Origin of the sequence: Ligilactobacillus hayakitensis DSM 18933 = JCM 14209 (genome assembly GCF_000615845.1) — a bacterium.
GTDB lineage: Bacteria > Bacillota > Bacilli > Lactobacillales > Lactobacillaceae > Ligilactobacillus > Ligilactobacillus hayakitensis.
The window spans coordinates 1-57671 of the sequence record NZ_BAML01000003.1; the positions used below are offsets into that span (position 1 = coordinate 1).

57 protein-coding genes, 2 tRNA genes and 2 pseudogenes (1 of these 61 running past the window's edge) are annotated in these 57671 nt (G+C 32.8%); 5 read left to right on the forward strand and 56 right to left on the reverse strand.

Annotation, left to right across the window (positions count from 1 at the left end; translation table 11 throughout):
- Positions 1-67: 67 nt before the first annotated feature.
- The 3 genes from JCM14209_RS01100 to JCM14209_RS01110 form a co-directional block, all read right to left on the reverse strand.
- Positions 68-1066, reverse strand: a complete 999-nt coding sequence (locus tag JCM14209_RS01100; protein ID WP_025021803.1) for a serine hydrolase domain-containing protein — start codon at positions 1064-1066, stop codon at positions 68-70.
- A gap of 75 nt (positions 1067-1141) precedes the next feature.
- On the reverse strand, positions 1142-1882 hold the full coding sequence (locus tag JCM14209_RS01105) for an amino acid ABC transporter ATP-binding protein (protein ID WP_025021804.1): 741 nt from the start codon (positions 1880-1882) through the stop codon (positions 1142-1144).
- Complete coding sequence (locus tag JCM14209_RS01110) at positions 1882-3324, reverse strand: amino acid ABC transporter substrate-binding protein/permease (protein ID WP_025021805.1); 1443 nt, start codon at positions 3322-3324, stop codon at positions 1882-1884. Before JCM14209_RS01110 ends, JCM14209_RS01105 begins: the two co-directional genes overlap by 1 nt.
- Positions 3325-3481: 157 nt before the next feature.
- Here JCM14209_RS01110 and JCM14209_RS01115 point away from each other — a divergent pair.
- Positions 3482-3554 (forward strand) — tRNA-Gln (locus JCM14209_RS01115).
- A gap of 67 nt (positions 3555-3621) precedes the next feature.
- On the opposite strand, the gene argS is transcribed toward JCM14209_RS01115, so the two are convergent.
- The 4 genes from argS to JCM14209_RS01135 form a co-directional block, all read right to left on the reverse strand.
- Positions 3622-5310 (reverse strand): arginine--tRNA ligase, encoded by a 1689-nt coding sequence (gene argS / locus JCM14209_RS01120; protein WP_025021806.1) that lies wholly within the window; start codon positions 5308-5310, stop codon positions 3622-3624.
- Between the two features lie 249 nt (positions 5311-5559).
- Positions 5560-5630, reverse strand: a tRNA-Gly gene (locus tag JCM14209_RS01125).
- 36 nt (positions 5631-5666) lie between these two features.
- Positions 5667-5876: a hypothetical protein gene (locus JCM14209_RS01130; RefSeq protein ID WP_025021807.1), complete on the reverse strand. Its 210-nt coding sequence runs from the start codon at positions 5874-5876 to the stop codon at positions 5667-5669.
- Between the two features lie 66 nt (positions 5877-5942).
- Positions 5943-6830, reverse strand: a complete 888-nt coding sequence (locus JCM14209_RS01135) for a LysR family transcriptional regulator (protein ID WP_025021808.1) — start codon at positions 6828-6830, stop codon at positions 5943-5945.
- A 113-nt stretch (positions 6831-6943) separates the two neighbouring features.
- On the opposite strand from JCM14209_RS01135, the gene cls reads away from it, so the two are divergent.
- The gene (gene cls, locus JCM14209_RS01140) at positions 6944-8419 is read left to right on the forward strand and encodes a cardiolipin synthase (protein ID WP_025021809.1); all 1476 of its coding nucleotides are present in this window, start codon (positions 6944-6946) and stop codon (positions 8417-8419) included.
- A gap of 45 nt (positions 8420-8464) precedes the next feature.
- Here the strand turns inward: cls and JCM14209_RS01145 are convergent, their stop codons facing one another.
- The 26 genes and pseudogenes from JCM14209_RS01145 to miaA all read right to left on the reverse strand — a co-directional run bounded on the left by JCM14209_RS01145 (position 8465) and on the right by miaA (position 37968).
- Positions 8465-9205, reverse strand: coding sequence for a gamma-glutamyl-gamma-aminobutyrate hydrolase family protein (locus tag JCM14209_RS01145; RefSeq protein ID WP_035519715.1), 741 nt, complete (start codon positions 9203-9205; stop codon positions 8465-8467).
- Between the two features lie 63 nt (positions 9206-9268).
- On the reverse strand, positions 9269-11101 hold the full coding sequence (lepA, locus tag JCM14209_RS01150; protein ID WP_025021811.1) for a translation elongation factor 4: 1833 nt from the start codon (positions 11099-11101) through the stop codon (positions 9269-9271).
- 280 nt (positions 11102-11381) lie between these two features.
- On the reverse strand, positions 11382-12488 hold the full coding sequence (gene dnaJ / locus JCM14209_RS01155) for a molecular chaperone DnaJ (protein WP_025021812.1): 1107 nt from the start codon (positions 12486-12488) through the stop codon (positions 11382-11384).
- A gap of 256 nt (positions 12489-12744) precedes the next feature.
- Positions 12745-14408, reverse strand: a pseudogene (gene dnaK, locus JCM14209_RS08735) (molecular chaperone DnaK); the annotation flags it as partial.
- 30 nt (positions 14409-14438) lie between these two features.
- Positions 14439-14987, reverse strand: coding sequence for a nucleotide exchange factor GrpE (grpE, locus tag JCM14209_RS01165; protein WP_025021813.1), 549 nt, complete (start codon positions 14985-14987; stop codon positions 14439-14441).
- Positions 14988-15012: 25 nt separating this feature from the next.
- Complete coding sequence (gene hrcA, locus JCM14209_RS01170) at positions 15013-16077, reverse strand: heat-inducible transcriptional repressor HrcA (protein ID WP_025021814.1); 1065 nt, start codon at positions 16075-16077, stop codon at positions 15013-15015.
- Between the two features lie 250 nt (positions 16078-16327).
- Positions 16328-17263: a riboflavin biosynthesis protein RibF gene (ribF, locus tag JCM14209_RS01175; RefSeq protein ID WP_025021815.1), complete on the reverse strand. Its 936-nt coding sequence runs from the start codon at positions 17261-17263 to the stop codon at positions 16328-16330.
- Between the two features lie 10 nt (positions 17264-17273).
- Complete coding sequence (truB, locus tag JCM14209_RS01180) at positions 17274-18176, reverse strand: tRNA pseudouridine(55) synthase TruB (RefSeq protein ID WP_025021816.1); 903 nt, start codon at positions 18174-18176, stop codon at positions 17274-17276.
- Between the two features lie 98 nt (positions 18177-18274).
- Positions 18275-18634, reverse strand: a complete 360-nt coding sequence (rbfA, locus tag JCM14209_RS01185; protein ID WP_025021817.1) for a 30S ribosome-binding factor RbfA — start codon at positions 18632-18634, stop codon at positions 18275-18277.
- A 14-nt stretch (positions 18635-18648) separates the two neighbouring features.
- Positions 18649-20562, reverse strand: coding sequence for a translation initiation factor IF-2 (infB, locus tag JCM14209_RS08740; protein WP_275453043.1), 1914 nt, complete (start codon positions 20560-20562; stop codon positions 18649-18651).
- 70 nt (positions 20563-20632) lie between these two features.
- Positions 20633-20935 carry a YlxQ-related RNA-binding protein gene (locus JCM14209_RS01195; RefSeq protein ID WP_035519741.1) on the reverse strand — a complete coding sequence of 101 codons (303 nt, stop codon included), beginning with the start codon at positions 20933-20935 and terminating at the stop codon, positions 20633-20635.
- Entirely contained in the window at positions 20925-21224 is a 300-nt protein-coding gene (gene rnpM / locus JCM14209_RS01200; RefSeq protein WP_025021819.1) for an RNase P modulator RnpM, read from the reverse strand. The genes JCM14209_RS01195 and rnpM overlap by 11 nt, the downstream gene beginning before the upstream one ends.
- A 2-nt stretch (positions 21225-21226) precedes the next feature.
- Positions 21227-22333: a transcription termination factor NusA gene (gene nusA, locus JCM14209_RS01205; RefSeq protein WP_025021820.1), complete on the reverse strand. Its 1107-nt coding sequence runs from the start codon at positions 22331-22333 to the stop codon at positions 21227-21229.
- Positions 22334-22355: 22 nt separating this feature from the next.
- The gene (gene rimP, locus JCM14209_RS01210; RefSeq protein ID WP_025021821.1) at positions 22356-22829 is read right to left on the reverse strand and encodes a ribosome maturation factor RimP; all 474 of its coding nucleotides are present in this window, start codon (positions 22827-22829) and stop codon (positions 22356-22358) included.
- Between the two features lie 123 nt (positions 22830-22952).
- Positions 22953-27280, reverse strand: a pseudogene (locus JCM14209_RS08745) (PolC-type DNA polymerase III).
- Positions 27281-27349: 69 nt separating this feature from the next.
- On the reverse strand, positions 27350-29059 hold the full coding sequence (locus JCM14209_RS01220) for a proline--tRNA ligase (protein ID WP_025021822.1): 1710 nt from the start codon (positions 29057-29059) through the stop codon (positions 27350-27352).
- A gap of 24 nt (positions 29060-29083) precedes the next feature.
- The gene (rseP, locus tag JCM14209_RS01225; protein ID WP_025021823.1) at positions 29084-30361 is read right to left on the reverse strand and encodes an RIP metalloprotease RseP; all 1278 of its coding nucleotides are present in this window, start codon (positions 30359-30361) and stop codon (positions 29084-29086) included.
- A 14-nt stretch (positions 30362-30375) separates the two neighbouring features.
- Positions 30376-31152, reverse strand: a complete 777-nt coding sequence (locus JCM14209_RS01230; protein ID WP_025021824.1) for a phosphatidate cytidylyltransferase — start codon at positions 31150-31152, stop codon at positions 30376-30378.
- Entirely contained in the window at positions 31149-31931 is a 783-nt protein-coding gene (uppS, locus tag JCM14209_RS01235) for an undecaprenyl pyrophosphate synthase (protein WP_025021825.1), read from the reverse strand. Before uppS ends, JCM14209_RS01230 begins: the two co-directional genes overlap by 4 nt.
- An 87-nt stretch (positions 31932-32018) precedes the next feature.
- Entirely contained in the window at positions 32019-32582 is a 564-nt protein-coding gene (gene frr / locus JCM14209_RS01240; RefSeq protein ID WP_025021826.1) for a ribosome recycling factor, read from the reverse strand.
- A 2-nt stretch (positions 32583-32584) separates the two neighbouring features.
- Positions 32585-33307 carry a UMP kinase gene (gene pyrH / locus JCM14209_RS01245; RefSeq protein WP_025021827.1) on the reverse strand — a complete coding sequence of 241 codons (723 nt, stop codon included), beginning with the start codon at positions 33305-33307 and terminating at the stop codon, positions 32585-32587.
- Positions 33308-33412: 105 nt separating this feature from the next.
- Positions 33413-33790 (reverse strand): DUF956 family protein, encoded by a 378-nt coding sequence (locus JCM14209_RS01250; RefSeq protein WP_025021828.1) that lies wholly within the window; start codon positions 33788-33790, stop codon positions 33413-33415.
- A 143-nt stretch (positions 33791-33933) separates the two neighbouring features.
- A complete protein-coding gene (gene glnA, locus JCM14209_RS01255) occupies positions 33934-35277 on the reverse strand; it encodes a type I glutamate--ammonia ligase (protein ID WP_025021829.1) in 1344 nt (447 codons plus the stop codon).
- 25 nt (positions 35278-35302) lie between these two features.
- A complete protein-coding gene (locus JCM14209_RS01260; protein ID WP_025021830.1) occupies positions 35303-35683 on the reverse strand; it encodes a MerR family transcriptional regulator in 381 nt (126 codons plus the stop codon).
- Between the two features lie 66 nt (positions 35684-35749).
- The gene (locus JCM14209_RS01265; RefSeq protein WP_025021831.1) at positions 35750-37036 is read right to left on the reverse strand and encodes a methionine gamma-lyase family protein; all 1287 of its coding nucleotides are present in this window, start codon (positions 37034-37036) and stop codon (positions 35750-35752) included.
- Positions 37036-37968 (reverse strand): tRNA (adenosine(37)-N6)-dimethylallyltransferase MiaA, encoded by a 933-nt coding sequence (gene miaA / locus JCM14209_RS01270; RefSeq protein WP_025021832.1) that lies wholly within the window; start codon positions 37966-37968, stop codon positions 37036-37038. The genes JCM14209_RS01265 and miaA overlap by 1 nt, the downstream gene beginning before the upstream one ends.
- A 127-nt stretch (positions 37969-38095) precedes the next feature.
- On the opposite strand from miaA, the gene JCM14209_RS09815 reads away from it, so the two are divergent.
- Positions 38096-38272, forward strand: coding sequence for a DUF3042 family protein (locus tag JCM14209_RS09815; protein WP_081774032.1), 177 nt, complete (start codon positions 38096-38098; stop codon positions 38270-38272).
- Positions 38273-38327: 55 nt separating this feature from the next.
- Here the strand turns inward: JCM14209_RS09815 and JCM14209_RS01280 are convergent, their stop codons facing one another.
- From JCM14209_RS01280 to JCM14209_RS01330, 10 genes are all read right to left on the reverse strand, one after another.
- Positions 38328-38738: a rhodanese-like domain-containing protein gene (locus JCM14209_RS01280; RefSeq protein WP_025021833.1), complete on the reverse strand. Its 411-nt coding sequence runs from the start codon at positions 38736-38738 to the stop codon at positions 38328-38330.
- A gap of 25 nt (positions 38739-38763) precedes the next feature.
- Positions 38764-39726, reverse strand: a complete 963-nt coding sequence (locus JCM14209_RS01285; protein ID WP_025021834.1) for an ROK family glucokinase — start codon at positions 39724-39726, stop codon at positions 38764-38766.
- A gap of 2 nt (positions 39727-39728) precedes the next feature.
- Complete coding sequence (locus tag JCM14209_RS01290) at positions 39729-39959, reverse strand: YqgQ family protein (RefSeq protein WP_025021835.1); 231 nt, start codon at positions 39957-39959, stop codon at positions 39729-39731.
- A 38-nt stretch (positions 39960-39997) separates the two neighbouring features.
- A complete protein-coding gene (locus JCM14209_RS01295) occupies positions 39998-40669 on the reverse strand; it encodes a rhomboid family intramembrane serine protease (RefSeq protein ID WP_025021836.1) in 672 nt (223 codons plus the stop codon).
- Positions 40670-40772: 103 nt separating this feature from the next.
- The gene (rpmG, locus tag JCM14209_RS01300; RefSeq protein WP_025021837.1) at positions 40773-40922 is read right to left on the reverse strand and encodes a 50S ribosomal protein L33; all 150 of its coding nucleotides are present in this window, start codon (positions 40920-40922) and stop codon (positions 40773-40775) included.
- A 126-nt stretch (positions 40923-41048) separates the two neighbouring features.
- Entirely contained in the window at positions 41049-41693 is a 645-nt protein-coding gene (locus JCM14209_RS01305; RefSeq protein ID WP_025021838.1) for a hypothetical protein, read from the reverse strand.
- 17 nt (positions 41694-41710) lie between these two features.
- Complete coding sequence (locus JCM14209_RS01310; protein WP_025021839.1) at positions 41711-43948, reverse strand: SEC10/PgrA surface exclusion domain-containing protein; 2238 nt, start codon at positions 43946-43948, stop codon at positions 41711-41713.
- Between the two features lie 189 nt (positions 43949-44137).
- Positions 44138-45934 carry a DUF2207 domain-containing protein gene (locus JCM14209_RS01315; RefSeq protein WP_025021840.1) on the reverse strand — a complete coding sequence of 599 codons (1797 nt, stop codon included), beginning with the start codon at positions 45932-45934 and terminating at the stop codon, positions 44138-44140.
- 287 nt (positions 45935-46221) lie between these two features.
- Complete coding sequence (locus JCM14209_RS01320) at positions 46222-46413, reverse strand: hypothetical protein (RefSeq protein ID WP_025021841.1); 192 nt, start codon at positions 46411-46413, stop codon at positions 46222-46224.
- 121 nt (positions 46414-46534) lie between these two features.
- Complete coding sequence (locus tag JCM14209_RS01330; RefSeq protein ID WP_025021842.1) at positions 46535-46888, reverse strand: hypothetical protein; 354 nt, start codon at positions 46886-46888, stop codon at positions 46535-46537.
- A 159-nt stretch (positions 46889-47047) separates the two neighbouring features.
- On the opposite strand from JCM14209_RS01330, the gene JCM14209_RS09820 reads away from it, so the two are divergent.
- A complete protein-coding gene (locus tag JCM14209_RS09820) occupies positions 47048-47233 on the forward strand; it encodes a tyrosine-type recombinase/integrase (RefSeq protein WP_081774034.1) in 186 nt (61 codons plus the stop codon).
- Positions 47234-47332: 99 nt separating this feature from the next.
- Here JCM14209_RS09820 and tsf read toward each other — a convergent pair whose 3' ends face one another.
- The 4 genes from tsf to JCM14209_RS01350 all read right to left on the reverse strand — a co-directional run bounded on the left by tsf (position 47333) and on the right by JCM14209_RS01350 (position 50424).
- The gene (gene tsf / locus JCM14209_RS01335) at positions 47333-48358 is read right to left on the reverse strand and encodes a translation elongation factor Ts (RefSeq protein ID WP_025021843.1); all 1026 of its coding nucleotides are present in this window, start codon (positions 48356-48358) and stop codon (positions 47333-47335) included.
- An 88-nt stretch (positions 48359-48446) separates the two neighbouring features.
- The gene (gene rpsB / locus JCM14209_RS01340) at positions 48447-49244 is read right to left on the reverse strand and encodes a 30S ribosomal protein S2 (protein WP_025021844.1); all 798 of its coding nucleotides are present in this window, start codon (positions 49242-49244) and stop codon (positions 48447-48449) included.
- Positions 49245-49388: 144 nt separating this feature from the next.
- On the reverse strand, positions 49389-49670 hold the full coding sequence (locus tag JCM14209_RS01345; protein ID WP_025021845.1) for a GIY-YIG nuclease family protein: 282 nt from the start codon (positions 49668-49670) through the stop codon (positions 49389-49391).
- Positions 49660-50424 carry a tRNA1(Val) (adenine(37)-N6)-methyltransferase gene (locus JCM14209_RS01350; protein ID WP_035519719.1) on the reverse strand — a complete coding sequence of 255 codons (765 nt, stop codon included), beginning with the start codon at positions 50422-50424 and terminating at the stop codon, positions 49660-49662. Before JCM14209_RS01350 ends, JCM14209_RS01345 begins: the two co-directional genes overlap by 11 nt.
- An 83-nt stretch (positions 50425-50507) precedes the next feature.
- On the opposite strand from JCM14209_RS01350, the gene JCM14209_RS01355 reads away from it, so the two are divergent.
- Positions 50508-51137 carry a lysophospholipid acyltransferase family protein gene (locus JCM14209_RS01355; RefSeq protein WP_025021847.1) on the forward strand — a complete coding sequence of 210 codons (630 nt, stop codon included), beginning with the start codon at positions 50508-50510 and terminating at the stop codon, positions 51135-51137.
- An 85-nt stretch (positions 51138-51222) separates the two neighbouring features.
- Here JCM14209_RS01355 and JCM14209_RS01360 read toward each other — a convergent pair whose 3' ends face one another.
- From JCM14209_RS01360 to folD, 9 genes are all read right to left on the reverse strand, one after another.
- Entirely contained in the window at positions 51223-51444 is a 222-nt protein-coding gene (locus JCM14209_RS01360; protein ID WP_025021848.1) for a YneF family protein, read from the reverse strand.
- A gap of 90 nt (positions 51445-51534) precedes the next feature.
- A complete protein-coding gene (locus JCM14209_RS10175) occupies positions 51535-51789 on the reverse strand; it encodes a DUF896 domain-containing protein (protein WP_025021849.1) in 255 nt (84 codons plus the stop codon).
- A 9-nt stretch (positions 51790-51798) separates the two neighbouring features.
- Positions 51799-53481, reverse strand: coding sequence for a DNA repair protein RecN (gene recN / locus JCM14209_RS01370; protein ID WP_025021850.1), 1683 nt, complete (start codon positions 53479-53481; stop codon positions 51799-51801).
- A 12-nt stretch (positions 53482-53493) separates the two neighbouring features.
- Positions 53494-53952 (reverse strand): arginine repressor, encoded by a 459-nt coding sequence (locus tag JCM14209_RS01375; RefSeq protein WP_025021851.1) that lies wholly within the window; start codon positions 53950-53952, stop codon positions 53494-53496.
- Between the two features lie 19 nt (positions 53953-53971).
- Complete coding sequence (locus JCM14209_RS01380) at positions 53972-54790, reverse strand: TlyA family RNA methyltransferase (RefSeq protein WP_025021852.1); 819 nt, start codon at positions 54788-54790, stop codon at positions 53972-53974.
- The gene (locus tag JCM14209_RS01385) at positions 54791-55684 is read right to left on the reverse strand and encodes a polyprenyl synthetase family protein (RefSeq protein WP_025021853.1); all 894 of its coding nucleotides are present in this window, start codon (positions 55682-55684) and stop codon (positions 54791-54793) included.
- Positions 55677-55907, reverse strand: coding sequence for an exodeoxyribonuclease VII small subunit (locus tag JCM14209_RS01390; RefSeq protein ID WP_025021854.1), 231 nt, complete (start codon positions 55905-55907; stop codon positions 55677-55679). Before JCM14209_RS01390 ends, JCM14209_RS01385 begins: the two co-directional genes overlap by 8 nt.
- Before the next feature lies 1 nt (position 55908).
- Positions 55909-57249, reverse strand: a complete 1341-nt coding sequence (xseA, locus tag JCM14209_RS01395; protein ID WP_025021855.1) for an exodeoxyribonuclease VII large subunit — start codon at positions 57247-57249, stop codon at positions 55909-55911.
- On the reverse strand, positions 57242-57671 hold the 3' portion of the coding sequence (gene folD, locus JCM14209_RS01400) for a bifunctional methylenetetrahydrofolate dehydrogenase/methenyltetrahydrofolate cyclohydrolase FolD (protein WP_025021856.1). The gene runs 428 nt beyond the window's last position; the window shows 430 of its 858 coding nt (coding positions 429-858); its start codon lies off the right edge, out of view; it ends in the stop codon at positions 57242-57244. Before folD ends, xseA begins: the two co-directional genes overlap by 8 nt.

Consider the following 57671-nt stretch of genomic DNA (forward strand, 5'->3'; position numbering starts at 1 on the left):
AAAACATGAACCTTAAGGTTTTTATTATTTCATTTTTTTAAGATCCACCTTTTTATATCATTGTGACTTAATTATGTTCTAAGAACAACCTCACTATTTCATCACGCCGTTCTAAAAATTCTTTATTGTCACTAGTAGGATGAATTCTATTTGTTAACACAACCATTGCATTCCCGCAAAATCTATCAATCAATATAAAAGTTCCTGTAAAACCTGTGTGGTATATACAAAGATGTTTATTTTTAGAGGTTTTTAAGTCCCAACCTAAGCTTCTTTTAAGGTCTGCTTCTGGAGCGAAATCCTTATTCAAGGACTTTATTGTATTTTGCAAAATAACCTTTTCTTCGCTGATATTTCCTAACATCAATTCAGAAAATCGAACTAAATCGCCTAAATTCATAAACAAACCAGCTGAGCCGCAATGTTCTTTTAAAATTTGCGCTTTAGGATCGTGGACAATTCCTCGTAATGGCATCCCATCTTCTTGGAGCTCGGTCGGTACTGTTTCTTTAGGATTTGGAGAAAAAGTTGAATTTTTCAAACCTAAAGGATCTAACACTTCTTTTTTTATTACATTTTGAACAGAATCATTGTAAATACTTTCTATAATTTCTCCAAGAAAAATTAATCCTGTGTCTGTATATACTACTTTTTTTCCAAACCAGTCTTGCACTTTTAATTGATGAAGTTTTACCAATAATTCTCCCGCAGAAAGTTGATTTCGATTTTCTATGTACCCTGAAATTGCTGAAGTATGAGTTAATAAATGACGAATTGTCACCCGTTCATCCGAAAAATCTGGAATATATTTAGTTATCGCATCATCTAATGAGATTTTTTTCATTTGAATTAATTTTAGAATTATTGTTGTCGTCCCCACTACTTTCGTTAAAGATGCCATATCATACAACATTCCAGGAATTAATTTTTCTTTTGTTGGGTATAGCTGACTGTACCCAATAGTTTTTTCAGTAACCTTGCCATCTGTAATGATTGCATATGAAACTCCAGGAACAACACCATCCAAATATAATTGTTCAATCTTTTCCATAACTTCTTTAAACACTGTACTACCCCTTTTCTTCAATAATTATATTAAAAAAAGCGAGATTAGAATAGTTCTTCTCTCGCTTTTGTTCTATTAGACGTTAATAACCTTTTCTAAGAATGATTGTGTACGCTCATTTTGCGGGTTATCAAATATTTCTTTTGGAGACCCTTCTTCTAACACATGACCATCCGCCATGAAGACAACTCTATCTGCAACTTCTTTGGCAAATCCCATTTCATGAGTTACAACAACCATCGTCATTCCATCTTTAGCTAATTCTTTCATTACTTCCAAAACATCGCCCACCATTTCTGGATCCAAGGCTGATGTTGGTTCATCAAATAACATGATATCTGGCTTCATTGCCAAAGCACGAGCTATTGCAACGCGTTGCTTTTGTCCACCTGACAATGAATTAGGCATTGCATCAAATTTATCTGCCAAGCCAACCGTTTCTAGTAGATTTTCAGAAACATACTTAGCTTCATCTTTATCTAATTTACCTAGTTCAACTGGCGCTAACATAATATTTTCACCAACAGTTAAATTATTAAATAAATTAAAGTGTTGAAATACCATTCCGATATTTTCGCGGGCTTTGTCAATGTTAGTTCCCTTAGAACTAATATCTTGTCCATCAATTACGATTGAACCACTAGTTGGTTCTTCAAGTCGGTTAAGACATCTGAGAAGCGTACTCTTCCCAGATCCTGATGGCCCGATTAATACAACTACTTCATTATTTTTTACTTTAAAATCAATTCCTTTTAAAACATGATTTTCACCATAACTTTTTTGCAAGTTAGTTACATCTACTTTTAAATCACTCATTAGGCTTTAATCCTCCGTTCAATCCATTTTGATAGTAGAGTTAAAATTGTAATCAATGCTAAATAAATTACTGCAACAATAGCCCACATTCTGAATCCCTCTAAGTTTCTTGCAATAATTATCTTACCTGTTTGAGTAAGTTCCAATATACCTATTATAGATAGAATCGACGTATCTTTCAACGTAATAATAAATTGGTTAATAAATGATGGAATCATTATCTTCATTCCTTGTGGTAAAATGATTTTTATCATCGATTTACTAAATGGTAACCCTAAACTTCGTGCAGCTTCCATTTGCCCCTTATCAACCGCTTCGATTCCACCTTTAACAAAAGCAGCAATGTACGCCCCTTCATTTAGGGCTAAGGTAATTACTCCTGCAACAAACGCTGGGATTTTTGTCCCTGTTAAACTTGGAATCCCATTATAAATAAATAACGCTAAAACCAATAACGGTAATCCTCGGAAAACATAAATTACAAATACCGAGATTGCTTGTGAGATCTTATTAGGAATAACTCCCAATAAACCAATAACAATCCCAAATATCGTAGCAAAAATTATTGATACAACAGTAAGTTTTATTGTTTCAATAACCCCCGTTAAAATTGCTCCTTTATTTTCTTTAATAATCCCTAGAATCGTATGATTATTTTTTTGAGCTGCTAATTTTCGTGAAGTTGCCTTCGCACCGGTATACTTATCAATAATTTGTTGATATTTTCCATTAGCTTTTAATTTTGCTAAACCTTTATTAAATTTATGTAATAACTCTTGATTTTCACCTTTTTTAACCGCAAATCCGTAATTTGCATTATTGACAGGTTTGGTTACAACTTTAAGATCTAATCCAGTTTTTATACCATAATTCATTACTGCATCATCTTCAAAGCAAGCATCTGAATTGTGATTTTCAACATCATTATACATATTATCTGAATCATCAAAAGTTACAACTTTAAAACCATATTTATCTTTTATCGAATTTGCATAGTCAGCTCCAGAAGTTCCGGTTTTAACAGCAACCTTCTTTCCTCGTAAATCTTTCAAGCTGTCGATATTACTTTTTGGTGATACCGCCATTACAATCCCTGATGAATAATAAGGACTAGAAAAATCAAACTTTTGCTTTCTTTCATCAGTAATCGTCATTCCTGCAATCATCCCGTCAACTTGACCAGATGTTACTGATTGTAACGCTGCGTTGAAGCCGATTGGTTTGATATTAACCTTAAAACCTTCTTCTTTTGCAATTTCATTCATTAAGTCAATATCAATTCCTACATATTCATTTTTGTCATTTGCATATACAAATGGAGGAAATGTAACATCAGTTGCTATATTATATGTATCCTTAGCTAACACCTTTTGCGGTCGAGATATTAATAAAACACTCACCAAACTTGTTATGATAGTAATATACGCTATTATTTTTTTCATAATAATCTCCAATCTTTTTATCTTTAAACTAATTATATCATACTCTTGTGATAAAAGGTAACATAAATTTTAAAATTATTTTATTTTTATCAAAAATATTCCTTAATTTTATTGACATATTACCTAAACAATCACATAATATACTTGTTATTAATCTTGGGCATTCGCCAAATTGGTAAGGCAGTGGACTCTGAATCCATAATTTACAGGTTCGAACCCTGTATGCCCAATAATAAAAAAAACGATTTCTAAATCCAAAGTATAAAGGATTAGAAATCGTTTTTTTGTTAGTATTTGTTACATTTCATTTGGTGCTTTAACACCTAGTAATCTGAGTGATTCTTTCAATACAGTGGCAACACTCTTAACAAGTGCTAAACGTGCCATCTTTTCATCGTCTTCTTCTAAAATACGTGAATTTGCATAGTATTTATTAAATGCTTTTGCTAAATGAATTGAATACTTCGCAATAACTGATGGTTCATAATCTTCCACAGCCTTATTAACTGTATTTGGAAAATCTTCTAACAATCTCAATGTGGCCCAAGCATTTGTATCTGAAATTTCCATGTCATTACCAAAATTAGTAACGTTTGCTTTTCTAAGAATACTCATAGCACGTGCATGTGAATATTGTACATATGGTCCTGTTTCACCTTCAAAGCGAACAACTTCTTCTAAGTTAAAGTCAAAATTATTTACACGTTCATTCTTTAAATCGTGGAATACAACCGCACCTACACCTACTGCTTCAGCAACAGCTTTTTTATCTTGAAGATCTGGATTCTTTTCATTAATTTGTTGGTTAGCTAATTTAACAGCGTCATCTAAAACTTCTTCAAGTAAGATAACTCTACCAGAACGAGTTGATAACTTCTTACCACCTGAAGTAATTAAACCAAATGGAATGTGATGAATTTCGTCTGCCCAATCGTAACCCATTTCATTAAGAACTGCTTTCAATTGTTTAAAGTGGTTTGTTTGTTCCATCCCTACAACGTAAAGTGACTTAACAAAATCATATGTTCTGTAACGATAAAGTGCTGCAGCTAAATCACGAGTGATATATAATGTTGATCCATCAGATTTTCTAATTAATGCAGGATTTAAGTTGTATTTTTCTAAATCAACAATCTCTGCTCCTTGACTTTCTTTCAAAAGTCCTTTTTGTTCAAGGATCTCAGCAACTTCTTCCATTTTATCATTATAGAACGCTTCCCCATTATATGAATCAAATGAAATTCCTAAACGGTCATAAACTTCTGTGAACTTTTTAAGTGATTCTTCACGGAACCATTTCCATAATTCTAAGCTTTCTTCGTCTCCTTCTTCTAACTTTTTGAAGACTTCACGAGCTTGATCATCTAATTCTGGATGTTCAACATCTTCTTGGTGGAATTTAACATAGTATTTTAATAAGTTATTAATAGGATCCGCTTTAACTTCTTCTTCACTTCCCCATAATCTGTAAGCCACAATCAATTTACCAAATTGTGTTCCCCAGTCACCTAAGTGATTAATGCGAACGGGATTATAATTAGTTTTTTCTAAAAGTAATCCTAATGAATTTCCAATTACAGTAGAACGAAGATGCCCCATTGACATTGGTTTAGCGATATTTGGTGATGACATGTCAATTGGAACATTCCCATTATTACCTAAGTTTTGGTTACCGTAATTTGATCCATTAGCCAAAATAACTTCTAAAACTTCTTTACTAAACTTCTTTTTATCTAAAAAGAAGTTTACATATGGACCAACAGCTTCAATTTTTTCAAATCCATCTTTATTAATTTTTTCGACAATTTCTGCGGCAATTAATTGAGGTGCTTTTTTCAATGTTTTTGCCAAAATAAATGCAGGAAATGCGTAATCACCTAATTCTAATGTCTTAGGATTTTCGATCTTTTCTAAAATTTCATCCATTGATAATTGATTATCAACAGCAGCTTGAATTGCTTGCGCAACTTTTTCTTTATAATTCATTGCTTTTCCTCCTTAAAAAATAAAAAACGTCCCTTGCATAAATGCAAGAGACGAGTTCAAACCCGCGGTACCACTCTAATTGATTAAAAATCCGCTCATATATTTAATACAAATCTAAAAGGGCGATTCGTTTTGTTCCAATGCCTAGCTTCCACCCTCCTAGACTCGCTTAAATCTTTCCAAAACTACTAGTCTTTATCATCGATTTAACTTATTAAATTTGGTATTCACTTGTTTGAATTTACTTAAAGCGGGTGACGAGAATCGAACTCGCGACGTAAGCTTGGGAAGCTTAAGTTTTACCACTAAACTACACCCGCATAATCATAGTTTAGCATATATCAAATCAAATGTCACTACGCATTTAATTTCTTCATTTCAGATAAACGTACAACAGCTCTATTATGAAAGTCTGTTACTACCACGCTATCTTCACTGGCATGTTTTGTAATTGAAACCATGGCTGAGTTTTCATAAAGTTTTTCGATAACACCCTCAAAATCTTGAGTTAAAGATGCAAATTTCTTGCATTTAACGTTATCACCAATTTTAAATTCGTTTTCCATCTAAATACTCCTTTTGATAAGGTTACTGGAAAAATATAGCAAATTTCAATAAAAAAATCAAGATATTTACTTTGTCTTACCGTACCTATTTCTTATATAGTTGATAACAACCTTTGAAAATGATCGAACTGATGGAGTTAATAATTTCTTTTCATGTGTTACCAAACAAATTTGACGATGAAATTCTTGGTCAAATAAATATTGATTGACATTTCCCTTTAGTTTTTCTAAAGCTAATTTAGGTAAAATTCCATACCCTAACCCGCTTTCTACCATCGCAATAATCGAAGCATCGTCAATACTATAATGAATCGAATTCAAAGATACGTCGTACGTGTCTAATGCTTTTTTCGTATCACGATCATAATCAATTTGCTGTAATATAAAGTTTTTATCTTTTAAATCATTTTTTGTCATTTTAGAGCCTTCTTTTAACTCTACATCTTTGGGTGTAATACAATATATTTCATCCTCAAATAATTTTGTAACTTCAAATGTATCTGAAATTGGTAAAGCGCTAAAGCCAATATCAATATTTCCTAATTTTAATTGTTCAATCACAGCGTTAAAATTTCCTTGCCAAACAGTTACTTCTATATTAGGATATTTTTCTTTAAATTGATTAATAATATCTGGTAACCAATTAATACATACACTACTAAAGGCTCCTATTCTAACTCGACCCGTATTCACACCATTTATCAAGGATGCTTCTTCTTTTAAGTTTAATTCGGCATTTAAGATTTCTTGTACCAAAGGTAAGATTCTTTTTCCATTCGTAGTTAATTGGACCCCGCTTCGATTTCTAATGAACAACGAAAACCCTAATTCTTTTTCAAAATTATTAATTGAATGGCTAACTGCTGATGGTGTAACTTTAAGTTCCTTAGCTGCTTCTAGAAATGTTTTTTTCTGAGCAACAGTACTAAAAACTTCATAACTAAAATTTGACATGTTTCCCTCCATTATCCACCTTAAACCTTACAATTACTATATCTTATTTGGGACAATGATTTCAAATTCTTTATGATATAATGATATACATAAAATATTTTAGGAGGAACGATATGACTTTTGATATACTTTCATCAGCTTGGAATGTAATTGTTATTATCAATACAATTGCAGCATTAATAACTGTATTTCGCGAAAAAAGAGATATTGCCGCAACTTGGGCTTGGTTATTAGTTCTAGTTGCGTTACCAGTAATCGGATTTATCATTTATCTTTTTGCTGGTAAAAAACTTTCTCATGAAAAAATTTTTTCTATGCAAACAGAACAAAAAAAGATGCTTCGTCAAATGTCGCATCACCAAATTAATGAGTGGAAAAAACATAAACTCATCCCTCTGACCCAATCAAGTCAATCAATCCGCGAATTAATTCATTTTTTCCTCAAACAAGAACAAGCTTTCTTAAGTAAAAATAACGAAATTCAACTTTTTACTGATGGAAAAGATAAATTTAATCAATTAATTAACGATATCAATCATGCTAAAAAGTACATTCACATCGAATACTATTCATTTTACTCAGACGAATTGGGGGATCGTCTTTTATCTGCACTTGAAGATGCTGCAAAACGCGGTGTGGAAGTTAAAGTTTTATACGATATGTTTGGATCGCATGGAACAACGTATCGATATTTTAAAAATTTAGAAAAACTTGGCGGTCTTGCTCAGGCATTCTTTTCATCGAAAAAAGCCATTGTAACAACCCCTCGTTTAAATTACCATCTCCACCGAAAAATTGTCGTAATTGATGGATTAATCGGATATATTGGTGGTTTTAATGTTGGCGATCAATATCTTGGAAAATCGCAAAAATTTGGTTATTGGAGAGATACTCATCTTCGTATTAAAGGCTTTGCGGTTATAGAGCTCTTAAATAGATTTATTATGGACTGGAATGTAACCTGTCACAAAACAAAAAAAGAGCGCATCACTACATTTAGTCATTACCTTCCTTCCGAAGAAAATATCTCTGTAAACGGCTCTACAAATATTCAAATTGTTTCTTCCGGTCCAGACAATGAGCGGCAATCAATTAAACGTGGATATCAACATATGATTACAAATGCAGATAATTACATTTATATCCAAACACCCTATTTAGTCCCAGATGATTCAATCTTAGAATCATTGATAATCTCTGCTAAATCAGGCGTAGATGTTCGCATCATGATTCCTAGCATGCCCGATCATCCATTCATCTACCGCGCAACAGAATATTATGCAAAATATCTTGTTGAAAATGGTATTAGAATTTTCCGTTATGATCATGGCTTCTTACATGCTAAAACCATTGTTGCAGACGATCATATCACTTCAATTGGTTCGGCTAACATGGACTTTAGAAGTTTTCGCTTGAATTTTGAAGCCAATGCTTTTTGCTATGATAGTGATTTATCAGTAACAATGAAAAATATTTTCATTGGCGATCAAGCACATTGCAAAGAATTAACGCCGGAATATTTTGATAATCAATCTAAATGGAAAAAATTTAAACAATATTTTTCACGTCTTCTTTCTCCAACATTATAAAAAGCTCAGAAGCACTATCAAAATAGTGTTTCTGAGCTTTTTTAATTATGCTTGCTTGATTAAATTTTCAAACAGTATATTAGCATATTTACTACTATTAAATATCTTTTCTGGATGCCATTGAACCGCAATCAACTTAGGATATTTTTCACTTACTAATGCTTCGACAATTCCATCTTCACTAGTTGCTGCAACAGTCAATCCTTCACCAACTTTTTTGACTGCTTGATGGTGTAAAGAATTTACTCTAACCTTTTTTTGAGGGATAAGCTTATATAATTCAGTCTTATCATTTATACTAACATGATGAGAAAAATCTGAAATATTATTTGGAGCCATATGTTTTATTAACTTATCTCCTAAATTAGCATACGATAAATCTTGATATAAAGTACCATTAAAATAAGTATTAACAATTTGAAGTCCACGGCAGATTGCCAATACAGGCTTATCTTGGCGCAAAGCTTCTTCTAACAATGTGTAATCAAATAAGTCGCGTTCATAATATGTTGAACCAATTTTAGCTAATGGTTCTTCGTTGTAATTAGCTGGATCTACATCGTCTCCTCCACTAAGTACAATTGCATCAACTGCAGCAACTTGTGCCTTAGCAATTTCTAAATCCTTTGTTACAGGAATAATAAATGGAATCCCCCCATTTACTTCTACACCTTTAACATAATCTTCATTCACATATGAACGTGGATATCCGGGAAATGGGTCGTTGCCTTTATCAAAACGAACGCCACCTGAAATTCCGATTATTGGTTTTCTTTTCATATTCATATCATTTCTCCTTTTAAATAAGAGGTTGTATTTATTACAACCTCTTAATAACATTTTAAAATTTTATTTATTTATTTCATCATCCGTCTTTAAAACTGCCATGAATGCATCTTGTGGAACATCAACAGTTCCGACTGCTTTCATACGTTTCTTACCACGTTTTTGTTTATCAAGTAACTTAGCACGTCTATCAGGATCACCTGTATGAATACGTGCAGTAACATCTTTACGATAAGCTTTAATATTAGTTCTTGCAATAATTTTTGCACCAATTGCTGCTTGAATAGGAATTTCAAAGTTTTGGCGAGGAATAATTGTTTTTAATTTATCTACAATAACTCGACCGCGTTCTTGGGCAAATTGGCGATGAGAAATAAAGCTTAATGCATCCACTTTATCACCATTCAACAAAATATCAATCTTAACTAAATCACTCGCTCTTGAACCATCAAGTTCATAATCTAATGAGGCATATCCACGCGTACTTGATTTTAATTTATCAAAGAAATCAAAAATAATTTCTGATAATGGCATTTCATAAATCACATTCACACGATAATCATCAAGATAATCCATCGTGACAAACGTTCCACGTTTTCGTTGACATAATTCCATAACAGCCCCAACATATTCGTTAGGAACCATTACCTCTGTTTTCACATAGGGCTCGTTGATTTGCTTAATCAAAGTTGATTCTGGCATTTCAGATGGATTAGACACATTTACATGCGTACCATCAGTTAATTCAACATCATATGTAACCGATGGAGCAGTTGTAATTAGGTCCATATTAAATTCACGTTCAAGACGTTCTTGCACAACATCCATATGAAGTAATCCAAGGAAGCCACAACGAAAACCAAATCCCAACGCTTGTGAAGTTTCTGGTTCGAACTCTAAAGCAGCATCGTTTAATTGAAGTTTTTCTAATGCTTCACGTAAATCATTATATTTTGCGTTGTCCGTTGGATATAGCCCAGAATAAACCATCGGATGCATTTCACGATAACCATCTAGTGGCTTTTCCGTTGGATTGTCAGCAAAGGTTACAGTATCCCCCACACGAGTATCCTGAATATCTTTAATACTTGCTGTTAGATATCCAACATCCCCGGCCATTAAATAATCTCGTTTTAAAGGTTTAGGTGAGTTAACCCCAACTTCTACAACTTCATAAGTCGTATTACTGTTCATTAACAAAATTTTATCGCCAGGTTTGACAGTTCCTTCAACAACTCGAATACTTAAAACAACCCCACGATAATCATCATATACAGAATCAAAAATTAAAGCTTTTAATGGAGCTTCAAGATCGCCAGTTGGTGCAGGTACATTTTGAACAATTTGTTCAAGCATTTCTTCAATTCCAACACCCTTTTTAGCACTAGCTAAAACAGCATCTGAAGCATCTAACCCAATAACATCTTCAATTTCTTGGCGAACTCTTTCTGGATCTGCAGATGGTAAGTCAATTTTATTAATGACAGGGACAATTTCCAAGTCATCATCTAATGCTAAGTACACATTAGCTAAAGTTTGAGCTTCAATTCCTTGGGCAGCATCGACTACTAATACCGCACCTTCACAAGCAGCGAGTGAACGTGATACTTCATATGAAAAATCGACGTGCCCTGGGGTATCAATAAGGTGGAAAATATAAGTTTCTCCATCTTTGGCATGATAGTGTAATTCGACCGCATTCAATTTAATCGTAATTCCTCGTTCACGTTCTAATTCCATTGAATCAAGTAATTGATCTTGCATTTCACGCTTAGAAACGGTATCTGTCATTTCTAAAATACGATCTGCCAAAGTGGACTTCCCATGGTCAATATGCGCAACGATTGAAAAATTACGTATATGTTTTTGGCGATCTTTCATCTGTTCCAAATCCATATTTATTATTCCTACTTTCTTTACTAGTTTCTTAATATCAATTATACCGATAATATGGAATTTGAGCAATTGCTTATACTTAATAAAATAAAAAGCACAGTATCCCCACACCATGCTTTAAATACTTCTTTTTTCCTCAAAGTAAAAATATAACTAATAATTTTAAAAAAATTAATATTTCTTTAAACAAATTTAATATATCATAACATTTAATGTTTATCTAGTCTATTTTTGGCAAAAAAAGAGCTAGGACCATAAAATCCTAACTCTTTTCTAACATTTAGAAATGCTTTTTCATACGATCAAAGAATGAATTATCACTTTCTGAATTTTCACTCATTACTTCAGCATATTTCTTAAGCGCTTCTTTTTGCTTCTTATTCAACTTTTTAGGTGTAACAATATTTACGGTTACTAATTCGTCACCATTCCCATTTGATCTGAGGCGAGGAGCTCCTTTTCCTTTTAATCTAAAGCGAGTCCCTGTTTGCGTTCCTGCAGGAATGTTTAACTTAACCTTTCCATGGACAGTATCAACATCAACTTCATCCCCTAAAGCAGCTTGGACAAAATTGATTGGTAATTTCAAGAAGATGTCTGCTCCGTCACGGGTATATTTATCACTTGGGGCAACGTTAAAGTATATATATAAATCTCCATAAGGCCCGCCGTTTTCTCCGGCTTCTCCTTGTCCATTTAAACGCATTTGATTACCATCTTCTACACCTGCAGGTACAGTAACTTCAATAGCATGTTGTTCATTTACATGTCCAGATCCATGACAAACTTGACATTTTTCTTTAATTTCTTTACCAGTTCCATGACAAACATCACATTCTTGTTGGCTCATCATTCTTCCAAGTGGTGTTTGTCGTTGAACTTGAACAAATCCTCTACCGCCACATTTTGAACAAGTTACTGGAGAAGTTCCTTCCTTGGCACCAGAACCTGAACATGTTTTACAATTTTCTTCACGGGTATATTTGATTTCTGATTTTTTCCCAAAAATTGCTTCTTCAAAAGTCAAATTCATTTCATACTGTAAGTCACGACCTTGACGTGGGCCATTAGGATTACGAGTTTGTCCCCCACCAAAGAATGATGAGAAGATATCTTCAAAGCCACCACCGCCAAAGTTAAATCCGTCAAAACCTTGACCGCCGCCAAAACCACCTTGATTGCCAGTGGTTCCAAATTGATCATATTGAGCTTTCTTTTGCGGATCACTTAAAATTTCAAATGCTTCATTGACTTCTTTGTATTTTTTATCTGCCCCAGCTTCTTTATTTAAATCAGGGTGATATTTTTTAGCTAGCTTTCTATATGCTCTTTTTATCTCTTGTTCAGACGCATCTTTGGACACACCTAAAACGTCATATGGATTCATAGTTATTCTCCTTTATATAATTATTTCTAATCATATATAGATAAAGCCACGTGTATTTACACATGGCCTTAATCTAAATTACAAATTATTTTTCAGGATCTACTTCCTTGAAGTCACCATCAACAGTATTGTCATCTGATGAATTTGCATTAGTATCTTGAGCGCCGCCTGCAGCTTGTTGTGCTTCTTGTGCTTGTTGATATAATTTAACTGACATATCTTGAACGATTTGTGTTAATTCATCTTTTTTAGACTTCATTTCTTCGATGTTATTTGCTTCTTGTGCCTTCTTCAAAGCATCTTTAGCATCATTTACCTTCTTAATTTCATCTTCAGAAACTTTGCCTTCAATTTCTTTTAATGTCTTATCTGTTTGGAATAATAATTGATCTACTTCGTTACGTAAGTCAACTTCTTCTTTACGCTTCTTATCAGCTTCTTCGTTTTCCTTAGCTTCTTTAACCATGCGATCAATTTCTTCGTCTGAAAGACAGATGAACTCTTAATTGTAATTTTTTGTTCTTTATTTGTTCCTAAATCTTTAGCAGATACATTAACAATCCCGTTTTTATCAATATCGAATTTAACTTCGATTTGAGGAATACCACGAGGTGCAGCAGGAATATCTGTTAATTGGAAACGACCTAACGTCTTATTGTCAGCAGCCATTGGACGTTCCCCTTGTAATACATGGATATCAACTGCAGGTTGGTTATCAGCAGCAGTTGAGAATACTTGTGATTTTGATGTTGGAATTGTTGTATTACGGTCAATTAATTTTGTAAATACGCCACCCATTGTTTCAATACCTAATGAAAGTGGTGTAACATCAAGTAAAACAACATCTTTAACATCACCAGTAATAACCCCACCTTGAACAGCAGCACCTAAAGCAACTGCTTCGTCAGGGTTTACTGATTCATTTGGTGTTTGACCAGTTTCTTCTTTAACAGCTTCTTTAACAGCTGGAATACGAGTTGAACCACCAACTAAAATAACTTCATCGATATCTGAGAAAGTTAAGCCTGCGTCTTGCAATGCATTTCTAACAGGAATCTTAGTTCTTTCAACTAAATCAGCAGTTAATTCATTAAATTTACCACGAGATAATGCTGTTTCCAAGTGAACAGGTCCTGCTTCACCGGCTGCGATAAATGGAAGTGAAATTTGAGCTTCTGTTGTACCTGAAAGATCTTTTTTAGCCTTTTCTGCTGCATCTTTCAAACGTTGCATAGCCATCTTATCTTGAGATAAATCGATGCCGTTTTCTGCTTTAAAGTTTTCTACTAACCAATCGATAATCTTATTATCAAAGTCATCCCCACCAAGGTGTGTGTCCCCATTAGTAGATAATACTTGGAATACACCGTCACCTAATTCAAGAATTGAAACGTCAAATGTACCACCACCAAGGTCAAATACAAGAACTTTTTCGTCTCTGTCTTGTTTATCTAAACCGTATGCTAAAGCAGCTGCAGTTGGTTCATTAACGATACGTTCAACAGTTAAACCAGCAATTTTACCAGCATCTTTTGTTGCTTGACGTTGAGCATCGTTAAAGTATGCAGGAACTGTGATAACAGCTTGAGTTACTTCTTCACCCAAGTAACTTTCAGCATAGTCTTTAATGTATTGTAATACCATAGCTGAAATTTCTTGAGGAGTATATTGTTTGCCTTCGATTTCAACTTTGTATCCTTCTTCACCCATGTGGCGCTTAATTGATGAAATTGTATTTGGGTTTGTAATTGCAGAACGCTTAGCAACTTCACCTACTTGTGTTTCACCATTTTTAAATGATACTACTGAAGGAGTTGTTCGGTTTCCTTCTGGGTTTGTAATAATTTTAGCTTCTTTACCTTCTAAAACAGCAACTGCTGAGTTAGTTGTACCTAAGTCAATACCAATAATCTTTGACATATTAATTACCTCTTATTTTAAATAAATGATTTATTGAGCAACAACAACCATTGCTGGACGTAATACTCGATCTTTTAATTTATATCCATCTTGAAATACTTGAACCACTGTTTCTGGATCTTGTCCGTCCTCAACCGGTACGGTTTGAACAGCTTGATGTAAAGTTGGATCAAACTTTTGGCCAAGTGAATCAATTTTTGTTACGTTATTTGAAGATAGTGCTTTTTCCATATCACGCGCAACCATTTCGATTCCTTTTTTCAATTGTTGTGACGCTTCATCATCGGCTTGTATTTGTAATGCTCGATTCAAGTTATCAATTACAGGAAGGATATCACGTGCTAAATCTTGCCCTTCATATTTCAACAACATTTCTTGTTCTTTTTTGAAACGTTGTGTCATATTAGCGATTTCAGCTTCTGCTCTTAAATATTTATCTTCCATTTCGTCGTATTTTGTTTGAGCTTCCGCCAATTGTGTCTTTAGACTTTCTTCTACTGATACTTCTTCAGTTTCAGCTTTTTCTTGTGTAGTTTCTGTTTGATCAACTACTTTATCTTCTTTATTTTCTTCTGACACTCTAGTGCTCCTTTCACTCTCAACTCTAATTGCTAGAATTGAAATCTTTATAAAATTCAACTAACTTTTTAGTTAGTTCTTCCTGAAATGCTCCTAAAATGCCAATCATTTTAGAATACGGCATATTTGTTGGACCAAGGATTGCTATTACTCCCTTACCAAAATTTCCGACATCATACTTTGCTGAAATAACACTATAATCCAGTAATAATTGATTTGTTAATTCATCTCCAATTGCAACTGAAATATCACTATTTCCACCAGTTTTTAATTTCTTAGAATTATCGACAATTTCTTCAATTTTACCTGGACTTTTATCAACTAAAGAGTACAATGACTTAATTTGCTCAATATTGTCGTTTTTAACATTATTTAACAAATTACGCTTTCCACCCACATAAAACTGTTCGCTAATCGCTTTATTCAACACATCCCCAAAAACATCTATAAATGCATTTGGATCTTGAAGATACTTCGTTAAATGTGGCAATATTTCAAGCAATTTAGAAGTAAGATTTTTTAACGGTAATCCGACTAATTGATCATTAATCAATGAGATTACTGATTCAATTGCCTCTCCATTTATGCCTACAGGAATATTATAAACTTGACTTTCTACCGTCCCATCACTAGCAACTAATATTACCATTACCTGTCCATTTTCCAAAGGAACCATTCTAAATCCTTGAAGGGTCAAATCACTTTTTTCCGGCTTAAGCGCAATCGTAGTATAGTTTGTTAAATCAGATAAAATCCCTGCTGACATTTCTATCAATTCATCCACTTTATGATACTTAGTTCCAAAGAAATTTTGAATTCCTTTAAGTGAATTCGAATCAATAGTCGCAGGCTTTATCATATTATCAACATAGTAACGATATCCCTTAATCGAAGGAATTCTACCAGAACTTGAATGTTCCTTCATGATAAATCCTAGTTTTTCTAGTGCAGCCATTTCATTACGAATAGTTGCTGTACTAACATGAACAGGTAATTGCTGCTGTAAGGTCTTAGATCCGATTGGTTGATCTAAATTAGTGTAGTCACGAATTATTGTTTCTAAAATCAATAATTGTCTTTCTGTTAGCATCCAATCACCTCTATTAGCACTTAGCACATTTAAGTGCTAAGTCAATTATTAATATAAACTACAATATGCTAATAGTCAAGGGATTTAACAATATTTTTAGCAGATAAATATATCGAGTGCTAAATTTTAATAAAATATACCATAAAATTATAAAACCGCTAGAAATCCTATTGTTTAAAACATTGATTTCTAACGGTTTTAATGATTTTTTCAAAGTTTAAATAAAATATAATTTTTCTAGTTTGATTATCTAACTAAAATAAAGCTTTACTTTACTTTTGTCAGCTTGCAATTGATTAATTAATTGATCAATATTTTCAAATGCTACCATATCTCTAATTTTTTTAAACCAATAAACTTTTACAGTTTGTCCATATATCGTGCGATTAAAATCAAATAAATTAATCTCAATTGTTTTTTTCAAACCTTGGCCAAACGTTTCATTTCTCCCAATGGATGCCATCCCATTATAGATTAGGCCTTGCACTTCAACCTGAACCGCATACACCCCTTCAGCTGGAATCCGCTTATTTGCAACAGGTTCAATATTTAAAGTAGGAAATCCTAATTTCCTTCCTCGTTGAAAACCATGAACAACCTCTCCAACCATTGAATATGGTCTTCCTAACATTTTAGTTGCATCTTCCATGTTGCCACTGTCAACCAACTTTCTTAATTGTGTCGAGCCGATTTTTTGATGATTTTCTGTTAGAAAATCTACTTGATAAACTTTGTAACGGTTCTCAGAAAGTTCGTTTAATATTTTAACGTTGCCTGATGATTTATTTCCAAAAGTATAATCTTGCCCGACAATAATATTTTTTGCATTTAGTCGAATAAGATAATTCTCCACAAATTCCTTAGGACTCAAGTTTTTAAAATTTTGATTAAAATCAACAACATATAAAATATTTACACCTAATTCTTCAAATATTGCCTTTTTTTCTATCATAGGCGTTAAATACTCAAAGTCATCTTGTTTTTTACCTGAAATCGTAACACTTGGATGCTGATTAAACGTCATAACTGCGACTTTGGTGTTATCTTTTTTTGAAACTTTTCTAGCAACATTCAACAAATTTTGGTGCCCTAAATGCACTCCATCAAAAAATCCAAGTACTAAAGTAATCCCTGATTGTTTAATTGCGCTTTTTTCTATCAGACCATTTATTTCAATAGTTTCCATCAATTCATCCCTAACTTAGATCAATCATTTTTTCTGGCTTATAAACGCTCTTGTTTTCATCATATTGGTAAATACATCTATAACGGTTATCATAATATAAATTAACTCGTTTTTCAGGTACTAAAGCATTAATTTTAATACTGCCACCATTTTTTACGAAATTCCACTGCTTGGTTGATAAATTAAATTTAGGTAATTCTTTAGTGGCATGGTCGATTCCATATAATGCTTTTTCTAAACCACCATTTTCAAGGAGTTCTTCTAATTGTGATAACGATTTAGCTTGACCAATTGTAAAGCCTCCACTTTTCAAACGTGTTAAATCGCTCATTACAGCGGGAACCCCAAGTTTTTTCCCTAAATCAACCGCAAGAGTTCTAACATATGTTCCTTTACCACATCCAACTTCAAAATAGATTGTTTGGGTTCCATCTTCATTAAATTGCGTTTCTCTAGTTTGTTTGAAATACTCAATTTTAGCAATTCTTTTTGGTCGCTTTACTTCTTCACCAGCCCGTGCGTATTCATATAATCTACGACCATTTACCTTCACGGCTGAGTACATAGGTGGAATTTGCGTAATTTCTCCAGTTAAACTTTCCATTGCTTCATTAATTGCTTCATTTGAAAACGGATAAGTTAGTTTTACACGCTCAACTTCCTCACCTTCTAAATCTTCGGTTGTAGTTGAAAAACCTAAAGTTATACTTCCACAATATATTTTTCCGGAATCCATCAAATAATTAACTACTTTTGTTGCTTTCCCTACACAAATTGGAAGTACTCCATCAACCATTGGATCAAGCGTTCCACTATGTCCGATTTTTCTTGTTTTAAAAATTCTTCGACATTTTATGACAGCATCATTACTTGTCATTCCACGTTCTTTATATAACGGTAAAATTCCATCCATCACTAAATTATCCTTTCTATAAAAAAAAGGACGGGAGCATCCCATCCTTTTTTTGAATATCTTGAAAAATAATTCTTTGACCATTTTTAACTTAATTTTTAAAAGCGGTCACTACTGTGTAATTTTCTTAATAATTCATCAATATGGTCCCCATATTGAACAGATTTATCACGCTCAAATTTAATTTCTGGAGTTACATAGATACTCAAACGATGTCCTAATTCTCCACGAATTAAGTTTGTTGCTTTATCAAGTCCGGCTTGAACTTTTTGTTCAGCAGAGGCCTTATCTGAGAGAATGCTGTAATAAATTTTAGCATGTTGTAAATCACCTGAGACTTCAACTCCAGTAATTGTAACATCTTGCACACGTGGATCGCGTACGCGTTTTAATAAAATATCATTAACTTCTCTTTGGATTTCTTGTGACAATCTTCCAACTCTAAAGTGTTGTGCCATAACTTCCTCCTAGATTACTTAACAGGAACTTCTTCCATAATGTAGGCTTCGATTTGATCACCAATCTTAATATCATTGTACTTTTCAATCATTAAACCACATTCATAACCTTGTTTAACTTCTTTAACATCATCTTTGAAACGTTTTAGTGAAGCAAGTTCGCCTTCATAAATAACAATTCCATCACGAATTACACGAACTCCGCTATCACGGCGAATGTAACCATCAATTACATATCCACCACCAATTGTACCAAGTTTTGATACCTTATATGTTTCACGAATTTCAACTTGTCCTGTAATCTTTTCTTGATATTCAGGTTCAAGCATACCTTTCATGGCTGTTTCAATTTCGTCAATAGCTTTATAAATAACTCTGTGTAAACGAATATCTACTTTATCTGTTTCAGCTTGTTGTTTTGCAAGTGGTGTAGGACGTACATTGAATCCGACAATAATAGCATTTGAAGCTTCAGCAAGGGTAACATCACTTTCATTAATAGCACCTACCGCTTGGTGAATAATATTAACACGAACACCTTCAACTTCAATTTTCTTAAAGCTTTGAGCAATAGCTTCAACAGATCCTTGTACATCAGCCTTAATAATTACTGCAACTTCTTTCATTTCCCCTTCTTTTAGGGTATCAAACAAGTTATCAAGGGTAACGTGATTCTTTTGGCTACGTTCCTTAATTAAAGCACGTTCAGCACGTTTTTCACCCGCAGCACGAGCTGTTTTTTCATCTTCGAATGCTACAAAGCGATCACCAGAATCAGGAACATCATTAAGTCCTGTAATTTCTACAGGAGTGGCTGGGGTTGCTTTTTTAATTTCGTGTCCACGCGCATCTGTCATTGTACGTACTTTACCAAAGGTATTCCCTACAACAATAGGATCCCCAACATGAAGAGTTCCATGTTGTACAAGTAATGAAGCCACTGAACCTTTACCTTTATCTAAACGAGCTTCAATAACTGAACCTGCACCACGTTGGTCAGGGTTTGCTTTTAATTCAAGAATTTCAGCTTCTAATAAAATCATATCTAGTAATTCATCGAGATTTTTACCAAACTTAGCTGAAATTTCTACAAAGATTGTATCTCCACCCCAAGCTTCAGGAATCAATTCGTATTCTGTTAATTGTTCCATAACATGGTTAGGATTTGCACCCGGCTTATCAATCTTGTTTACCGCAACAATAATTGGCACCCCAGCAGCTTTTGCGTGGTTAATAGCTTCAATTGTTTGAGGCATAACCCCATCATCTGCCGCAACAACTAAAACTGTAATATCAGTAATGTCAGCCCCTCGAGCACGCATGTTAGTAAAAGCGGCGTGACCTGGTGTATCTAAGAATGTAATAATCTTTTCACCATGTCGTACTTGGTAAGCCCCAATATGTTGCGTAATTCCACCAGCTTCACCATCAGTAATATGTGAATTTCTTAATTTATCAAGTAATGTTGTTTTTCCGTGGTCAACGTGCCCCATGATAGTAACAACAGGTGGTCTTGAAACTAAGTTATCAGTATTCTTTTCTTCATCTTCAAAGAATTTATCGATATCAGCAACGTCTACTTCAACCTTTTCTTCAGCATTAATTCCATAGTCAGCAGCTAATAGTTCAATTGTATCCTTGTCTAATGATTGGTTTTGGTTAACCATTACTCCCATTAAGAATAACTTCTTAATGATTTCTGCTGGTTCTCTATGAATCTTTTTAGCAATATCAGCAACGTTCATTCCTTCTGTATAAACTAATACTTCTGGAAGTGGCTTATTCTTACGTTGTGTAACTGGCTTTACAGTTTTGTTTGCCCCACGCTTATTATTTTTTTTGTTCTTATTAAACTTGCCATTCTTATTGTTAAAACGGCCATTGTTATTCTTATTTCTTTGTCCAGATTTAAAATTATTTTCTTTCATACTTTATCCCTGCACCTTTCTATAAACTATTTTAATTTTTATTTTTTGAGAGCTGGTGCTATACAGAGGTTTAGTCATCTAATAATTGTTTCATTTTTTTAGAAAATCCACGATCAGTAATCCCTATGATTGATCGCTTGGATCCAATAGCATCACTTAAATCTTGTTTACTAAATGTCGTATCAATATCAATTTGATAAAAATTACATTTATCTGTAAATTTTTTCAATGTACTTTTACCACTATCATTAGCTATAAAAACAAGATTAACTTTATTATTTCTAATATTTTTTAAAACAATATCTTGCCCTGTCACTACTTTATTTGCCCTTTTGGCTAATCCAAGTAATGATAATACCTTATTATTTATCATTTCCAAATAATTTTGCTCTTTCTACTTGATGATCTACATAAGCAATTAATTCATCATAAAATTCGTCTTGCACTTTCAAACCAAAAGCTTTATCAAAAGTACGATCTTTCTTTGCTTTTTCAGCTGTTTGAACTTCAAGACTAATATATGCTCCACGACCAGATTTTTTTCCAGTCGGATCAATGCTTACTTCGCCTTCTTTATTTTTTACAACTCTTACTAATTGTTTTTTAGGAATCATTTCACCTGAAACGATGTCTTTACGCATTGGAATCTTACGTTGTACCATAGTTATTCCTCCTCGTTTAATTCAAAAACATCTTCCAAATTTTCATCAGTTGATGCATTTTCATTAAATAAATCTTGAGCATCTGATTCTGACTTAATATCAATTTTGTATCCTGTTAATTTTGCAGCTAAACGAGCGTTTTGACCACGCTTACCAATTGCTAATGATAATTGGTCATCTGGTACAACAACAGTACATGCACGATCGTTTTCTGGGTCAAATTGAACATCTAATACATGGGCTGGATTTAATGCATTAGCAATAAAATCTGCTGGATTTTCTTGCCATTCAACAATATCCATGTTTTCACCTTTAAGTTCATTAACGATTGCTTGAACACGTTCACCACGAGGACCAACACATGTACCCACTGGATCAACGCCATCTTCGTTAGAACGTACTGCAACTTTCGCGCGATCTCCGGCTTCACGTGCAATTGAAACAATTTCAACAGTTCCATCAAAAATTTCTGGAATTTCTTGTTCAAATAAACGACGTAATAAATCGGGATGTGAACGACTAACAAATACTTGAGGACCCTTTGATGTATTTTCTACTTTGTAGATGTATACTTTTACCTTATCATGAGAATTGTATTCTTCACCAGGAATTTGATCTTGACGAGATAATACAGCTTCTAATTTCCCTAAATTAACGTATACAAACTTAGCATCACGACGTTCAACTTCACCAGTTACAATTTCTTGTTCATATTGTACATATTCATTATAAATAATTGCTCTTTCTTCTTCACGAACACGTTGCATAATTACTTGTTTTGCTGTTTGTGCAGCGATTCGTCCAAAGTTTTTTGGAGTAACTTCTTGACGAATAGAATCTCCAATTTCGTATGCTCGATTTAATTCAAGTGCTTCGTCAAGACTAATTTCTAATTGTGAATCAAACACATCACGGACAACTTCCTTAACTGCATAAACGTGAATATCACCTTTTTTTGAATCAAATTCAACTTCTACGTTTTGTGCTTGACCATAGTTACGCTTGTATGCTGAAACCAAAGCTTGTTCTAATGCTTCAATTACGATTTCTTTTTTAACACCCTTTTCTTGTTCTAAAACATCGAGAGCTTTTGTTAATTCCTTACTCATTTATACTTATTCTCCTTGATTTTTAAAATTGGATAGCAAGTCGAGCACTCGCAATTTTACTACGATCTAATGTAATGCTCTTTGTTCTTGTTTTATCTTTGTATTCAATAGTTAAAGATTCTTTTGTTAAATCTGTCATTGTACCTTCAAAAATCTTGATTCCATCAATTGCTTGATACAACTTAACATGAATATACTGATTTAACGCACGTTCATAATCTTTTTCCTTCTTTAATGGGCGTTCAGCTCCCGGAGAAGAGACTTCAAGATAGTATGCTTGTGGAATTGGATCCGGATCACAAGTATCAAGTTTTTCGCTAAGATAGTCACTTACAAGTGCACATTCTTCAATATTGATACCGCCTTCTTTATCAATATAAACTCTTAGATACCAACTTTTGCCTTCTTTGACAAATTCAATATCTACAAGTTCAAAATTTTTCTCTTCTATAATTGGATTTACAAGTTCTGTAACTGTTTGAACAACACTACTCACGTATGAACCTCCTCAAATATCTTAAAACAAAGAATCTATGTCTTTTTCAACAAAAAGAGTGAGCATTGCTGCTCACTCCTAAATTAATCCTTTAGTGTTAAACTTATAATATCACAAATATTATTAAATATCAAATAAGCTTAGTTGATTTTCATCTGGTAGATTATCCAACACATGATTATTTGTCATAAATTCAATTAACGATTGAGAAACTTTTCCTCGCTTGCTTAAGTCTTCTTTTGAAATAAACTCTTGTTCTTCTCTTGCTGCAACAATTTGTTTAGCAACATTTAATCCTAAACCTGGAATAGCTGAGAATGGAGCTAATAAAGATTTTCCATCTTCTTGAATAATCCAATTTTCTGCATCTGACTTTTCAATATCTACCATTTTGAAATCAAACCCACGTTCTAACATTTCATTTGCTATTTCTAACACCGTTAACAAGTTCTTTTCTTTAGTTGATGCTTCATTTCCTTTACCATTAATTTCTGCCATCGCATTTTTAACTGATTCTTTCCCGTGAGCCATTGCTACTAAATCAAAATCATCTGCACGAACAGAAAAATATGCAGCATAGTATACAAGTGGATAATACACTTTAAAGTATGCAATTCGTAATGCCATTAAAACATATGCCGATGCATGGGCCTTAGGGAACATGTATTTGATTTTCAAACATGCGCCAATATACCACTCAGGGACATTTGAATCTCGCATTTCTTTTTGCCATTCATCAGGAATACCACGTCCTTTACGTACGTGTTCCATGATTTTGAATGCAATATCTGATTCAACTCCCATGTGAATTAAATCCATCATAATATCATCACGACATCCAATAACTTCAGGCATCGTAACAGTTCCATTTTTAATTAATTCCTCAGCATTACCTAACCAAACGTCAGTCCCATGAGATAGTCCAGAAATTTTGACAAGTTCAGCAAAAGTTTTTGGATGTGTTTGTTCTAACATTCCACGAACAAATTTTGTTCCAAATTCAGGGACTCCCATTGTTCCAATTTTTGATTGTAATTGTTCTTCAGATACACCTAAAATATCAGTTCCAGAAAATAATTTCATTACCCCTGGATCATCTGTTGGTATAGTTTTTGGATCGATTCCTGATAAATCTTGTAACATTCGAATCATCGTTGGATCATCATGACCAAGGATATCCAATTTCAAAATATTATCGTGAATTGAATGGAAATCAAAGTGGGTGGTTTTCCAAGCAGCACTTAAATCATCAGCTGGATATTGAATCGGTGTAAAATCATAGATATCCATATAATCTGGAACTACCAAAATACCGGCTGGGTGTTGTCCAGTTGTTCTTTTAACCCCTGTTGCACCCTTAGCTAAGCGATCAATTTCCGCAGCACGTAAATTTTGTTCGGTATCTCTTTCGTATGCTTTAACATAGCCATATGCCGTTTTATCAGCCACTGTACCTATTGTTCCCGCTCTAAAAACATTTTTTTCTCCAAATAATACCTTCGTATAATTATGGGCAATTGGCTGATAATCTCCTGAGAAATTCAAATCAATATCTGGGACCTTATTTCCTTTAAAACCTAAGAAAGTTTCAAACGGAATTTCTTGTCCATCTTTAATCAATACAGTACCACAATTTGGACAATTCTTATCAGGCAAATCATAACCAGAACCAAACTCCCCATTTTCATAAAAATGAGACCATTTACATTGAGGACACCGATAATGAGGTGGTAATGGATTTACTTCGGTGATTCCTGTCAAAGTTGCAACTAAACTGGAACCAACTGATCCACGAGACCCAACTAAATATCCGTCTTTGTTAGATTTATAAACCAGTTTTTGGGAAATTAAATAAATAACAGAAAATCCATTTCCAATTACCGACTTTAATTCTTTATCTAAACGAGCTTGTACAATTTCAGGTAAATCTTCACCATACCAGTCATGAGCCGTGTTCATAGTTAAATTTTGAATATCGTCTTCTGCACCTTCCATATGCGGTGTATACAACTTATCTTTCACAGGACTAATTTCATCAATTTTATCAGCAATCATATTAGGATTTTGGACAACAATTTCCTTTGCCACATCTTCGCCAAGAAATTCAAACTCATCCATGACTTCATTTGTTGTTCTGAAATATGCCTCTGGTAAGCGTTTCAAACGATTTAATGGATTAGCCCCCCTTGAGAATGAATTAATATTTTCCGATAAATTGCATCTTCTTTGTTCATAAAATGAACATCTCCAGAAGCAACTAATGGCTTATTAATTTCATGTGAAAGCTTTACCATATTCGAAATTATTTCTTCCAAATTATCATTATCTTTTATCAATTCTTGATCAATAAGTGGTTGATATAAACTCTTTGGTTGTACCTCTAAAAAGTCGTAATATTCAGCTTTTTGCTTTGCAATTGTATATCCTTTTTGCATCATTGCTATGAAAACTTCCCCGTTCGCACACGCCGAGCCTACTAATAGACCTTCACGATACTTATCTAATAATGAACGTGTAATTCGTGGCACACGATAAAAATATTTAACCATTGATTGTGATGCTAATTTAAATAGATTTTTCAATCCCTCTTGGGTCTGAGCTAAAATTGTTACATGAGAAGGATGTTCATGTTTATAAGCATCATTTTCACCAACATGCTTGTTAAAATCATCATGAAACTCAATTCCAGCTTCTGCAGCATCATTTAGCATTGCATAATATATCAAACCTGTAGCCTCAGCATCATAAATAGCGCGGTGATGATGTTCCAAATTAACTCCTAGTTTTTTAGCTAGTGTGTTTAATCTAAAACCTTTCATCTCAGGATATAAAAAACGTGCTAAAGGTAACGTATCTACCCAAGGTTGCTTAATTGTTGGTAAGTTATGTCTTTCATAACCTGTATTCATAAAATCAACATCAAAAGTCGCATTATGCCCAACAATAATTGCCCCTTCACAAAACTCTTGGAATAATTTGAAGACTTCTTCTTCAGATTTAGACCCTCGAACCATATCATCCGTAATACTTGTTAAGTTTATTGTTGTTTGTGATAATGGATGCCCTGGATCAATGAATTCGTCAAATGTGTCAACCACATTTCCTTTTTCCATTTTAACAGCCGCTAACTCGATAACTTTATCGTATTGTGCTGATAAACCTGTTGTTTCCGTATCAAAAATTACATAAGTGGCATCTTTTAAATTTTCATGAGCATCATTATAAGCGATTGGAGTCCCATCATCAACAAGATTCGCTTCCACACCATATAAAATTTTAATACCATTCTTTTTTCCAGCACTATGTGCCTCAGGAAAAGCCTGCAACGTCCCATGATCAGTAATGGCAATTGCTTTATGTCCCCATTTAGCAGCTTGAGCAACATAATCTGAGATACTATTTGTAGCATCCATCATACTCATATTTGAATGAACGTGAAGTTCTACCCGTTTTTCATTTTCTGGAGCTGTATCTTCACGTGATTCATGACTAACTTCATTAATGTCATAAGCATTAATTGCTAAATCACGCATATAATTATCTTCTTGAACATTACCCCTAACTTTAATCCACATTCCATTTTTCAATGAATCAAATAATGCTTCGTCTTCTTCATTACGTGAGAATTTTTTAACTACAAATGATGAAGTGTAATCTGTAATCTCTAAAATTAATAATTTTCTTCCTGAGCGTAATTCCCGAAGCTCTTTGCTAAAAACGTAACCTTCTACTGCCACTAATTTTTCTTCTTCTGTAATGTTAATCATTTGCGTTATCGCTTGATCTTCAGAAATTTTCTTTCCAATTTGGACAAATCCTTCGTCATTTACAGAAGCAGCAGTTTTCTTTTTTTGTTCATTTTGTTTTTGAATTGCTTCAATTGCTTTTTTTGCTAGCTCAGCATCATCTAATTCTTTACGTTTTTTGATAGATTCAATCATTTCTTGAGATTTTGATTCATCTATCAATGTTTGAATAGAAAATTTGGGGAACCCTACTTCGCGATAAGTTCTTTCAATCGGGCCGAGCGCTTGTGTTGTCAAAAAGTTTTTCAACACTTCATTTTCGGCTAGCAAATTAACTCTACCATCTTCGAAATATGGTTCTTTTCCTACTGATATACTTTGTATTAATGGAGATTGAATTCCACTATTCATTACAACCCATGACCAATATTCGCTCAGATTCTTATTTGTCAAAACTGGACTGGTAGTACTAATAAATAATTTAACTTTTACAATGTGTTTAAAAGCCACTGTTAATTGAGAGTAAAATTTGAAAAATTCTTTAAACGGTAGAATGTCTTGTACTTGAATATGAAAATCCCATACACGACTTTCAACGTGAACATCTACTTTTTCAATTGTTGCATTTTGAAAATAATTATATTCTTCAGGTTGCCAATTTATTTGTTGCTTTAATTTCTCAAATAATTCCGCTTTATCTGCCACAAATTTTCCTCCTCAAAATAAAATAACTGAGATATATGATATACCTCAGTTACATTTTTTTCAATTAAATTATTTTACTTGTTCAAGTAAGATTTTAATTGAATTTAATAATTCATCCGTTTTAACTTCAAGAGTTTCGCCTGTTTTTCTTAATTTAATTTCGACAATTCCTTCATCAGCTTTTTTACCAACTGTAACGCGAATAGGTAATCCAATTAAATCAGAATCAGCAAACTTAACTCCTGCACGTTCTTTACGATCATCTTCTAATACCTTATATCCAGCATTTTCTAAAGTTGAAGTGATTTGTGAACTTAGGTTACTTTGGACTTCATTTTTTGCGTTAACAGGAATTACATGTACATCAAATGGCGCAATTTCCTTTGGCCATGCAATCCCATGTTCATCATTGTGTTGTTCGATAATTGCTGAAAGTAAACGAGATACCCCAATACCATAACAACCCATTTTAATCGCAACTTCACGTCCATTTTCATCTAAAACATTTGCTTTAAATGATTCAGAGTATCGTGTTCCTAATTGGAAAATATGACCAATCTCAATCCCACGTGTAAATTTAAGTTTCCCGTTTCCGTCTGGAGATAAGTCTCCTTCTTTTACTTGACGTAAATCAAGGTATTCGTCCACTCTAAAATCACGTCCAGGATTAGCATTAATATAGTGGAAGCCATCTTCATTGGCCCCAACAGCCACATTTACCATTTTTTCAACATCCAAATCAGCTAAGATTTGAACACCTTCACTTACATTTACTGGACCAAGAGAACCAAAATGTGCTCCTAATAAATCAGCAGCTTCATTGTCTTCAGCAGGACGTAAGAAATCTGCACCTAAGAAATTCTTCAATTTAACTTCATTTAATTCATCATTACCTTTTAATAGGATAATCACAGGATTATCATCGGCAATATATAGAAGTGTTTTCACTGCATGATTTTCATCAGAATTTAAGAACTCGATAACTTCATCAATCGTCTTAGAATTTGGTGTTTCCAACTTTTGCATATCTTTTAATTCTTCTGTCGATTCTTTTGCAGTACGTAAATTAGTTGCCATTTCAATATTAGCAGCGTAGTCAGATGAATCTGAATATGCAATAGTATCTTCACCAATTTCAGCAATTGCTTGGAATTCTTTTGACTTTTTACCACCCATTGCGCCAGAATCTGCAATAATTCCACGGAAATTCAAGCCTACACGGTTAAAAATATTTTGGTAAGCAACGTCTGTCTTATCAAAAATTTCTTCTAAACTACTTTCATCTGCATGGAATGAATAACCATCTAACATTAAAAATTCACGTCCACGTAATAAACCAAATCTTGGACGATTTTCATCACGATATTTCATTTGAATTTGGTATAAGTAAAGTGGTAATTTCTTATATGATTTAATTGAATCTTTAACAATTGTAGTAAAAGTTTCTTCATGAGTTGGGCCCAAGATAAAATCACGTTCATGACGATCGTTTAATTTAAACAATGTTGGTCCGTATGTGTCATAACGACCAGATTCTTGCCATAATTCTGCTGGGATAACACTTGGTACTAACATTTCAACCGCATCAATTTTTTCCATTTCTTCGCGGATAATTTTTTCAATATTTTGTAAAACACGATGTGCCATTGGTAAATATGAGTACATTCCAGCGGTTACTTGTTTAATATATCCCCCACGGATCATTAATTGATGGCTAGCAACTTCAGCATCACTTGGCACTTCTTTTACTGTTGGTATAAGCATCTTTGATTGCTTCATTTTAAACTTCCTTTCATAACTACACTAATGTAAAAAATAACGTTGAATATCATTCCACGTTACTAAAATCATCAATAATAATAAAAATCCTACACCGATTAACGTAATCCAATTTTCTTTCTCTGAATCAAGAGGCTTTTTACGAATTCCCTCAATAATATTAAGAAGAATCTTTCCTCCATCTAACGCAGGAATTGGAAGTAAATTAACAATCCCTAAGTTAATCGATAAGGCCGCTAATAAACCGATAACCTGAGTAGCACCATATGATGCAGCTTCACTGGTCATCGAATACATCGCAACAGGGCCACCCAAATCATTCAAGCTAAACCCGTTAGTAAACATTCCAGCAATTGCCGAAATAATAGCGACACTTAATGCAATTGTTTGTGTGAATCCATAAATTAACATCTTGCCTAGATGCTTATCGTATTTTGGCTGCATTTGAATCCCAATTACTCCAGTTTTTTCTCTATTTTGTTTATGAGTTGCTGGAACAAGATTTTTAGTGAATATTTTATTATCTCGTTTGATTTTTACGGTAATTTTTTTACCTGGGTACTTACTAATCTGTTCTGATAAATCTTCCCACGTCTTAGTCTTATAGTTATTAATTGCTATTATTTTATCATTACTTTGAATTCCAGCTTTTTGTGCAACGGAATTTGGCATAACCTTTCCAATTTGATTATTTGAAACTGGAGCCCCACCTTGTACAAAAGCTAAAATAATAAATGTAACTACCGCCAAAATAAAATTATTCATAGGACCTGCAAAATTAATCATTAATCGATTAAGTAGTTTTGCAGATTGAAATTGAACATCAATTGGCGCAATTTGTACTTCAGTTCCATCTTCTTCAATAATCATAGCATCATGTGAGACATTGTATCTTTTTATTAGATTTTCGTCTCCATTTTCTAAGCCTTCAATCCAAAGCTCCCTTTCTAAATCCCAATCTGAAACTTGCACTGGAATTCCGGTTACTAGTCCTTTTTTTGAGCTAGTATTAATTTTGATTACTTTTCCATTCTTATCTAGAACTAAATTAATAATCATACCTTTACGAAAAGTATCATCATCTTCTTCAAGTCCTGCCATCCGTACATAACCGCCGATTGGCAATAAACGTATTGTATATGTTGTTCCGTTTTTATGGGTCCAAAAAATTTTTGGCCCCATTCCAATAGAAAATTCACGTACTAAAACGTTAGCTCTTTTAGCAAAAAAATAATGCCCAAATTCATGAACAAACACTATAGTTCCAAATACAATTATAAATGCAATTATAGTTTTAATCATTTGTCATCACCCTTTTAAATTAAACCCGCAAAATGCATCAATGGTAAGACTAATAAAATTGAATCAAATCGGTCTAAAATACCACCGTGACCTGGTAAAATTTTACCTGAATCTTTAACTTCGTAGTAACGTTTAAATGCCGATTCAATTAAATCACCAAATTGTGCTCCAATTGAAAATAATAGTGTTAATCCTAACATTTCAATCATAGAATAGTTGAATAATGTTTGATTATAAAATACGTAAATTCCTACAATTACAACAGCACTAAGAGTTCCTCCAATTGAACCCTCCCATGTTTTATTAGGGCTTACATTAGGCGCTAATTTATGTTTACCAAATTTTCGACCAAACAAATATGCCCCACTATCTGTAATCCAAGTAATTAAGAATGCATATAGAATCATCATAAATCCTACATGTCTTGCTTCCATCATATAATGAAAACCTAACCCAGCGTAGATAGATCCTAAAATTAATGCACCTGCATCATCAAAATTAAACCGATTTTTACTAAATACTGTAAAAGCTAACAAAACAAGTACAAAGAAATAAAATCCATTATAAAAGATTCCATTAAACCAGGCACTTGGGATTAATAAACACGCAATAGCCAAATAACTTACAATTGCTTCAGGAGCTACTAAATAAATTTTCTTCATTGATAATAACTCTGTCATCGCAACTAGTCCCATTGCCATAACTAAAAGATTAAAAGGTGTACCACCCAAATACAATAAAGGTACAAAAATTAGTAATGCAATTATCGCTGTAATTACACGTTGCTTCATTCTTCTTCCTCCTTCAAACCACCAAATCGGCGATTACGACTTTGAAAAGCAAAGATATCATTTACCAGATTTTCTTCACTATAATCAGGCCAAAGAGTATCAGTAAAAACTAATTCACTGTATGCAATTTGCCATAAAAGAAAATTTGAAATTCTTTCTTCTCCACTCGTACGAATTACTAATTCAGGATCATTATATGGGGTTAATGTTTGTGTCATCATTGCTTCATTGATAATTTTTTCATTAATATCTTCTACGTCGATAATTCCATTTTTTACAGATTCAGCAATCTTAGAAACTGCAGTAACTATCTCCGCACGACCACCGTAATTCAAAGCAAAATTTAATACCATCCCTGTACAATTAGCGGTTTGAGAAACTGCATCATTGACAGCTTCTCGTGTTTTTTCAGGTAATTGATCGATATATCCCATTACATTAATACGAATATTATTTTCAATTAATTCTGGAACAAATTTATCAAAAAATTTAATTGGTAAATCCATTAAAAATGATACTTCTTTTTCTGGTCGTTTCCAATTTTCAGTTGAAAAAGCATACAAAGTTAGAACTTTAACACCCATTTTACTTGCGGCTTTAGTAATTTGTTTAACGTTTTCCATTCCTTGTTTATGGCCAGCGACTCGTGGTAAGTGTCTTTTTTGCGCCCATCTACCATTTCCGTCCATTATTATTGCAATATGCTTTGGAATTTTATTTTCGTCTAAATTAATTTCTCGTTGTCCGGCTTCAGAATTCTTTATAAAAAATTTAAACATCTTAACACCTCAAAATAACTATATAATTTAAATAGGGTAAAGTTTACAAGCTTTACCCTATTCATTGAATATTCAATTAAATCGGATCTATCCTTCTAGAACTTCTTTTTCTTTTTCAGCTGTAATAGCATCAATATTTTTAATTGAAGCATCTGTTACTTTTTGTGCTTGATCTTCTAAATCTCTTAATTCATCCTCTGTAAGATCACCATTTTTTTGTGCTTTCTTTAAAGAATCCATCATATCGCGACGAACATTACGAACGGCAATCTTTCCATTTTCTGAAACAGACTTAACTTGTTTAGCAAGTTCTTTACGACGTTCTTCAGTTAATTGAGGAATCACAAGACGAATTGCAGATCCATCGTTCATTGGAGCAATTCCTAAATCTGAAGCCATTAAGGCGTGTTCAATATCATTTAATGATGTCTTATCGTATGGTGTAACCATTAACACACGTGCTTCAGGAACTGAAATTTGTGCCATTTGATTTAATGGAGTTGGTGCCCCATAATATTCAACCGTAATACGGTTTAACAAACTTGCATTTGCACGTCCGGCACGAATATTACCTAATTCACGTTGTAATGCTTGTTCTGCTTTTGTCATCTTTTCTTGTGCTTCTAAAATAGTTGGATTTGTAATTTTCATTATTATTTTCCTTCCACTGTAGTACCAATTTCTTGGCCTTCAACAACTTTCTTAATATTTCCATGTTCATTCATGTTAAATACTACTAAATCAATATCATTATCCATTGATAATGTTGATGCAGTTGAATCCATAACTCGTAAGCCCTTTTGTATAATATCCATGTGTGTAAGCTTAGAATATTTCTTTGCATCTGGATTTTTGTTTGGATCTGAGTCGTAGATACCATCCACGCCGTTTTTAGCCATTAAGATTACTTCAGCATTAATTTCTGATGCTCTTAATGCAGCTGTAGTATCTGTTGAGAAGTAAGGAGAACCCGTACCAGCAGCAAAAATAACAATTCGATTTTTTTCTAAGTGACGGATAGCCTTTCTACGAATATATGGTTCGGCAATTTGACGCATTTCAATTGAAGTTTGCACTCGAGTTGGAACACCAACAGCTTCCAATGCATCTTGTAATGCTAAAGCATTCATAACTGTCCCTAACATTCCGATATAATCAGCTTGAGCTCTTTCCATTCCAATTTTTGCGCCAGCTTCTCCACGCCACATATTACCGCCACCAACAACGATAGCAATTTGAACTCCTAATTCATAAACTTGTTTAATATCTTTAGCAACTTCATGAATTTCAGGTGGGTTAATTCCTTGTCCTTGATCACCTGCGAGCGCTTCTCCACTTAACTTTAATAATACTCGCTTGTATTTTACATTAGACATGTAATTTTTCCTCCTAGTTTTGTATTTTTATTTCTTCTCTTTATTTCTTCTCTAATTCAATATTTTACCATAAATATAGATAAGATTGTATGATAAAAATTTTAACTATTTGGAATGATTAAAAATATTTTTGACATTACGTGTTAGCACTTGGAAAAAACTAAGTGAACGTACAACCTGTTCATTAGATAAATGATCACGAATTACCCGTAAAGTTTTCTTCGTATTTTGACTTGAGAATGTATATGTTCCCGAATTTTTTGTTCTCACGGCAAATCTTGGTATCCACTTTCCTCTAAACATGACCGATGCAATAACTATGTCAATTTCTTCCCATGGAATTTGAATAAATTTATTAACATCCTTTTCGTTATAAAATTCAAATCCCTTATCTCCAAGCATTATTTTGCCATATTCTGCCATTCGAAAATACGAAGTTGCTTTTGTAACTAATTCAACTTTACTATTTAGTGATTCAACCATTTACAGTACTCCTTTGCTGTTAAATTTTATTATATTATAACATTTTTTTATCGAAACAATCGCTTGACACATAAAAAGCTAGAAAATATTTATCTATTTCCTAAAAATTACAGGTAATAAATAATCTTTTCTAGCTTCAAAAATTAATACATTTCTAAATATTGTTCACGTTCCCACTCGGTAACTTCTTGACGATATGCATCCCATTCCAAACGCTTACCTTCTAAGAAACTTTGATACAAGTGTTGTCCTAAAGCATGTTTAATTACTTCATCTGATTTCATTGCTTTCAAGGCATTATGCAATGTTGAAGGCAAATCTTCAATGTTATTTTTAGCACGTTCTTCTTCGTCCATTGTGTAAATATTACGATCAACAGGAGCAACAGGTTCAATTTTGTTACGTAACCCGTCTAATCCTGCTTCCAATAATGCAGCAACAGCTAAATATGGATTAGCTGTTGGATCAACAGAACGTAATTCTAAGCGAGTTGAATTACCACGAGCAATCGGAACACGTACTAATGGTGAACGGTTGTGACCAGACCACGCAACATAAACTGGTGCTTCATATCCTGGAACCAAACGCTTATATGAGTTAACCGTAGGATTCATAATTGCAGTAAAGTTTCTTGCATGTTTAAGCACTCCACCTAAGAACCAACGAGCTTCTTTTGAAAGTTGTTCATCTGCATTTTCATCAAAAAATGCATTACCATCTTTATTAAAGAGTGACATGTTCAAATGCATTCCTGAACCATTAATACGATCTAATGGCTTTGGCATAAATGTAGCATGTAAACCATACTTTCGAGCAACAGTTTTCACCACTAACTTAAATGTTTGGATATTGTCACAAGCATGTAACGCATCCGCATATTTGAAATCTACTTCATGTTGTCCTGGAGCTACTTCATGGTGTGATGCCTCAACGTCAAATCCCATGTTTTCTAGTTCCAAAACAATATCACGTCGACAATTTTCTCCCAAATCAACTGGAGCTAAGTCAAAATAGCTTCCTTTATCATTTAGATGAGTTGTTGGACGTCCAGTTTCAGAATCTAATTTAAATAAGAAGAATTCTGGTTCTGGTCCAATATTAAAGTTACTAAATCCCATTTCCTTCATTTCATCTAAAATACGAATAAGGTTGTTACGTGGGTCCCCCATAAATGGAGTACGATCTGCGTTATAAACTTCACAGATTAAACGCGCAACTTTCCCATGTTCTCCACCCCATGGAAAAATCATCCATGTTGATAAATCAGGGTATAACCACATATCACTTTCTTCGATTCTTACAAATCCATCAATTGATGAACCATCAAACATCATTTTATTATCTAAAACTTTATCCAATTGACTAATTGGAACCTCAACATTTTTAATTGTTCCATATAAGTCAGTGAACATTAATCTTAAAAACTTAACGTTTTCTTTTTTAGCGATTTGACGGATTTCGTCTTTAGTATAATCGAATTTTGCCATTTTCCTTGCCCCTTAAATTTACAAATTATAGATTCCGGTTGTTTTTGAAAGAAAAATCTGAACTTTTTCCAAAGCCACCAACAGATACAAACTCATCACGTAATAACTTTCTTACTTCTGCATCTGATAAAGTATTCACTTTATTTTCATCGTTTTTTCTTGCTTGTTGTGCATAAATCTTCTTAATTCCAGCCATATTAATGCCTTCATTTAAATAATCCTTCACTTCCAACAGCTTATCAATATCATTTAAAGAATACATTCTGCGGTTCCCTTCATTCCTTTTAGGAATCACTAATTTTTGTTCTTCATAATACCGAATTTGTCGAGCAGATAAATCAGTTAATTTCATAACGGTTCCAATTGGTAACACGGATAGTGTTCTTCTAAGTTCTTTTTCTCTCATTTAAACAACCTCCTTTCATTACGGGTTTATCATAACAATTGCAGCATCAATTGTCAATACTTCATGTCACTTTTTGTTACATCGATTTAATTGCTTATAAAACGCCTCTAAAACAGCCTTTGTAATTGCAATTTTTACATGGGCATAATTCAAACCACCTTGAATATATAATGAATATGGTGCACGCAACGGACCATCACTAGACAATTCAATTGTTGAACCTTCAGTAAAACTACCTGAAGCCATAATAATTTCATCTTCATATCCGTCCATATGACTTGGAACAGGATCAACAAAGGCATTTAATGGAGAATTATGTTGAATAGCCGCACAAAACGCAATCATTGGTTCTGGTTTGCCAAATGTAACAGTTTGCACTAAATCGGTTCTTTGGGCATCCCATTTAGGTGAAACTTCCATCCCCATTTCTTCTAACAGCGCTGCAGTAAAAATAGAACCTTTAACCGCTTCTCCAGTAACATTAGGAGCAAGGAAGAAACCTTCATAAAAATCACGCATAAATGGATATGTTGCACCTTCATATTTTCCTGCTCCAGGAACAATTAAGCGAGAACCACATTTTTCAATTAAATCTTTACTTCCAACTAAAAATGCACCAGTCTTTGCAATTCCACCACCAGCATTTTTATACATTGATCCAGCCATCAAATCAGCACCATAAAATGTTGGTTCGTCAACTTCAGTAAATTCTCCATAACAATTATCTATAAATATAACAGCATTAGGTGCATGCTTTTTGACAAATTTAACCATCTCCGCAACTTCGGCTACAACAAAGCTATCTCTACTTGAATAACCACGAGAACGTTGAATTGCTACCATTTTAATAGATTTATCTTCTTTTAAGTTCTTTTCGGCCGTTTGATAATCTACTTTTCCATTTTCTAATAGTGGAGTATATGAAAAACCAATATTATATTCTTTAAAAGTTCCGGGGTTATCACCGGCAACACCGATTACTTCTTGAATTGTATCATATGGCATTCCTGTTAAATAATGTAGTGAATCTCCTGGGCGTAATACACCAAAAAAAGCAGTTGAAATGGCATGTGTACCGGAAGTTAACTGTGGTTTAACCATTGCATCTTCTGTTTTAAAATAATCAGCAAATATTTTATCTAACTTATCACGTCCAATATCATCATAACCGTATCCTGTTGAACCAACTAAATCTTCTTCGGCAACACGATTTTCTCTAAAAATTTGTAATACACGTTGTTGATTATGTAATACTATTTCATCAATTTCAGATAATTTTTCACTAATTTTTTTGTCTACCTTTTTTACTTTTGCTTGTAAATCTTCAGGTAATCCCTTCATCCAACTTGTCATTATTTTTCCCTCCATTTTTTTACTTTAGCATTGATTATTTGAATTTCTTCTGGATTTTGAATTATATCAAACCAATTAACATCCATTTTATTTCTAAACCATGTTAATTGTCTTTTAGCATACCTTCGCGAATTTCTTTTCACTAGTGCAATAGCATCATCTAAAGAAATTTTTCCTTCGAAATATTCGTAAAATTCTTTATATCCTATTCCTTTGGCAGCTGATAGCTCCATATTCCCTTTTTCAAAAAGATACTTAGCTTCATCTAATAATCCATTTTCTATCATAATATCGACTCTTTGATTAATACGTTCATACAATAGCGCTCTATCAGTGGTTAAACCGATAATTAACGGATCAAACTCCGAAGTTTTTTGATCATTTTGTTCTGAAAATAACTTTCCCGTCCGATAATATACTTCTAGTGCTCTAATTACTCTTCGACTATTTCCAATTGGAATTTTTGATGCCGCCACAGGATCAATTTTTTCTAATCTCTCCCATAATTTTTTTGAACCATTTTTTTCTAAATATCCTTGTAATTCATTTCGAATATCGTCTTTATTTTCAATTGTGTTATCATCTGATCCCAATTTAAAATTGTCTAACAAAACTTGTAAATAAAAACCTGTTCCACCAGCAATTACTGGCATTTTACCGCGATTAGAAATTTCTTCAATTTTACTTTTTGCTTCAGCTATAAAATCCGCTGCTGTATACTGTTCATCAATATCGCGTATATCTATTAAATGATGCGGTATTCCTTTCATTTCGCCTGTCGTTACTTTTGCAGTACCGATATCTAAATTACGATATACTTGCATCGAATCGCCAGAAATAATTTCTCCATCAAATTTTTGTGCTAATTCGATTGATAGCTTTGTTTTTCCAACCGCTGTTGGTCCAACAATTAGAATTATTTTTCTAGTCATTTATCTATCCTCTCTGTACTAACTTATTATATTTTACCATTTTAGAATTTTTTATAAATGCAAAACTGGATATTTTCGTCAAATTAATTCATAATAAGGTTATAAACAAGTAAGGAGGGTATTGTTTATGAAAAAATTTAGCGCAGGCTTTGTCTTAGGTACACTTACAACTCTTAGTGCACTTGCAGGATCAGTTTTCGCTTTTAAGAAAACTGTTGTTGATCCTATTGAAGAAAAAGAAGCTCAATTAGAAGAACACCGTCGTCGTGCGCTTCGTAAGAGCCGTTCAGCACACCAAGGCTAAAAGTACTTCTATAAAAAAAGGAGCTGGTTTAATCCATGCTCCTCTTTTTGTTTAATTAATACTTATTTTTCTTAATTTTGCCATCCCAATTTGTAAAACCTGTTTTTAAAACATAGATATCTTTAAAGCCAGATTTATGAAGTTGAATTGCCGCACGTGTTGCAAGTGTACGCCCATTTTCATATAAATAAATTGGCATATCTTTTCTGATTCCAGATTTTAAAATTGATAACTGACTATATGGAATGTTTCTTGCCCCCATAATGCGGCCATTTTTAAATGAATCCGCCTCACGCAAATCAATTATTTGAGCACTTCTCATTCCTTGTTTAAATTCATCATTAGTCAAAATTTTTGATACTCTTTTACCTACAAGATATAGATAAATTTGCATTCCTAAAATATAAGCAATAATGAGAATTAAAAAAATATTAATTATAGTCCATGCAGAAATACTAGCTAACATAACGTATCCCCCCACATTTCATTAATTAGTTATTAAACTTAAGTGCTAAAGATGCTGCACCAATTACACCTGCATCATTTCCTAATTCAGCTAACTTCAATACAGTTGTCTTCTTAACTGAAGGGAAAGCATATTTTTTAAAGTATGCATCTACTTGGTCTAATAAGAATGAACCAGCAGCAGAAACACCACCACCAATTACGATAAATGATGGGTTTAACAAGCTTCCGATATTAGCACATGCTAATCCTAAATAGTAACAAACCTTATCAACCACGAGTTTAGCTAATACATCATCAGCTTTTGCAAGATCAAATACAAGTTTTGAACTAATTTCTTCACCATTATCTAACATTTGTTTTAATTCAGAATTACCTGCAAACTCTTCAGCCATATGACGTGCTACACGTACAACCCCAGTAGCTGATGCATAAGTTTCAAGACACCCTTTATTTCCACAAGTACATAAGAAACCACCTGGTTCAACATTCACGTGACCAATTTCACCACCAGCACCAGCACCGTGTACCATTTCACCGTTAGTGATAACACCACCACCAACACCTGTTCCTAAAGTAACAAATGTTACTTCATTATCGTTTTCGCCGGCACCTTTCCAACGTTCACCTAATGCTGCAACGTTAGCATCATTATCAACAGCAAACTTCATGCCTGTTCCTTCTTCAATTTGCTTTTTAAGTTCTTGTTTTTCTTTCCAGTTTAAGTTAAATGCTGCTTCAACTGTTCCGTTTTCAATATCAACAGTCCCTGGAGTTCCCATCCCAATACCAATAAATTGATCTGGAGTCATTCCAAATAAATCTAAATGATGGTTAATTGATTCAATAATATCAGGAACAATGTGAGAACCTTCATCTAATACGTTCGTTTCAACACTCCACTTTTGTTGAATTTCTCCTTCAGCTGTTAAAATAGCAAACTTAATAGTTGTACCACCTAGGTCAACCCCGATTAATTTTTTACTCATTATTAACCTCCATAATAAAATTCTTCTGGCTTTTTTTCACGCTTTTCTTCTAAATTATGTTCCCGTGACAAAATTAATTTTGCTGTCACATAATTTTTTTTATCAAGCACACCAGCCTTGTATAAATGATCAAGTTCTAGAGCCATCAATTCGATATCCCACATTCTTTTACCAACATAAACATATATTCCAAATTTTTTTAATAGTTGTTGAACGTCATATAGCGTTTTCATGGTCTATCACCTCAATAAAATATTATACTTAAATTTACTTAAATTGTAAAAACTTTTTTCACACTGAGTATTAGCAACACAATAACAAGTACTATGGCTAGATATCTTCTAAAAGCCTTTATTTTTCCTAAACGAGGAATTCCTAATACATATCCAAATAATATTCCTGCTAAAAGTCCTCCGATATGTCCAAAGGTATCAACATTTATTCCACCACCATCAAAAAAACTAAAGCCTATATTAAGTAGGACTAATAAAGCAATTTGTCGTGCATATATCTTAATTTCAGGTAGATTTTTAAATTCAAGTCCCATCATGATATAGATACCAAACAATCCAAAGATTGATGTACTAGCCCCAGCAGAAATTGAATTGGGATTGAAATAATAACTTGCCAGATTTCCACCAATTCCACTCAAAATATATATTGCTAAAAAACGTTTTTTACCTAACAACCATTCTAATTGTTTTCCTAAAAAATATATAGAAACACAATTTAAAACTAAATGTTCTAATCCAATATGAAGAAAAATTGGCATTACTAAACGCCAAACTTGCCCCTGTTCTATCAAGGGGTTAAATTTCGCTCCAAACAACAATAATACTCGTGAATTGTTCGACCCACCACTTAATGTCATTAAGATATAAAATATGATATTTATCGATATTAAAATATTTGTAACAGTCGGTTTGAACTTTAATTTTTCCACAAAATCATCTCCAAATTTGTCTGTAAACAAAAAAATCTATTTTCATAACATAAAATAATTTATGTTATAAAAATAGAAAAAAACAACAGGAGTTTACCTGCTGTTATTTAGTTTCACGGTGAACAGTAACTTTGTGATCACGAGGACAATACTTCTTTAATTCGATGCGATCAGGGTTGTTACGTTTGTTCTTACTTGTAAGATATGTTTGTTCGTGACATTCTGTACATTCTAAAGTAATATTTACACGCATGTTTTATCCCTCCAAACATGTTTCAAATTCTAAAAAGATGTGTACTACACCTTAACTTCTATATGATATCATCTTTTAAAGCGTATTTCCAGTACTTTTTAGTGTAAAGTATAAAAGCTTGACGATTTATTGATTCTCATCGGCACCGATATTTTTTGCAAGTTCCTCTTGAAGATTAACTTCTGATGAAGGCGGCGTTGGATTTTGAGTAGACGTTGAAGCTGCTAGTTGTGTTTCTAGCCTTGCAGGAGGTGTAAATGATGTAGAGCTTCTTCTTTGACTCATACCGCTATTTCCTGAATTATTGTTAGATATTTTACTTACTTGATTTTGAGCTTGATTTTGAGCTTGATTTTGAGCTTGTGAATTATCCATACTTGATGAAGCAGCTTCTACTTGTTCACTCGAAGAACTACTAATACTCATTTCTATTGAATTTAATTCAGATAATTCTGCTTTAGGTTTTTTCTTCTTATGCGTCTTTTTCTTTTTTGGTTTCTTTTTTTCCATTTTTTTCTTTTCTGAATCAGAACTACTTTCTTCACCATATTTTGATTTAGCTAAATCTTTTTGTTGCGCATAGACTTTTCGTTGATAAGCTTCTCCACCTAATGCAGCTGCCATACGTTGTTTTACAAAGCTTGTATTCCATAAACCCAAAAATAGTAATAATATCCCTAAAATTACTCCTAAAGTACTAAATACTCTTGTTTTTACTTTTTTATTTTTATTTCTCTTTCTCTTTTTAATTTTACCTTGTGTTCTTTTCATAATTCCTATCCTTTACTTTATTCTTCAAATCCTGCCTCGATTAAAGCTATTTTTGTTTCAAGATTTGAAATACGTTTTTTGGCATTATTCAATTCCAAAACAAAGCTATTCTTTTGTTGAACGCTTTGGTCTAATATCGATTCCATTTCACTAACTTTCACGATTTCTAAATTATACTCATCTGTTAAATCTGTAATTTGACCATTAGTTTTTAACAAAATTTCATTAATTTCTATTAATTTTTCGTCAACTTTTGCATTTGCTTCTAATTCTTTGTTTGCTTCTAGAATTTGTGCTTTCAATGAAGTTTGTAAATAAACATTCAATTCTTTACTCTCATTAACTTTCTTTTCATTAGCTAATGCAAGATCTAATTTCTTCTTTAAAACATTCACTTCATTATTTTTAGCATCTAATTCAATATCCGCGGCCGTTATTGCTGCTTTACTAGCTTCATATCTACTTATAGCTAATGTTACTTTTCCTTTTAAGTTTATCCAATCATCTTTTTGTTCACTCAAATGTTGCTTCATTTTTTTTAGTTGTTTTTTCAACTCACTTTTTTTAGAATCCATCTTACTAATATCATTTTTTATCTTTTCAACGCTTAGTAAGGCAGCCTTTTTTTCTAGTTGAGCTAAAATTTGTTCTTGGTCTTTAATTTTTTGGTGATTTATTTCTAAACGATTTTCTAACTGTTCTTTTTTATTATTAAGATTAACTTTTTCTTCGTTTAGTTTCTCACAACCAAAGTCTGGTAAAAGATAACTTCCTTCAATTTGATTATCGCTATAAGCCAATTCAAAATGAATTGTAAAATACTTATCTATAGAAACTCCCAATAAATGATTTCTATATTCAGAATCTTCGTCCTTTGGAAAGCCTAACAATGTCAAAACTTTTCCAATCTCATTTTCTGAATCTGCAAATAACATACTAATAATATTTTGAAAAACTACATACTTTAAATCTGCAAGAGTTAGTTTATCTTTGAAATCCGCTAGGTATGGCTCTCCATTTCCAATAACTTCTTCTTTACTGTCAAAGTTTCGAAACGCAGAATTTTCAGAATTCCATAATTCAAAGAGCGCATCTATATCATGTCCTTTTCCGGAAGTTTCATTTTTTTCATTATTAAAGGATTGCCAATTATCTTGATTATACCGCTTTACTACTTCTTTCGTGAATTCAATTGATTCAGGATTCACAGATAATTGTGGTAATTCAAATACCTCTCTAACTTTATTTAACAAGCTTGCTGCAAAAGCAGAAATTTCAATAACAACTTGATCCTTTATTTCTTGGATATCTTCAATTTCGGTCTTATAATCTACTTCATCAAAGTTAAAATTTAATTGTGACTTATCCAAAAATTCTTGAAATAAATTCAACTGTAGCCCCTCAGTTGTAATTTGTCCCATTTCATTTCCATCTATTTTCCCTTGAGTATAGTTATTAAATAGAGCTTTATTAAATTTCTCTGGTAATTTTATCCTTGGGATTGCGGCTATTTTAGCGCTATTAGCTTCTAATTTTTCGCTTAAATTTTTAATTTTCTGTCCAATTTCTTTGCTATCAGCTTTTAATTTGTTTAATAATTCTTGTTGTTGATCTAACTCAGTTAGTGCTTCTGAATTTACTTCTTCATTTTGTGATTCTTTATTTCGATAATTTTTGATATTTTTCTTTTTACCGGCAATATCAATCGTTAATTGTTTAATTTCATTTTCAAATTTTTCAATTTCATTCACACTATCATCAAGCGCTTTTTTTGAACGATCGACTCTCTTCTCGTTTCTTTGAAGCTCCCGTTTCATAATATTAGAACTATCATTAGTATTCTTTTGGACCTCAGTTGCTTTATTTAAATTAGTAAGTTCGATTTCTAACTTATTTTGAATATCAATAGTTTCAGCATGTACTTTATCCCAATTTTCATTTATTTGTGCTTGCTTCAATTCTAATAATTTTATTTTTTCGTTCTTTTCTCGTATATCCTTTTCAACTAGAGATTTATTAAAGTTTTCACTTTCATCCTTAATTTTTTGATAAAAATCTAATTTTTCTTGATATTTTAATTGAGTATCTAATTTTTCATCTAAATCTCGTTTTAATTTACTTACTTTTTCAACATTTTCATTTAACTTATTTTGATTGTTTTCGATTATATTCTTAATATCAGTTATTTTCTTTTCAGCTTGTTGAACTTCTTTATGTGCGTCTGCCATATCTTTTTTAATTCGTTCAATGTCCATTTCGCACCCGCCTCTTTCTTCTCAGCAAACTTAAAAACGTTGTCTGTTTTTTCTATAGTCTCAATATAATTATAATAAAAAGTTCTCGACTAATATACTATATTTTAACTTTTTTTATTATTTTTTTATTCTACAATGCCAATCCGAGACCATTCATGAAAAAAAGGCTGAGATTCTGCTCTCAACCTTTTATTTAATTTTTTGAAAATTTTGAATATCCAAAGCAACAAAATTATCTGCCAATTCAGTTGCAAAATTCATATAATGTATTGCAATAGGCAATCTATCATTTTTTTCATCAGATAAATTATATTCTTTAAGCAATTTATTTTTCAAATGTTGACTTAAGCCAAGCACACAAATGTAAGGTATCAATTTTTTCCACTTATTAATATTCCCAAATTTTTGAACCTTAATTTTATCAATATTATGTATTGACCGTACAAAAGCTTTGCTATCGATATATTGTTCAAATTGATCAGGTGAAAATTTCAACTGCATTCCGATAAAATATATACTTAGCAAACTCATAGCTATTAAAGCGATGATTGGAATCACAAAGTAATTTTTACCCTGAGAAATAAAAAGATTTATTAATATAAGCAAATATGCTGTTCCTACACTAATTAATACACTTCTCTTTGGAATTTCAAAAATATTTCTTTGATTTGCAGCCATTTTTTTATAAGCTTCTTGTTCGTCTTTCTTCCATTTTTGATAAACCTTATTCACATTAGCTTCTCCCATTAAGGTTAATGTATCATTAATTTCAGACAATTTAATTGAATTTTTCTCATCTAAATTCCTAAAAAGTAATTCATTAAGACGATTTGCTGTAATAAAGTTTGGTTCAATAACAGTTAACTTATAATCATCTATATCTTGAAAACGCTCATTTTTTGCTATTTCAAGGATGATTTTTTTCTTGTCGATTGCTTGTAATAACTGCGCTAAATATGTAAATCGATTAATTTTAAAATGTTTCACCTGTGATTGAAACACTCTAACATCTACACTGGGTTTTTGGTAGTTAAAACGTTTAAATTTCAAAAATTTAAATACATAAATTTGTTTATTATATAATCTAAGTGAATTTACAAACAATCCTATCCCAAACAAAATTGTAAACAACCACATAATACTATATGAAAACTTTTTTACCTTCTTTTTGTGTAACTGAATATCACTAGTTTCAAACTCATGTTTTGCCACTGATTTAAGTGATGGGACTGGGGTAGTATAAATTGTGTTTGAATTATATAAAAAAGCATCCTTTGGCGTAAGCAATACTACTCTCAATGGTTTACTTGGAAGAGCCTTAGGCACTTTAATATGTAGTATCCCCTTTTTTCGATCAGTTACTGTATTATATTTAAGCGAACCATGAATCCAAGAGTTCATTTTTGCAGCTTTTTTCTCTTGTAGTTTTACGTTTAAATCTATGTTTCTAACTTTTTTATTAAATCCATCAACTACATTCCATTTAAAAATAGAAACATTTCCATTTCCATAATTTACTACTGCGTCTGCGACACTATACGAAATTCGATATGAAACTTTTTTATTACTCAAATTATCGTAAACTCTTATCGCCATCGTCGTTTTATCTTTATTCCAAGTTGGAGAAACTACATACTTTCCATAATTTGTTTTTGGGTCTTTAGCTAAATCTTCATCAAGTCCTCGTTTTAAGCGTTTCACTTTGCCATCAACAATTTCTTCAACTTTGAGATTTCGATAAGTATCCACTCCATTTGGTAAGGTTTGTGGAATGCTAATTTGATTATAAGTCCCTACAAAACGCATTTTTACTAGATTAGTTACCCTTGCAGAACCATCATTTCTTAAGTAGACATTTGAAGTATAATGACTAATGCTATACAACTTAATTTTGGTTACTAGCAAAATAGCCACTAAAACGATAAATATTCCTAAAAATATTTTTATTTTTTTATTACTAAATAATTTCTTTAATGTTATTTTCACTCGTAGCACTCCTTAACATTAAAATTATGACAAAGATATAAATAAATGTCTACCATTTTTAAGCAAATTTCCAATAAATATATTTAGAATAAATGAAGGATTTTTCCTAATTAGTCTTTTCAACTTCTACATCTTGATTTTCGTTATCCATCACGAAAACTCCTTTCTTCTCGCAGTTAAAGCCTTGGGAGGATACTCAGTTGTTCTTTAACGTCTGCAAGCAGGAAAAAGGTATAAAAAAAGACGGATTAACCGCCTTAATTCATTTATTAGTATTTTAAAAATATTTAAAAAATACCTTCTGTTACTTTTGGAAATTCAATTTCTATATCATTTAGTAGTGCATAGATAAATACTTCCTTTAGTTCATCAGGTGTTGCTCCAAGAAATGGTGGAATACTGCCTTTATACTTATCAAAATACATCATTGCAAGTTCATCTACAGTTTTATTTTTTAAATCTTTACTATCGTATTCCATATATATCACTCTCTTTCTAAGAGACTATCTACTATTTCATCAATAATCTTTAAACTTTCAAGGAAAATAATCCTATTAAACTCAGCGCCACTAGCATTATTCATTTCCATAGATATAGCACCTACAAAAAATTCTCTCTCTCTAAATTTCCAGAGTTATCAAAATAACCACTTTCATGACCATAGGAAAGTTCAACCCCAGAAACTGCTTTATAGATATCAGCTACTAAACCTGTATATGACGTTACATTTTCCAATGAAAATATACTATTATTTAAAGCTATAGAAAAAACTTTTGAATCTTTAGGAATCCCTATTAGTTGGGGAATTTTTTCAGCTATTAAAATATCTACATTTTTGATAACTTTCTTATGAATAACCTCACCTTGTTTTCGCATTTTGTCAGCTTGCGCAACGATTCTTTTAGCTTCCGCTTCAAACTGTTTGATATCCGTCTGAGAAACTTTAACTTTCATATCAGCAACAGAAATACCTTAAAAAAAGTTAACAAAGAAATGAAAACTTATTTACAAGAAGATCAAGGCTTTGCTGAAGGAACTTTAGATGAAAATTGAAACCCACCAGATAATAGTACTCCAAATCTAGAATTTGATTATGCTACATATGTAAAGAAAATAACCGCACACAGTTTTAGACATATTCACGCTTTCCTTTTGTTTGACTCTGGTACCAATATTAAAGAAGTTCAAGAACGCTTAGAACATTCAACTTCAAAAATGACACTTGATATTTGTACTCATGTTACACAAAATCGAAAACAAGAAACATCCCTTAAATTTGCTAATTTTATGCAGAACTAAAAACAAGTGTGGGTTATTTTGTGGGTCATTTATATAAAAATACAAAAAAAGTCTCCCTAAATGTTAACAAATCAGCATTTAGGGAGACTAAATTAAATATTATTTAATTTGTGACATAACTTCTTCAGCAAAGTCTACTTCATTCTTTTCGATACCTTCACCAACTTCAAAGCGAGCAAATTTAACTGCTTTGGCGTTTACTGATTCAAGGTATTGTTCAACAGTCTTGCTGTCATCCATGATGTAAACTTGAGCTAATAATGTGTAAGCTTGGTCCACTTGAGTGTTATCTAACATGAAGCGGTTCATCTTACCTGGGATAATCTTGTCCCAAATCTTTTCAGGTTTACCTTCTGCCTTTAATTCTTCCTTAATATCAGCTTCAGCTTTAGCAATAACTTCGTCAGTTAATTGTGCCTTTGAACCGTATTGTAAGTGTGGAAGAGCTGGCTTGTCAACCATTGCACGACTTTCGTTATCTTGGTCGATTTTATGGTTCATTTGTGCCAATTCATCTTTAATGAATTGTGGATCTAAATCATTGTATGATAATACAGTTGGTTTCATAGCAGCAATGTGCATTGAAACTTGCTTAGCTAATGTATCATCTCCACCTTCGATAACTGAGATAACACCAATACGACCACCGTTGTGTTGGTATGCTCCAAAGTGTTGGTCATCAGTCTTTTCAAGTAATTCGAAACGACGGAATGAAATTTTTTCACCAATTGTAGCTGTAGCGTTAACATATTCAGCTTCCAATGTTTCACCTGATGGCATCTTTAATGCAAGTGCTTCTTCGTTGTTAGCTGGTTTACCTTCTGCAATAACTTTTGCAGTAGCTTTAACTAATTCAACGAATTGAGCGTTTTTAGCAACGAAGTCAGTTTCAGCGTTAACTTCAACTACAGCTGCAACGTTACCATCAACGTATACACCTGTTAAACCTTCAGCAGCAACACGATCAGCTTTCTTAGCAGCTTTTGCCATACCTTTTTCACGAAGTAATTCGATTGCTTTTTCGATATCACCATCTGTTTCTACCAATGCCTTCTTAGCGTCCATAACGCCGGCACCTGACTTTTCACGCAATTCTTTAACTTGCGCAGCAGTAATGTTTGCCATTATATTGGCCTCCCTTAAATTATTTTAATAAAGGCCGCCCTAATCCCAGGCCAATGTGCCTAAAACTAAGACAGCCTAAGTTAATTAACTATTCAGCATCTTTGCTATCGTTGTTGCCTTCTACAGCTTCTACGATATCTTCAATTGAATCTACTTTTTCATCTGTATTTTCAAATGTTTCTTCTGTTACAGGTGCATCATCTTCACCTTGACGACCTTCGATAACAGCGTCAGCCATCTTAGCAGTGATAAGACGTACGGCACGGATTGCATCGTCGTTTGATGGAATCTTAACATCGATTTCATCTGGATCTGCGTTTGTATCAACCATAGCAACAATAGGAATATTTAACTTTTGTGCTTCTTTTACAGCGATACGTTCTTTACGAGGATCAACGATGAATAATACATCTGGAATACGTGGCATATCTTCGATACCACCAAGGAATTTTTCAAGACGGTCACGTTGTTTTTGTAACAATGCAACTTCTTTCTTAGGAAGACGTTCAAATGTACCATCTTCTGCCATTGCCTTGATTTCCTTTAACTTCTTGATACGTTTTTGAATTGTGTTCCAGTTAGTTAAAGTACCACCTAACCAACGGTGATTTACAAAGTATTGACCAGCACGCTTTGCTTCTTCAGCAACAGCTTCTTGTGCTTGTTTCTTTGTACCTACGAATAATACAACGCCATCATCTGATGCAGCGTCCTTAATAAAGTCGTAAGCATCATCGATTAACTTAACAGTCTTTTGTAAGTCAATGATGTAAATTCCGTTACGTTCTGTGAAGATGTATTTCTTCATCTTAGGGTTCCAACGACGTGTTTGGTGTCCGAAATGTACACCGGCTTCAAGTAATTGTTTCATTGTAATAACAGCCATTACAATAACCTCCAAATAGTTTTTTTCCTCCTCTATGTTTAGCTACTAAAAAACTCATAGAGCAACTTTTTAGCAATCGCATAGAGTGTGAATTGTGTTTTAAACACTCTTAAAATTATATATTAGCACCATATATATTGCAAGTTAATTTTTAAGATTAACTCCATTTTTTCGCAAATATTCCAATTTTTTATCTCTACTTTGATGCTTAAACTCATACTCTTTTTTTAGAGCTTCATTTTTAGTTTCAAATTCCTCATGGTAAATCATTTTTAAAGGATGTCGACTTTTTACTCTAGTATATTTTGCACCAGTTCCATTTGAATGTTGCTTAAATCTTCTCTGTAAATCAGTCGTAAAACCACCGTATAATGTATTATCAGCACATAAGAGGACATAAAAATAATATATTTGTTTACTTCCCATATAAAAGTTCCCTAACAATTCCGGTATACTGCCCCTTTTCATCTGCAATTGTAATTGGGTATAGGTATCTAAGACCACCCTTTTTTCCGGCCTTAATTCCCTGTACTAAAACCATATTAGCTTCTTTACCAGGTTTGGGATGAACCATTTGAATTTTCTTAGGTTCAATATTGTATCTTCTCATCTTATCTAACATTTCTAATAATCGATCTGGTCGATACACAAAATTTATTTTTCCACCAAATTTAAGTAAACCACTGGAAACTTTAATGATTTGTTCTAAATTAACGGTAATTTCATGGCGTGCAATTGCATAATGTTGATTTTCATTTTTTTGACTCATATCTGAGTTAAGAAAATATGGTGGATTACATGTAATCATATCAACTGAATCTTTTTTTATTTGATTTCCTAATTGATTTAAATCTTGATTAATAACACTAATTTTTTCAGCTAAATCATTTAATTCAATCGATCTTTTTGCCATATTTGCTAACCGTTCTTGAATTTCAACTTCAATAATTTCTCCGTTAACTTTATTACTCATAAAAATTCCTACTGCACCATTACCAGCACACAAGTCAACAACTTTTGCTCCTTTTTTCATCACAGGATTTGCAAAATTTGCTAGCAAAACAGCATCAATTGAAAACGAAAATACATTAGGGCTTTGAATTATCCTAAAGTCATTTGAGTACAATTGGTCAATACGTTCATCATCTAATAATTTCACTTTATTCAAATTTAATTCCATTCCTTCTATAATTTTCCTTGAAAGTTTATTAAAATTTGCATACTATTAGGTAGTATATCAGATTAAGGAGAGGTTGTCTTTAGATGTTCTATTCATTTATTCGAGCTGTTGCACAAATAATCATTTATATAATCAATGGAAAACCTAAAATATTAAACAAGGAAAATTTACCCGAAGGAAATTACATTTTAGTGGGTCCCCATCGAACATGGTTTGATCCAATTTATTTTGCTTTGAGCGCTAGTCCAAAGAAGTTTTCTTTCATGGCAAAAAAAGAACTCTTTAAGAATCCGATTTTAAAGTATATTCTTGTTCATGCAAATGCATTTCCAGTTGACCGTGAAAATCCAGGTCCTTCAGCTGTTAAAACACCAGTTAAATGGTTGAAACAACGTGATTTATCCTTGATTATGTATCCTTCTGGCACAAGACATTCACAATCATTGAAAGGCGGCGTTACATTAATCGCTAAACTTTCTGGTGTGCCTATCGTACCAGCGGTGTATCAAGGACCTTTAACTTTTAAAGGCTTATTTTCTCGTAAAAAAACTTTTATGGCCTTTGGAGAACCTATAATTGTCGACAGAAAACGCAAACTTGATGATGTGTACCAACAAGAAATTATCAAAGCAATGGAATTAGAATTTGAAAAACTCGATAAGCAAATTAATCCAAAGTTTGTTTACGTTGACCCTAGTCAAAAAAATAAATAGTAAAGCAAAATAAAAGACCTGATAAATCTGAGATTTATCAGGTCTTTTTTATCAGAAATAACTAAAATTAAATTATTTAATTCAATTACTTGCCGTAGTTACTCTTCATTGCACTCATCATTTGTTTGAGGCGTTTTTCTGATGGTTTTTGGCCCATTTGTGCCATCATTTGGCGCATCATTTGTTCGTTAATTGGTGGATTTTTCTTAAGATAATCTTCCATATATTTTCTTGCTGCAAAAAATCCGCCAGCAAAACCTAATACTAATGCAATGATTACTACAATAATCCATGCTCCTGTACCCATAGTATCAAACTCCTTACATTCTTAATTACATTTCTAGTTTAACTAAAATATATCTAAAAATAAAGTCCAAGTTCAATTAATTAATATATTTTAATCGTCACGAAGTCCACGCTTACGTTGAATTTCCTTTACTTTTTCAGGCGTTACTTCTTTTCCGTTCTTATCAAATACTTGAAGCATTTCAACATGACTTCTAAAATTTTCACGGAACATCGCTAAGTATGTTTCTCTTAGCTTTTTTTGTTCTAAAATTTCATCTTCAGTTAAGCCTTCGCTCTTTTTTTTCTTTGCCAATTCATTAATTCGATTAATTAATTCTTGTGGAATCCCATTATTTTCAGCCATTTGTTTCTCCTATCTTTGTTTTAAATTTTGCAACATTTTTATCATTTCTGTTGCATGTTCTATTGTTAGTGTGGTAATTTCAGTTCCTGATAGCATTCTTGCTAATTCTTTAATTCTCATTTCACCTTCAAGATATGTTATCGCTGTTTCAGTTCTGCCATTCTTTATATCTTTTGCAATAAAGTAATGATGATCAGCAATAGCTGCAACTTGTGGTAAATGCGAAATACATAGAACTTGCGAATTCTTACCAATTTGACTTATTTTTTCTGCTATCGCTTGTGCAACACGACCACTAACCCCAGTATCAACTTCATCAAAAATAATACTAGTAACCCCTGTTCCTTGTGAAAAAATTGTTTTTAACGCTAACATCATACGAGAAAGTTCCCCACCCGATGCAATCTTAGCAAGCGGTCCCATTTCTTCACCTGGATTAGTTTGAATATAAAATTCAATTTTATCTTGACCTAAGCTTGTTAATTTGTCAAGTTTTTCAAATTTTACTTTAAACACTGCTTTATCCATGTATAGTTGGCTCAATTGTTCATGAACAGAGTTTTCTAATTTCAGTGCAGTTTGTTTGCGTAAAGTTGTAATCTCATCAGCTAATTTTTGCGATTGCTCAAAATATAATGCTAATCTTTTCTTTTGCTCATCAACATTTTCTTCTGAATTTTGCATATTTTCAAGTTCTGTAGTTATTTGTTCGTGATAATTTAGAATTTCATCAATCGAATCACCATATTTTCGCTTTAATTGATGAATCACTTCTAAGCGCTGCTCAATTTCATCTAAGCGTCCTTGGTCAAATTCCATCATATCAAGCTCATTCACTACTTCTCTAGATACGTCTTCTAGTTCATAATAAACATTTGAAATGTTTTCACTGATATGTTGTAAGCTTTCAGATAGATCCGATACTTTTTGGATTCCCTCCATCGCTTCTCCTAATTTACCAAGTACATCTAGATTTTCACCAGATAAAATTTGATAACTGTGTTCTAACGCTGCGTATATTGATTGAAAATTATCAAGTTTATTTTTTTCTTCAAGTAACTGCTGATCTTCATTCTTCTTTAGACCAGCTGCTTCGATTTCATCAGCTTGATATTTCAACATATCTAAACGTTGGTTCCATGCTTGTTCATCTTTTTCTCTTTGCAATAATTCTTTATTTAATTGCTTGTATTGCTGAAATGTTTCACTATAAGCAGCATGTTTTTCTGCAATTTTTTTATTAAAACTATCCAATAGTATGATATGATTTTCTGAACGCATTAACTCTTGGTGTTCATTTTGACCGTGAATATCAATTAATGTTGTACCAATCTTTTTTAAAACGGTTAAATTAACTAACATCCCGTTCACACGACAAACATTTCTTCCTGCTTTATATAATTCACGCTGTAAAATAAGCTGATCATCATCATAATCAATTCCAAATTCTTCTAAAACCTTAAATGTTTTTGCGTTTGCTGGTAACTTAAATTGCCCTTGAATTACAGCTTTTTTTTTACCTTTTCGGATAAATTCCGTCGAACCCCGGCCTCCGCCTAAAAGTCCTAACGCATCAATAATGATTGATTTTCCTGCGCCGGTTTCTCCGGTTAGAACAGTCATATTATCCTTAAAATTTATATCCATTCTATCGATAATCGCAAAATCATTTATAACTAACTCTTGTAACATCTCATCACCCTATTATTGTACTCCAATTAATTCCAAAAGCTTCTCGAATAAATCTATTGCTTCTTGATTTGAGTATGCAAATACCATCACTGACGAATCATCACTTAGTGTAGCGAATACTTCTTTATACCCAACTTTTTCAATCAAATTAGAAACAGCAGGTCCACTACCAGGAATGACTTTAAAAAAAATCATTTTTTCAGCAATATTTGAGCTAACATATGATTCTGAAAGTGTGTCTTTTAATTTTTTTTGGACATCAATTTCCTTCAAGGTTGGGACACTATAGCGATAACTCCCATTTTTTGTTGGTAATTTAATTAGTTGCATCTCTTTAACATCCCTTGAAATTGTAGCTTGTGTCACTTCAATCCCTTGATTAAGTAATAATTGCACAATATCATCTTGTTTATAAATTTCAAATTTTTGTAAAATTTCTCTAATTAACTTTTGCCTAACTTGTTTTCGCATTAGTCCCCCTCCTTGGTTATTATTTTTTATCTAATGTCGCATGAGCGTTTTTCACTACTTCTTCAGCAGAAACATCAGCATCAATCTTTCCTAATTCTTCAGATGCAGAAAGATGAATTAAAAATTCAATATTACCTTCTCCACCGGTAATTGGAGAAAAACTTAAATCTTTAACATCATACTTTTCTTTTACAGCAAAATTTATAATATCATTTATTACTTCTAAATGAACATTGGCATCACGAACAATTCCATGCTTACCAACTTTTTCTTTTCCTGCTTCAAATTGAGGTTTAATTAACGCTACGACGTCTCCATTAGTCTTAATAATTTTATGTAATGTTGGTAAAATTAAATGCAATGAGATGAAAGAAACATCAATTGAAGCAAACTCTGGTTGACCCTCTGTAAAATCTTCTAACTTAGAATATCTAAAGTTAGTATTTTCCATGACGATTACCCTTTCATCAGATCGTAACTTCCATGCTAATTGGTTAGTACCTACATCTAATGCATAACTTTTAGCAACGCCTTTATGCAAACCAACATCTGTAAATCCACCTGTCGAAGAACCAATATCTAACATAATTTTATTTTTGACGTTAATTTTAAATTCTTTTAACGCTTTTTCTAGTTTCAACCCCCCACGACTTACATAAGGCATCTTAGTTCCCTTAAAATGTAATTCAGTATCTTCTGGAATTTTCATTCCTGGCTTATCTAGACGTTCCTCATTTTCTCCTAAAATCTCTCCAGCCATTACAGCTCTTTTAGCTTGTTCGCGAGTATCAAATAACCCTTGCTTAACAAGTAATACATCTACACGTTCTTTTTTCATTTATATTTTCCCTACTTTAAAATATTTTAATATCATTTTCATAAATTCAATCTTTGTTCCTTGTGCCTCTAATTTTAATAAAACATCATCAATTTGGAACAAGACTTGATCTAACTTATCTTGTGCACCTTTTAATCCCAGTAAATTTGGATACGTATTTTTATTTTCATTAAGATCTTTATGAACTTTTTTTCCTAATTTTTCTTGACTACCAACTACATCTAAAATATCGTCATAAATTTGAAAAGCTAGTCCAAAAAGTTCTCCATATTTTACAATTAGTTCTTGCTGTTTTTTATCGGCATTTGCTAGTTGCGCCCCGGCTAAACAAGCATACTTTAATAATGCTCCTGTTTTTCCTTCGTGTACATGTTGTACTTGTTCTAGGGTATATGTCGTTTTTTCACCTAAAATATCTCCAACTTGTCCATCAATCATTGCTCTTGGCCCAGAAGCATCCGACAACTCATCAATCAATTTAACTTTTAACGCTGGCGCTAATGATTCACTCGTGGTAATCACTTTAAAAGCTTCGGTTAGTAACGCATCCCCTGACAAAATGGCAATTGCTTCTCCAAACTGCTTATGATTTGTTGGCATTCCCCGACGTAAATCATCATTATCCATCGCTGGAAGATCGTCATGAATCAAAGAATATGTATGGACTAATTCCAGTGCGCTTCCCACACGATACGCATCATCACTTATCGGAGTATTCAATGCGTCTAATATAATAAAAATTAATAATGGTCGAATTCTTTTTCCACCTGCTTTAACAGAATAAAGCATTGCTTGCTTTAGAAATGGATGACATTGAATTTTGTTTAAATATTCTTCGATATACTGGTTAAACTGAGTAATTTTTTCTTCTTCAAAAATTTTAAAATTATTCATAATCTGGGTCCCTATCGAAATCTACTTCATCGCCATTTTCATTTATTACTTTGGTTAATGTTCTTTCAGCTTGCGCAAGTGTTTGTTGTAATTCATTACTTAATTTTACGCCTTCTTCAAATGATTTTAAGGCTTCTTCAAGTGGCACATCGCCACTTTCTAATTTATTTACAATTGTTTCTAACTTTTTTAAATTATCTTCAAATTTAACTTGTTCCGTCATCTTAATTCTCCTTTTTGATTTCTTGAATTGTGGCCGTTATTTTTCCGTCATTCAAATGAATTTCAAGATTTTCTTTAACTTCCACATCATCAACCGATTTTAATATTTTATCTTTTTGCGTAACAAAACTATAACCACGTGACATAACTTTTAACGGGCTTAACATATCAAGAGCATCTATTTGCTTTAATAAATCACTCTTTTTATTTTGATATAACTTATTAATCGCATAATCTAACTGCTTTGTTTTTATTTTCACTTGTCCTTGATACTCACTAATTTTGTATCTTGGCGTTGCAGCATTTAATCGTCCTACTAGTTCTAGATATTCCCGATTATTTGCTTGAATTTGATTCTCAATTTTATTTTTCGCTCTAATTAGTAATGTATCAACCCGTTGTATATATGAATTATACAATTGATCAGGATGTTTAAATACGTATGATGATTTGATTTTTAATAAAATATTTTGGTAGGCATCTATCTTATCTTTTAGTATTCGATAAATTCGATTTTGATATTCGCCAATTTTTTGAATTTCTTCAGTTAACACCGGTGTTGCTAATTCCGCCGCTGCCGTTGGAGTTGCGGCACGCATATCAGCAACATAATCGGCTAAGGTTGTATCCGTTTCATGACCAACAGATGAAATCACGGGAATTTCACTTTCATAAATTGCCCTTACAACACGTTCATCATTAAAACACCAAAGATCTTCAATTGATCCCCCACCACGACCAATGATAATTGTATCAAAACCACCATTTAAATTAAGTTCTTTCAATCTGCCAACGATCGAATCAACTGCTTCATTTCCCTGAACAACTGCTGGAAATAATACTAATTGAGCAATACCGTAACGTCGTTTGACTGTTGCCATAATATCCTTTATTACCGCTCCAGAAGGACTAGTAATCACCGCAATCCGCTTAGGATATTTAACTAATTTTCTTTTATGCCTTGCATCAAACAAACCTTCTTGTGTTAATTTTGTTTTTAACTGCTCATAGGCCTGATATAAAGCACCAACACCATCTGGTTGAATATCATCGATAATTATTTGGTATTTTCCAGTTGGTTCATATAAAGTTACTTGTCCGCGAAACAAGCATTTCATTCCGTCTTCAATTTCAAACTTTAAATTCTTTAACTTATGTGCGAACAAAACAGCATTCATCGTTGCGTGATCATCTTTAATCACGAAGTACTTGTGACTACTTTTAGGATTATAATTTGAAATTTCTCCTGTTAAATAAACCGTTCCCAAATACGGATCGTTTGCAAATTTTGCATGAATATATTTGTTTAACGCCGAGACTGTTAAATACTTTGTATCATTCATTATTTATCCTCTTTTCAGCCAATTCAATCGTTTGTTGCATCAACATCGTAATTGTCATTGGACCAACTCCGCCTGGAACTGGTGTTAAATACTTTACTTTCTTACTTACACTAGTTTGATTAACATCACCAACCAGTTTTCCTGCTTTATTTCGGTTCATCCCTACATCAATAACAATTGCATCATCTTTCAAATACGTTGCATCAATAAATTCAGCTTTCCCTATTGCTACTATCACGATATCAGCTTGACGAGTAATTTTTTTTAAATTTTTAGTCTTACTATGCGTAATTGTAACAGTAGCATCCTCATTTAGCATAAATGCTGCCATTGGACGGCCAACAATATTACTTCTACCAATTATAACAACATTTTTGCCACTAATTTCAAGATTGTAATATTTTAATAACTCCATTATTCCT

Coding starts and splice junctions, on each gene's coding strand:
- JCM14209_RS01105 (WP_025021804.1), bottom strand. CDS start 1,882: ATGAGTGATTTAAAAGTAGATGTAACTAACTTGCAAAAAAGTTATGGT.
- JCM14209_RS01110 (WP_025021805.1), bottom strand. CDS start 3,324: ATGAAAAAAATAATAGCGTATATTACTATCATAACAAGTTTGGTGAGT.
- argS (WP_025021806.1), bottom strand. CDS start 5,310: ATGAATTATAAAGAAAAAGTTGCGCAAGCAATTCAAGCTGCTGTTGAT.
- JCM14209_RS01130 (WP_025021807.1), bottom strand. CDS start 5,876: ATGGAAAACGAATTTAAAATTGGTGATAACGTTAAATGCAAGAAATTT.
- JCM14209_RS01135 (WP_025021808.1), bottom strand. CDS start 6,830: ATGTCAAATTTTAGTTATGAAGTTTTTAGTACTGTTGCTCAGAAAAAA.
- cls (WP_025021809.1), top strand. CDS start 6,944: ATGACTTTTGATATACTTTCATCAGCTTGGAATGTAATTGTTATTATC.
- JCM14209_RS01145 (WP_035519715.1), bottom strand. CDS start 9,205: ATGAATATGAAAAGAAAACCAATAATCGGAATTTCAGGTGGCGTTCGT.
- lepA (WP_025021811.1), bottom strand. CDS start 11,101: ATGGATTTGGAACAGATGAAAGATCGCCAAAAACATATACGTAATTTT.
- dnaJ (WP_025021812.1), bottom strand. CDS start 12,488: ATGAATCCATATGACGTTTTAGGTGTGTCCAAAGATGCGTCTGAACAA.
- hrcA (WP_025021814.1), bottom strand. CDS start 16,077: ATGCTAACAGAAAGACAATTATTGATTTTAGAAACAATAATTCGTGAC.
- ribF (WP_025021815.1), bottom strand. CDS start 17,263: ATGGAAACTATTGAAATAAATGGTCTGATAGAAAAAAGCGCAATTAAA.
- truB (WP_025021816.1), bottom strand. CDS start 18,176: ATGGATGGAATTTTACCGTTATATAAAGAACGTGGAATGACAAGTAAT.
- rbfA (WP_025021817.1), bottom strand. CDS start 18,634: ATGGCACAACACTTTAGAGTTGGAAGATTGTCACAAGAAATCCAAAGA.
- infB (WP_275453043.1), bottom strand. CDS start 20,562: ATGAAAGAAAATAATTTTAAATCTGGACAAAGAAATAAGAATAACAAT.
- JCM14209_RS01195 (WP_035519741.1), bottom strand. CDS start 20,935: ATGATAAATAATAAGGTATTATCATTACTTGGATTAGCCAAAAGGGCA.
- rnpM (WP_025021819.1), bottom strand. CDS start 21,224: ATGGTACAACGTAAGATTCCAATGCGTAAAGACATCGTTTCAGGTGAA.
- nusA (WP_025021820.1), bottom strand. CDS start 22,333: ATGAGTAAGGAATTAACAAAAGCTCTCGATGTTTTAGAACAAGAAAAG.
- JCM14209_RS01220 (WP_025021822.1), bottom strand. CDS start 29,059: ATGAAGCAATCAAAGATGCTTATACCAACAGTAAAAGAAGTGCCAAGT.
- rseP (WP_025021823.1), bottom strand. CDS start 30,361: ATGATTAAAACTATAATTGCATTTATAATTGTATTTGGAACTATAGTG.
- JCM14209_RS01230 (WP_025021824.1), bottom strand. CDS start 31,152: ATGAAGCAACGTGTAATTACAGCGATAATTGCATTACTAATTTTTGTA.
- uppS (WP_025021825.1), bottom strand. CDS start 31,931: ATGTTTAAATTTTTTATAAAGAATTCTGAAGCCGGACAACGAGAAATT.
- frr (WP_025021826.1), bottom strand. CDS start 32,582: ATGAAAATTACAAATCCAACTATTTTAGAAGCACAAGAAAAGATGACA.
- pyrH (WP_025021827.1), bottom strand. CDS start 33,307: ATGTCTAATGTAAAATACAAGCGAGTATTATTAAAGTTAAGTGGAGAA.
- JCM14209_RS01250 (WP_025021828.1), bottom strand. CDS start 33,790: ATGGTTGAATCACTAAATAGTAAAGTTGAATTAGTTACAAAAGCAACT.
- glnA (WP_025021829.1), bottom strand. CDS start 35,277: ATGGCAAAATTCGATTATACTAAAGACGAAATCCGTCAAATCGCTAAA.
- JCM14209_RS01260 (WP_025021830.1), bottom strand. CDS start 35,683: ATGAGAGAAAAAGAACTTAGAAGAACACTATCCGTGTTACCAATTGGA.
- JCM14209_RS01265 (WP_025021831.1), bottom strand. CDS start 37,036: ATGACAAGTTGGATGAAGGGATTACCTGAAGATTTACAAGCAAAAGTA.
- miaA (WP_025021832.1), bottom strand. CDS start 37,968: ATGACTAGAAAAATAATTCTAATTGTTGGACCAACAGCGGTTGGAAAA.
- JCM14209_RS09815 (WP_081774032.1), top strand. CDS start 38,096: ATGAAAAAATTTAGCGCAGGCTTTGTCTTAGGTACACTTACAACTCTT.
- JCM14209_RS01280 (WP_025021833.1), bottom strand. CDS start 38,738: ATGTTAGCTAGTATTTCTGCATGGACTATAATTAATATTTTTTTAATT.
- JCM14209_RS01285 (WP_025021834.1), bottom strand. CDS start 39,726: ATGAGTAAAAAATTAATCGGGGTTGACCTAGGTGGTACAACTATTAAG.
- JCM14209_RS01290 (WP_025021835.1), bottom strand. CDS start 39,959: ATGAAAACGCTATATGACGTTCAACAACTATTAAAAAAATTTGGAATA.
- rpmG (WP_025021837.1), bottom strand. CDS start 40,922: ATGCGTGTAAATATTACTTTAGAATGTACAGAATGTCACGAACAAACA.
- JCM14209_RS01305 (WP_025021838.1), bottom strand. CDS start 41,693: ATGAAAAGAACACAAGGTAAAATTAAAAAGAGAAAGAGAAATAAAAAT.
- JCM14209_RS01310 (WP_025021839.1), bottom strand. CDS start 43,948: ATGGACATTGAACGAATTAAAAAAGATATGGCAGACGCACATAAAGAA.
- JCM14209_RS01320 (WP_025021841.1), bottom strand. CDS start 46,413: ATGGAATACGATAGTAAAGATTTAAAAAATAAAACTGTAGATGAACTT.
- JCM14209_RS01330 (WP_025021842.1), bottom strand. CDS start 46,888: ATGAAAGTTAAAGTTTCTCAGACGGATATCAAACAGTTTGAAGCGGAA.
- tsf (WP_025021843.1), bottom strand. CDS start 48,358: ATGGCAAACATTACTGCTGCGCAAGTTAAAGAATTGCGTGAAAAGTCA.
- rpsB (WP_025021844.1), bottom strand. CDS start 49,244: ATGGCTGTTATTACAATGAAACAATTACTTGAAGCCGGTGTACATTTC.
- JCM14209_RS01345 (WP_025021845.1), bottom strand. CDS start 49,670: ATGGGAAGTAAACAAATATATTATTTTTATGTCCTCTTATGTGCTGAT.
- JCM14209_RS01350 (WP_035519719.1), bottom strand. CDS start 50,424: ATGGAATTAAATTTGAATAAAGTGAAATTATTAGATGATGAACGTATT.
- JCM14209_RS01355 (WP_025021847.1), top strand. CDS start 50,508: ATGTTCTATTCATTTATTCGAGCTGTTGCACAAATAATCATTTATATA.
- JCM14209_RS01360 (WP_025021848.1), bottom strand. CDS start 51,444: ATGGGTACAGGAGCATGGATTATTGTAGTAATCATTGCATTAGTATTA.
- JCM14209_RS10175 (WP_025021849.1), bottom strand. CDS start 51,789: ATGGCTGAAAATAATGGGATTCCACAAGAATTAATTAATCGAATTAAT.
- recN (WP_025021850.1), bottom strand. CDS start 53,481: ATGTTACAAGAGTTAGTTATAAATGATTTTGCGATTATCGATAGAATG.
- JCM14209_RS01375 (WP_025021851.1), bottom strand. CDS start 53,952: ATGCGAAAACAAGTTAGGCAAAAGTTAATTAGAGAAATTTTACAAAAA.
- JCM14209_RS01380 (WP_025021852.1), bottom strand. CDS start 54,790: ATGAAAAAAGAACGTGTAGATGTATTACTTGTTAAGCAAGGGTTATTT.
- JCM14209_RS01385 (WP_025021853.1), bottom strand. CDS start 55,684: ATGAATAATTTTAAAATTTTTGAAGAAGAAAAAATTACTCAGTTTAAC.
- JCM14209_RS01390 (WP_025021854.1), bottom strand. CDS start 55,907: ATGACGGAACAAGTTAAATTTGAAGATAATTTAAAAAAGTTAGAAACA.
- xseA (WP_025021855.1), bottom strand. CDS start 57,249: ATGAATGATACAAAGTATTTAACAGTCTCGGCGTTAAACAAATATATT.